Genomic DNA, 57671 nt, shown 5'->3' with positions numbered 1-57671 from the left:
TCTGAATTGAATATTCAGCAAAGTCGGTTATGGCAGAATCCAAGTATAAGTTTAGAACAGTCTGGCTTTGGCTCAGGTCAAGAACAGGAATTCAATGTTGGCGTTAGTCAACCTCTAGATCTATTTGGTCAGCGTAAGCTGAACCGGGTGATTGCCAATACCTCGAATCAACAAATCCAATTGCAACAGCAATTATGGAAGGCACAAAGCCAACTGATTGTTAAATTTGCATGGTCGCAATTTGCACTTGCTGAGGTTGAGCAGTCTGCTTATTCAGTACAGTTAAAAACAAGTAAAGCCAATCTGGACAGTGCCCAGAAACGCTATCAGGCAGGCAGTATTGCCCTGGTTGATTTTGAGCGTACCCAAATTGAAGCGCTAGAAATCCAACGACTTTATCAGCAAGCGATGCTGAATAAACAAGCTGCCGGTCGTCAGCTGTCTAATTTGTGGGGGGGAGAAACATCTTCACATCTTCAATTGAATAAAACCGCTATCCCTTGGCCAGAGCAAAGTCTCCAAACTGTGCAACGGTATATTGCTGAAGGGTGGCTAGAAAAATTCTATGCCTTGAACATTCAGCAATCGGATCATCAAATTGAAAATTTAAGAATTCAGGCACGTCCCAATCCGACTTTAAATGTAGGCATGAAACGTAGCAAAACCCCTAATGAAAGCAACGATACGACTTTGGCAATCGGCGTGGCTATTCCACTGAATATTTTCAACCGCCAGCAATATGCGATCCCGATGGTCCAGCAACAGCAAATATTGCTGAACCAACAGCAGCAGCGTGAGCTGAAGCAACAAATACTCAATATTGCCAACAGCGTGCATCAGCTCAAAGGTTTACGTAGCCAGTTCGATGCCACAACAGCACAAGTTACTTTGGCGACCAAAGTTCAGAGCCGTACTTTACAAGGGTTTCAGGCAGGGAAACTGTCCATTACCGACGTTCAGCAAGCAACCACCCAACTGCAGAATCTTCGATTGGGTCAATTACAAATTCTACGTCAAGCTTGGCAAACTGCCCTCGCAGCTGAGGCACTCAGTATTGGCACAAGTTATGAAGAAATTAGCCGTTCGGATGCCTATACACAACTGAATAAAAAGGCAGTCGAAGCATCGCAAAATTTAATCAATGGGGGAGCACGATAAAATGAACGCCAAGCAAAACGGAAAAATATCCCAGTCTCTCATGATTGCAATTTTGATTCTGATTACGGTCTTGGTCAGTCTGGTTATTTGGTTAAGTTCAAAAAAAACTGAATCTGAGGGGCATGGTCATGATGAGGGAAATGCCGAACATTCTGATGAAGATAGTTCTGAAGAAGGACATGCTGAAGAAGGCGAAATACAACTGACCAGCCAACAAATGGTTGAACAAGGTTTAAAAGTTGCTGTTGCATCCACAGGATTGGTTGAAAAGCTGACAACCCTGCCAGGTAAATTGGTGGTGAATACCGATCAACAAGCGCATATATCGCCTAATTTTAGTGGTCATGTCGAGCAGGTCAATGTGGCTTTAGGACAGAGCGTGCAAAAAGGACAAACGCTGGCTGTACTAATCGTGCCTGAACTGATCGACCAACAGGCAAATCTGCGTATGGCACAGGTGAATCTGGATTTGGCCCGTAAAGATTACCAGCGCGAACAGCAACTCTGGTCACAGGGGATTTCTGCCAAACAGGATTACCAGCGTGCCGAAAATGCCTACCGTCAAGCGCAGATTACTGTCCAGTCCTCACAAGCACGTTTAAATGCATTAGGTGCAAGTGGCAATAACAATGGGCGTTTTCTGATTAAAGCACCGATCTCTGGGGTGATCAGTCAAAAAGATATTGTGGTCGGTGAAAATGTGCAACTGGCTAATCAGCTCTTTGTCATTGAACAGCTGAAAGATTTATGGCTTGAGTTTAATTTGCCGAATCAATTCTCAGGTCAACTGCAAGCCGGGCAAAAAATTGACTTTAAAGTGAATGATTCAGATCAAATCTATAAAGCTACTGTACAAAGCTTAACCTCTCAGGCAGATGTACAAACAGGGCGTCTGGTGGTGCGCGCAAAACTCGATGCGCAAGCTACTGAGTTGCGTTCTAATGTGTTAGTGAGAGTGTTGATTCCGGAAGCTACAGCAAAATCAGCCCTTCGGATTCAAAAGTCTGCGCTGCAAAGTATTGAAGGTGAAGACAGTATTTTCATCGTAGATTCAGAACAAAAAGGTCAAGTCCACTTAAAAGCACAGAAAGTGCAATTGGGGCAGGCTTCAAGTGATGGACAATGGCTTGAAGTGATTTCTGGGCTGACTGAAGGGCAGAAGTATATCGCTCAAGGCAGTTTCTTGTTGAAATCTGAATTAGAAAAAGACGAGGCAGGCCATGAACATTAATTCTGATCTGCCAAAACCAGAAGGTTTATTCGAACGAATCATTCAGTTTTCCATACAAAATGCGATTTGGGTGTTGCTCTTTGTCTGTACCTGGATTGCGGTCGGGGTGTATAGCTATCAGAAACTCCCGATTGATGCTGTACCCGATATTACCAATACCCAAGTCCAGATTAATACTCAAGCCAAGGGTTTTACTGCGCTTGAAGTCGAACAGCGGATTACCTATCCCATTGAAAATGCCATGGCTGGCATTCCGGATCTGGAGCTTACCCGTTCCATATCCCGTTATGGACTCTCTCAAGTCACCATTGTCTTTAAAGATGGGACTGATATTTATTGGGCCCGTCAGCAGATTAACCAACGGATACAGGAGGCGCAATCTGAGTTGCCTGCACAAATCGCACCGACGATGTCCCCCGTTTCTACGGGTCTCGGTGAGATTTATCAATGGGTACTGAAGGCAGATCCGAATGCGAAAAAGCCGGATGGAACTGCATACACGCCGATGGATTTGCGTGAGATTCAGGACTGGATTGTGCGTCCTCAACTGCAACGTGTTAAGGGAGTTGCAGAGGTCAACAGTATTGGTGGTTTTGAAAAAACCTATGTGGTCTCTCCCGATTTAAACCGGATGCAGCAACTGAATATCTCATTAGAACAACTGCAACAGGCTTTAGCGCAAAATAATGAGAACCGAGGTGCAGGTTATATTGAAGACAATGGTCAGCAATTGACGGTACGTGTACCGGGTACATTCAATGGGCTTTCTGATATTGAGAACACCATGCTGGGTAGCCCAAATGGCAGCCCAATTCGGGTTGGTGATATTGCGCAAGTCTCTATTGGGCATGATTTAAGAACCGGTGGGGCAACCTATAACGGCAAAGAAACCGTTTTAGGGATTGCCATGATGGCGATGGGTGGAAATAGCCGGACTGTTTCTAAAGCTGTGGATGCCAAGCTTCAAGATATTCAGAATAGTTTGCCTAAAGGGGTAGTGATTGAAACGGTGTACGACCGTACTACCTTGGTTGAGAAGGCGATTAAAACCGTTCAGAAAAACTTGGTAGAGGGAGCAATCCTGGTCATCATCATTCTGTTCCTGTTTTTAGGGAATATCCGTGCTGCCTTGATTACTGCCTGTGTCATTCCACTCTCTATGCTGTTTACCTTAACCGGGATGGCACAGAAAAATATCAGTGCCAATCTGATGAGTTTAGGTGCACTCGATTTCGGCATCATTGTCGATGGTGCTGTGGTGATTGTCGAAAACTGTATCCGGCGTTTAGCCCATACACAGCAACTGTTAAAACGACCTCTCACACAAAGTGAACGCTTTAAGGAAGTTTTTCTGGCTGCCCGCCAAGCACGTCGTCCTCTTATTTTTGGTCAGCTTATTATTTTGGTGGTGTATTTGCCGATTTTTGCTTTAAGTGGTGTAGAAGCAAAACTATTTCATCCGATGGCTTTAACCGTTGTTCTCGCACTGGTGGCAGCTATTATTTTATCGATCACCTTTGTGCCCGCTGCAGTTGCTTTATGGGTTAAAGGGGAGATCAAAGAAACGGAAAGCCGTTGGATGATCTGGCTCAAAACCCGATATCAACAGATATTGGATGGAGCCTATCATTACAAAGCGGTGGTTTTAACTTTTGCCATTTGTCTCCTGGTCATTACGGGTCTGCTCAGCACGAAGATTGGCAGTGAGTTTGCACCCCAGCTGAGTGAAGGTGATTTTGCGGTACAGCAATTACGTTCTCCAAGCACAGGCTTGGAAGAGTCTTTACGTATTCAGGAAAATACCGAAAAGCTTTTACTGAAAAACTTTCCCGAAATTAAAGCTATATTTGCCCGTACCGGGACTGCTGAAGTGGCGACAGATGTGATGCCACCGAATATTTCCGATGGTTATATCATGCTGAAACCACGTGAGGAATGGCCAGATTCAAAAGAAAGCCTAGATGCACTTCGAACCCGAATGGAAGCTTATCTTGCGACAATTCCCGGCAATAACAGTGAGTTTTCTCAGCCTATTGAGCTACGTTTTAATGAACTGATTTCAGGTATACGCAGTGATGTGGGGGTGAAGGTTTTTGGTGATGACATGCAGGTTTTGAATACTGAGGCTGCAAAAATCGCGAAAATCATTCAGCAAGTCGCAGGTAGCAGTGCGGTGAAAGTTGAACAAACTTCGGGTCTGCCTTTACTCAATGTAGAGATTGATAAAGCTTTAGCTGCCCAGTATGGCTTGAGTGTGAAATCTATTCAGGATGTGGTGGCTGCAAGTATTGGTGGACAAAGCGTGGGAGAGATTTTAGAAGGCGATCGTCGTTTTGATTTTGTTATCCGTCTTGGAGAGCAAGACCGTAGTGTCGCATCTGTTTCCCAGTTACCTATTCAGCTTCCAAATGGTGGCAGTATTTTATTGTCGGATGTCGCGCAAGTCTCGACCATTGAAGGAATCAACCAAGTCAGTCGAGAAAATGGTAAACGCCGAGTTGTGGTTACAACGAATGTTGAAGGGCGTGATTTAGGGTCTTTTGTTTCTGATGTACAGACACAGCTCAAAGCATACACTTTGCCAAGTGGTTATTGGATAGAATATGGAGGTCAGTTTGAAAATTTGGCTTCAGCCAAAGCACGGATGCAAATCGTGATTCCACTGGCTTTAATCACTATCTTTATTTTACTGATGGCGGTCTTTCACAATGTCAAAGAAAGTCTATTGGTCTTTACCGGGGTACCCTTTGCCTTGACCGGTGGTGTGCTGTTCCTTTGGCTAAGGGATATTCCATTATCGATGTCAGCTGGAATTGGCTTTATTGCCTTATCTGGTGTTGCAGTCCTCAATGGACTGGTAATGCTGACCTTTATTAAGGAATTAAGGGACAAATATCCAGTGCATAAAGCCGTGTGGCAAGGGGCTATTTTGCGCTTAAGACCAGTGTTGATGACAGCTTGTGTGGCTTCACTGGGTTTTGTACCAATGGCGCTGGCAACCGGAACAGGGGCTGAGGTTCAACGGCCACTGGCAACCGTAGTGATTGGCGGGATTATCTCTTCAACATTACTAACTTTGGTGCTGTTACCCGTGCTTTATCGTTGGATAAATGAAAAGAAAGTTTCTTAATCCAATAGATTAGTCGATTTACAGCAGAGATATTGGCTGTTATCCAATATCTCTGCTCATCATAAATAGAATAAGGAAAATATTTTATGTCAGAACATCATGATCATGGCCATGCGGTTGTTACTGAAGAAAATAGTAAGAAGTTAATGGTTGCCTTAGGTTTAACGACTACTTTTTTAATAGTAGAAGTTGTCGCTGCTTTTATTACCCAAAGTTTGGCTTTGTTATCTGATGCAGCTCATATGTTTACTGATGTAGCCGCTTTAGCTATTGCTCTTGCCGCTATCAAAATTGGTAAAAAAGCCGCAGATGATAAAAGAACTTTTGGCTATCAGCGATTTGAAATTTTAGCGGCTCTGTTTAATGCGGTGATGCTTTTTGTGGTAGCAATATATATTGTATATGAAGCTTATCAACGTTTTACGAACCCTGCTGAAATTCAAAGTGTTGGAATGATGATTGTCGCGGTCATTGGTTTGGTCATAAATTTGATTTCAATGAAAATCCTTTCTGCTAGTGCTGAAGGAAGTCTAAATATAAAAGGTGCATATTTAGAAGTTCTTAGTGATGCTCTAGGATCGATAGGCGTGATTATCGGAGGAATAGTTATTTATTTTACCCAGTGGATGTGGGTTGATACCGTAATCGCTGTGTTAATTGGCTTCTGGGTCTTACCTCGAACTTGGATTTTATTAAAACAAAGTATTCATATTCTGCTTGAAGGAGTTCCTGATGAGATTGATATTGAGTCGTTAAGAAATGATTTATTGAAGCTAGAGGGCGTTGAAGGGATTCATCAGTTGAAAGTCTGGGCTATATCCTCAAGAAATATTCATTTAACTGCTCATTTGGTTGCTCCGAATAGCAATACAGATCAACTCTATCAAAAGGCCTTAGAAGTTCTAAAACATAATCATAATATTACTGAAATTACGTTACAAATAGAAAATACGAAATGTAATACATTGAACCAACATAAACACTAATTTGGACTTTAGTCTTCATATAGATGTTTTGTGTAACTTTAAAGTATACCCTAAAGTTACAATCTGAAAGTTCATGAAATTATGTATCATTTAAATGATTTTTAATCATAAGTAACATGTAACTTTAGTGTTAAAGATTTATAATTTACGAAATTGTTCATTTTTATCCAATTGGGGCGTGAAAAAGTGAAAGGCCAAAAAGTAGGGTATGTCCGGGTAAGTTCTGTCGAGCAAAACACTGGACGTCAACTTGAAGGAATTGAGGTCGACCGGATTTTTGTTGACCGTGCTTCGGGTAATAACACTAAATATAAAAAAATTGGAAGAATAATTTATTAAATTATTGTTTTTATGTGGTTATTGGTGATGTTATGAATAATAATAACTTTTTTCTTGATGAATTTTACCTAAAAAAATTGATCAGATAATTTTCTTTAAATGTCATGCATACATAAATTTGACAGTTTGAAGGGATCGGTATGTGCATTTTTCACAAGGTTAAAGATCGACCATAAATGTGATAAACGGCAGAGGATCATTGAAAAATGAATGGATTTAAACACTACATGTATGCACGAAAAAAAGTATCGCTGCGGTTCTGCTGACAGGCTGTATTGAGCATTGAATGCAAATGATGTAGTAATTGTCTACAGGCTATAGGACCAGCATGAAGAAGAATGAAATGTAGTTGCCAATTTATAACCTTGGTTGAAAAGCATAGCATTGTTATTCGGAGAAGTGAGGTAAGCCATCCTTCTCTTATTCATTTAAAATGATTCTTACTCAACTGATCTCGACTCATGGGCTGGTTCCAATTAGACGGATAATAACTTCCATCCCCTATCTTTTTCTTACCATATTTCTTGCATTTAATCCCTTCTTTGGAGATTTGATTCAGCATCACTGTTGTCGGTTGAATCAAATCAATGACATAGTTCGTTGGTTCAGGAAAAGCAGAAGAGGCTGCTTTATTGCAAAAGAGAACATTCGGATCAAATGGATTGGATTGCACAAAAGCCATGATACAGCCACAGAGTAATTCACCTGCATGTAATCTGTAACATCCATTCAGGTCATCAGACGAAGATTAATCTGAAATTTAAGCACTAAACGCCATAAATCTATGTATGGGCAGACTTTTTTGAGACATATGTTGATAAACATGCGGCAAGTTACATTGCTTAAAAGTCTATCTAAGTTAACAATCTATGTAAGCGTCCGCTGAACCCCATGCCTATTTTTTAATTTGAGTTGGATTTCCAGCGATGTGGCAGTAATTCTTCTATTTGGGTCGCTTTATGTGTCGGCAGCCTTTTCAGCACATCACTGAGATAGGCATACGGATCCAGCCCATTCAGCTTTGCTGACTGGATTAAAGTCATGATATTGGCCGCTCGTTGACCACTACGCAGCGAACCTGCAAATAGCCAGTTCTTTCGTCCCAATGCCCAGGGACGCATTGAGTTCTCTGCCCAGTTATTGTCAATGGGTAGATTGCCATCATCCAGATAGCGGCTTAAAGCTGACCAACGCTTCAGCGTGTAATTGATGGCCTTGGCGGTGGGAGAACTCGATGGTACCGTCAGATAATGTTGGTTGAGCCATTCATATAGTTGTTGCATCACCGGTTGGCTGTGCTGTTGTCGGTATTCGCGGCGCTGTTCTGCTGTACTATCGGTCTTTTTCCTGAGTTCTGCTTCTATGGCATACAGTTTCTGAATCAGCACTAATGCCTGTTCAGCGACCTGACTTTTTTTGGTCACATGCAGTTCATGGAATTTACGACGCGCATGGGCCATGCAGCCCACCTCAATCACCTGGCCTGATTTAAAGCGTGCTTTATAACCACTGTAATCATCACAGACTAGATAACCCTGCCAGCCTTTCAAGAACTCTGCAGCATGCTGGCCTGAACGGCTATCCTGAAAGTCATAGATCACCGCTTGAACTGGATTGTACTGTGTGGTGGCATAGGCCCAGACATAACCTTTCTTCGGTTTTTTCTCATCATCATCCATCCGCATAATGGTGACTGGTGTTTCATCTGCATGCAGCACCTGCTGTTGCAGCACCACCTCTTTTAAGGCATTGGCCAGAGGTTCCAGTTCCACACCGCAGCGACCAATCCAGTCAGATAAAGTAGATCTGGACAGATCAATGCCCGCCCGCTGATAGATCAGGCGCTGACGGTACAGCGGCAAATGATCGGCATACTTCGATACCAGCACATGGCTGAGCAGTTCAGGTGAAGCAATGCCTTTATCAATCACATAGGCGGGCATCGCTTGCTGAGTCAGAGTGTCGCACTGATCACAGACCCATTTGCCACGGACATGCTGTTCCTTGTAGAACTGTGCTGGTCTGAAATGCAGTTTTTCACTGATATCTTCGCCGATACGACGTAACTGGCAGCCACAACTGCATTGGGTTGATGCAGGTTCATGCTCAATACGGATGGTGTGTAGATGATCTGGCAGCAGTCGACGTTTAGGTTTGTTGACTGTGGCTTTCTCTGTCGCTGCATCGGTTTTATCTGCATTCAGCCGCTCCAGTTCCAAATCAACTGCTGCGATATCTTCTTCGACCGCTTCGTCCCATAGGTGGATTTGTTTTGTGGTGAGATGTTCGTTTTTACTGCCAAATTTGTGCTGTTTAAATAGTGCGAGCTCATGCTCGTATTTTTGCGTGAGAATGGAAAGATGTTGAACTTTGGCATCCAATTGCTGGTTTGATTTTTCTAATTCTTGATTTGATTGTGCCAGAGACTGATGCTGCATTGCCAACTGTCTGGTAAATTCCAGCAGTTGTTCATGGGTCAGTTGGCTTAAGTCTGGCAGCGTATTCATGACCGCAGTATGCCTGAGGTCATGACGCAGAGGAAATAGAACGTTTGGAGAATAGCAGAATGGAACAGCCTAGTTTAGAGCATCGTCACCACCTGCTGTCGTCCAATGCGCTGCCAAGGTAAACCCTGGATCAGTGCCTGTAACTGTTCCGGACTGATCGCCATGCTTTCACCCTGGTGAACCTGCGCCCAGTGGAATTTTCCCTGTTCCAGCCGCCGGGCACACAGCCAGATGCCCAGTCCATCATGTACCAGCACTTTCATGCGATGGCCACGTTTATTACAGAACAGGTAAGCACAATGCGGTTTAATGTAGCCAAAGGCTCTCACCACCTGAGCCATGATAGTATCCATCCCTGCTCGCATATCCAGAGGTTGGGTAGAAAGCCAGATTTCATCAATGCGGATCATGTTGCAAGTGCCTTGAGTAATTCTGCTAAAGCAGATATTTCTGATACTTGCCATTTCAAGCCAATTTCTGCTTTTGAGTGGGGTAAAGTAATTTGAACCGTTAACATGTCAGTAGGAGTAGGATCTAATGGTGCAGAGCAAGATAAGGCAATAAATGCAGGTTTATTCGGTAGTGGTGAGCGATCATTCCCTGGCTTACCATCAATTAAGCGAATCCATTTGGATACAAGATTTGTATTCAATCCATGTTGCAAAGCGACCGAAGCAATTGAAACGTCCGGTGCTTTACAAGCCTGAACGATCTGCTGTTTAAATTCAGCACTGTATGTTCTTCGTTTTTTCGCAAGAGATGCGATGGATGTCTGGTGATTTGTAGTCATAAATTTTAGTCCCCACTTGTTTTTAAGTGGGGACTAAATTAAGGCTTATAGGATGAATTCATAAGGTGTGTTCAGCGGACGCTTACCCTAAATTACCCGAAGAGTATTAAGATTTCTAAGAATCGTGATTGTTGGTTTATTTGGGAAATTAATCAGTGGATTGAAGCAAAGATGATGGCTCATTAAGGATTGTGGGCTTCGACTACTTAAATTTTAGGTATTTTGAATAAAGCATATTTCAAAAATCTTAATTAATGGATTTAAATTACCATAAAAACCTTCAATATTGGCTTGAATCCATTGTTGTTGAGAGTCAATGCGAGACCAATCAATACCATAACCACAATGAGCAATCAGATGCTCAAAGAAAATCCGTTGTGTACGTCCATTACCTTCACGGAATGGGTGTATGACATTAAGCTCACAATACAAGTCGGCAAGTTGAGGAATCAGTTGTTGTGGTGCTAAGCCTTGAAAGTATTTTTTTTCTTGAAGCGGTTTGAGTAGTTTATTGGTTTCAATTTCAATACGGGAAAAATTACAAAAACGGGTGTCACCTTTGGAAATATCGATTTGTCTTAACTTTCCTGCCCAGTCGTATAAGTCGCCAAAGAGCTGCGCATGAATTGATTTTAAGTATTGTAAGTCGTAAGGTGGTTCAGCATATTCAATTAAGTTACTTGCCAATCCAGACAGTTCTAGTTCAGCTTGTTCTAAAATTTGTTCATCATGAATATTGAGTTTGTTCTTTAGGATATTTGTGCCAGGGTAACAATACAGGCTGTCACCCATTTCCCCATATTTATCCATACATGCACCTGACTAAGTTTCGGGTTGCGAATACTTCTTATATTTTTGCAAGATTTCAGCTTTACTTTGTTGATTTGTTTGAGCTGTCGTTGTAATGCCTTCAAGCTTTAGGCTGGCTTGATAGTTTTGCGCACGTGTCGCTTGAATATATTTTTTTTTCTGTTCAGTGGTTCTGAGCATTTCGAAACTCCATTGATGCTACACGTGAAGTAAGTATAGCAGAGAATCTTTTTGATCAATGCTGCATACACAGCATTTCAAAATGTAATACAACGGTATTGTTTCATGTAATAACAGAAAACTAAAAAAAAGTGGAAGAATTTTTAAAATTTAGACCACCCATGATAAGTAAACCATATGTATTTGTTGATAATTGTAATTTTGAGAAAATTTAGTTGATAAATTAAATGAATTTTAATATACAAAGATATGCTCATTTTTTATATCGATAAAAATGTTAAAATTTGACTATTTAGTAAAAAATATAGAGATATTTATGGGGCAATTTATCATGCCCTTTTGCTTTGAGCGACAAAATGTTCAATTTAAGATAGTAAAAATTAACTCAGAACTACTGAAAATCAAAAAGATTAAACAGAGCCAGAAAGTAGTAGTACAAGCAAAGTTCAAAATAATCTATGTGAAAATTTGGCAAAAAATATTGCTATTAATGCAAACGGAGCCATGCTTACGTGTACATTCTAATTATGTTGCAATCTTACAGTTGATACATAATCTTGATGATTTTATCGAAAAATCACAGCAACACTTGTGCTTTGAGAGAAAAGCTCAGAAAGAGCTGGATGCTAAATTTTTTGCTAGATTTTTTAAGCTGACAAAGAGTTCAATAAAAGATCAACTTTTACCAAATTGTTCAGATCGTAATGAATTTAACCAATGCAATTTGATAAAAAATTAAGCGAAAGCGAATATGCCAAAGATTGAAACAGAAGAGCAATTCTTAGATTTAGCAGAAAAATTCCAAAAAGATTATTGTTTATTACGCAATCATGTTGTGAATACACAATTTGTCGATCTATCAGATGATTTACGTGAAAAAGCCCATGCTCTATATAAGGAAGCACAACAGATATATGGCTATATATCTAGTTCTAGACAATTAGGTAAATATTATTATCTAGCTTCTTTAAGTTATTTTGCATGCCCGACTACTAGTAATACTCAAGAGCTGTCGTCTGAACGTTATTTGATTCTACAAGCGAGTTTTTTAACATATCGGCAGTATCAAGAATTTGCAAAAATTGATAAAGCTGAGAATAAGCAAAAACATGTTTGTGATCTCTTTCGCTATGTATCACGATATGTTCTGGATTCTAATCATGCTGAATTATTTCAAGAATGCAGTGAGCTACTAAATCGCTATGTCATGTACGAACGTAACTTGAAAAAGGAGGATCGTAATCAACTTTTTAATATTAAAGATTTCAAACAAGTACAAGCCATAGAGTATTTATCGGCTCTATTAATAATTTTTAAAAGACTTGATGATCGTCGTGTTGTTCATCGTCAGCGTAAGTCAAAAAAAAGTAAAGTTTTGCAATGGCCGACGAAAAATGAACTCAAAAAATTTCGTGAAATTAAAACGGGTAAGCAAGTAGATATTGGACATAACGCAAAGATCAGTATTTATGATGCCGCTCTTCACAAAGATGAAGAGGGTGAAGTTGATCTATTAGATCCTGAAATGGAGTTTTATTCAGAAGATGAAAAGTCTAAAAATTTAAATTATATACTCAGCGATAATGCGACGCATCTAATGCGGCATCGCCAGCGCCGTCATGCTCCTTTTGTTACAAATCCACATTATTTGGCGCCAGATATACTGAAGCAAATTGTTTATGTGTTGAGAACCGAGTTATCCGGGCACTGGAGGGATGCTGCAATCGCTGCAGCATGTTTATTGTCACTTTTGACGGGATTATCACCCGTCGCACTGATGGATTTTAACGAGCTTATTCAAGATGGAATTTTGATCCAGAATGGTTCAAGTAGACGTCGCGAATATTTACTCAAATTAAATCTTAAAATTACAGAGCAGAAGATTAAGAGCTTAAATCATGTGCGGTGGAATGAAGTGATGACACATCAACTACATTTACCTTCTGCTTGGTTTGACTATATAGAACAAGCATCGAATCCACTAATTTCATCAACACACATTAATACGAAACTTAAGAATTGGCTTGATAATCGGTTTGTAGGTTCGATCACTGTAGAAAAACTGCAGGCTCAATTATATTTTCATATATATTATGAAACATATAATGAATATCTTGCTCATGTAATTGCTGGGCGGGATAGTCAGCATCACATGCCTGGTATCTATTATGGCGGGCTACCGAAAACTCAACTCAGTAGCACATATCTAGCCTTTTTAGAAAAAGCACTTACACCACATTCCACACATTTTACTGAAGACACGGCTGAACTAAAAATATTGCAACAACAATTCAAAGTGCAATCTGCATTATCTATAGGAAGGATAGGGAGCCAACTGGCACTTGAACCCAATTTTGTGAAAGAGCAATTCCATATTTTACATAGACATTGTCACGAAAACATCCAAGAAGATAAGCACATTATTAATCAACTTAATGCATATGCGTGTTGGATGTGGCATATCAGTTTGTTGAGTTTGGCAAGTCGGCCTAAAAAAAACCTGTTGGGGAATTTGGATGATTATTGTGTTGAGCTCAAGCTTTTATATGTGAATGATAAAAAAAATAGTAAAGCAAGAAAAGATGGTCGTTTTATCCCTTTATCTGATTTTTTCATAAAAACACTGCAAAATTACACTGCCTTTTTAGAACAAATTATTGAAGCGTACGGTTCATTTTTTAGACAAGTCTTTGCAAAGAAGAAGATAACTGTAAATGATCTTTTTGGTAAGGTCATTTTTAGTAAAGATATCTTGCCGATAACTGTCAAAGAATGGCAGAGCAGGAAAATTAAGTTAATCCCTTTATCGAGAAAATGGGTGAATTCATATATGCAAGGAGTCTTTCCAAAGAATATGTATTCGAATTGGTTACGTCATTTTGACATGAACTTTTTGATGCATGAGCAGCAAGAGGGTAAACCAGCATTAGCTTTTCACTTAATTCAGGCCCTGTATGGTCATGACCAACGTGACCGAGAGGCTTTTCATCCGCATTCTTCACTTATCCCGAATGTCTATGTACAGCAAGCCCGCCAGCAATTGCAAGATAATGTCAAATCTTTATCGATTAAACACTTAGAGCGAAAATAGTTGTATGCAAAAAATCAAAGAACTAATAAAACCACAACTAGATGATCTATTTGTTGATATTCATAAAATGGTGAAAAAGTCGCTAGATAGACAGCCTTCTCCACCTGAAGTATTGACGAAAGAAATGCAGCAAAAACTTGATCAGCTGATCGCTGAAAAATGGCATGACATTAAAGATAGTGTTGATTGTTTGAGTCAAAAGTTGAGCCGAGACGAACAATCAAAACTGATGCAATTTACTGAAGATGAATTTAATAAAAGAAGGAAGCAATTCAACCAGAATGTAGATAAAAAATCATACAGAATTAAGCTAAATCCACATACTAAACGGATCGTACTGCCTAGAAAAATTGAGAGTACAGAGTCACGGTTAGAACAGGGGCATCTACATATCCATGTACTTAAGGAATTAAGGCAGTATTGGCAAGATTCATTTGAATATTGGAATGAACCAAAGTACTTATGGGGAAATTTATGCTTAAGTTTTATATATATTTCAGGCTGTGCAGATGAACAGCATTTGATTGCTATTCAGAAGCAATTGCAGGAGGCCATTGAGCTTGGTACAGATCTGAATTGTTTTCGGTTATACCATTCGGACTACAAAAAAATCACTAATCCATTGTTACTACATTATCGTGTTGAAAACTCTCAATATGGCAACGATGTAGAACAGGGAAAGTTGTACCAATGGAAACATGTTTTTTTTAACCCATATGCGCAGTTCATTTTGCAATATTTAAAAAAGTTGAAAGCTACTCAGAAAGAATTTTGTCTGCAACATTCAGTTGAAGATTGTATTTTAGAAAGCTTGAGTAAGATAGGCAGGAAAAAAAGTCTTGGGGATCTGCAATATCAAATTAAACGCCGTGGATTTCGTGCATTTAATGATGTGCAAATGGTACTCGAATTTAATCCAAACCTCAGCATAGATATATTTTTGAGTAATGTGCTTCAGCAAGAGATTAATACTGTTGCTTTAAGGCCATCCGAATTTAGATTGCTGTGGAATAATGATTACAATCAAGTCACAGAAGCAGATAATCGCCCTATTCATTTTGAACAAGAGCAGTTACTTCCTGAAGTTCCGACTGTTCAAAGCAAATTACAAACGATTCCGTATGAGTTGATGTTGTTTGGTCAAAAGAAACGTAAAGGTCAAAAAGTTGAGCGTTTAGATAAAAAGAGGAATAAAGAAGAACGCACGCTACGTTTTTGGCAAGAAACTAGAAGGGTGTTAGAGGAGAAGATAGTTGATGCTAATACGGAGGAAAAGTCTTTAATTGATGCTCAACTACGCTTAATTCACTGGTTAATGCATTTAAAAAAACGAGGGCTTCAATTATCAACTATTGAAAGCTACTTAGGATCGTTTGGCAAAGAATTTATATTTGAGATTTGGCTCAATAAATTAGATTTAAAGCAACAATCCATAGATGACTATGAGGATTTATATCGGCAGCTATTGAAATACAGCAGTGAACGTGATGAAAAAGCAGTTCAACGAGATTCGGTGAAAGGAAAAACCTCTCGTAAGATGCACCAAAGCGCAGAATACCGTTTTGGTCGCCTAAAAGATTTTCATCAATTCTGTATAGAGAATTATGATGCTCCAGGGGTATTGGTGTTACAGAATTCAAGTTTTAAGCATTTACAAATTTGCAATGCACGGCTAGTGAGTCCTTTGCTATTTGGCAAATTATTGGAAAAACTAGAAAATTTAAGTCAAGAGCCAACGGCATCAGAGTGGGTCGATCATCTGAGTTGTTTAAAGCTGATGTATTTACTAAGTTATAGAACTGGACTTCGATTAAATGAAGTTCGTTGTCTTAAAATACAAGATATTATTTGCCCAGAGCTACTTTATAAAGAAAAAGAAAATACAGTTTTTAATAATATCACGCTTCATATCCAAGACAATTCATATCGCCGTCTGAAAACGCGAAGTGCGAATCGTCAAATACCATTGAAAATTGCATTGTCAGAACATGAGTTTTTAGTAGTACAACGTTACATACAACATCGTTATGAGCAATATTTGGTTAATCAGCAGGATGATCTACTTTTTAGTGTGAATCATCGTGTATTAACTGATCAATGTATCAGCAAAATTACAGTAGATTTGTTTAGTCAAATATTAGGTATGCATCATGGCTTTAGTTTTCATACATTACGCCACAGTGCTGCTAACTATCTAGCAATAACTTTGCTCGGTTCAAAAGAAATGATCAAGACCTACACAGATTGTCCTTGGGTAAAAGCAAAAAAGATGAGGGATTTATTGTTTGGTATGAAAGCACGTGCTCAAGAAGAGATTATTCAACATAAATGGCAGGTGCTCGCCTCTTGGATGGGGCATAGCAGTATTGAGCAAACGGCTTCAAATTACCTTCATGTTTTGGATTTATTAGCAGTCGATCGAATTTATAATTCGCCGTGTATCATTTCAAAAAAAGTATTAGAACAGTGTTTTAGTCCAGTGAAGTCAAGTACAGACTACATAAACCTAAATCGTTATACTCAGCAGCAGAAATGGTTTAATTCTTATCAGCAAACACAGCCAGTTACGATGGCTGGCCGACAAGAAAAGAAGTTTAGTATAGAGAAGAGTACTCTGACACCTTTTCAACGTTTGATAAGTTTTAGAGAAGGTCGTTTAAGCGAAGATACCCAAGCTCAAGAATGGATGCAACGATGTCAATGGATGAGCACTAAATGGATGGATCGCCAAAAATTTAATTTAAAAACGAATTATGTTTATAGTAAGAATTTAGAAGAGAGTTGGTTTGATGAACTTTACGAAAAGGCTAAAAAACTGACTCGTCCAGATGAAATAATTCCTCTCCTTGATTTTCATTATAAAGATGATAGGCAGCAAGATGCACTGAAAGAAAAGAACATGGTTAAGGCGCTTAAAATATTATTATTATTTGGAAAACTGCGTAAGAATTTTCTACATTTTCAATGCCGAATGAAAGGTGATGAGCAACAAATTGTTAATTTTATTACTGGTATAGAGCCAATGTTAGGAGATCATCTGTATTTAGAAAAACAAAACTACCCAGTTAATTTGGATGCTCCTGAGCGAACCGTTAAATTTAGTTTTCAAAGAGTTGTCGGCTCTAACAAAAAAAATGTTACTCCGCTGGTTATATTTAATTTAATGTTAAAAATGATGCAAAAAGATGAACTCTGGATCAAATAGCCTAAGCAAACTGAAAAGGGGGAATTGTTTAAAAATCTCTCTGGTTATAAGTAAACTGTCTTTATGAAAAGCATCATACTAACTTTGATTCATAATAAAGGGAATTTAAAAGCTTTAGCATCACAATTTGGTCACTGGATTTTAGACAATAGTGTAAAGATTAGCACTTTGGTAAATCGATGAGCTAAAGTGTTGTAGTCCAAACTCGATCTGACAATTACCCATTTTTTAGTGTGCCCGTCAGGTTAAATTTGAACTGAATTTTTCTCAGCCCAAATTCATTTCCAATCAAGTTATGTTTCAAGTGGCGTGCGAACACTGCACAATTTAATTCACGGTGCCTAAGACAGGTATCAACTTCGGACCAGCCATTCTAGCTTTGCTAATGATTTCCACCAGCTCATCATAAGTCAGTTCAAACTTATCCTCACTATCAAATACATAGACCATATTCTTGCCTTCATGTTCAGGTGGAGTAGGTGGTACAAATCGTTTCGGGATAAGAATTTGTGCGAGTTGTTCGTCAGTTAATTTAAATAAGTGCATGTTTTTATCCTACTCTTGGTAAGTCAGACCATTTGGTTAAATACGAAGGTGATCTAAGGTTTTGATTCATGTGCCATGTGGCTTCTTTATTGTTGGCAATGCCTAGCGTGACGAGATTCTTCCCAAACCGTTCACTGATGGCTTCGATGGCATCTGAAAGCCTTTCTCGCTCTTGCTTATGTGAATAGTCCGTGAATAGATCGGGCACAAACTTGGATTGATCTGTAATTTCGAGCAGCACGATTCCCGCCTTTTTATACTTAAAGCCTTTCTTAAATATCTGATCGATGCCTTTCATCGCGGCCTTGGTGATGAGCAGTAGATCATCCGTATGCTCATGCATTTGAACGACGATGTAAGGCGAGTAGCGCTCTGTCTTATCAAAGCGACCGGTTTGGATATACACGCCGATCATCTTGCAGATTGAGCCATCTTCCCGCATTCGTTTCACGGCTCTGGCCACATAAAGCCGAACCGAAGCTTTAATGTCATCCATTTCATACACTGGGTTGCCATATGAACGGCTGCTGATGATTTGCTTCTTCGCTACAGTATCATCACTAAGGTCAATACAAGAAAGGCCCTGTAGCTCAAGCACCGTCTTTTCCATCACGATACTAAACTGCTTTTTGATTTCTTTAGGATTGGCATTGATCAGATCCAGCACAGATTGAACACCCATAGTATTGAGCTTCTTACAGTTCTGTCTGCCTACGCCCCAAACCTCAGACACATCAACCTGCGCGAGTAGCGTTTCTGTAGAGCATGGGTCCATATGGGCCAGATTACAGACCCCATTGAAGAACTTGTTTTTCTTGGCGAGATGATTGGCAATCTTGGCTTCGGTTTTAGAGCGACCAATTCCAATACAGCAGGGTAGGCCTAACCAACGCCAAGCCTTAGCCCTCATGTCTTGAGCATATACAGTCAGGTCAAATAGATGCTCGTAAGCTGTGAGCTTCAGAAAGCATTCATCAATGGAATAGACCTTGTATCTTGGAGCTTGTAGTGATTAGCTTCCACTATATGCAAATTGTAGAGTTTGTAATAGACCTAAGACTTTTAGTCTGTGAAAGAGATAAAACCTACAATTTGCCCTAACCACTTGCACAACTCTGGACGGTAACTAAGCACTTTGATGCTGTATTCACAAGAAAAGACGGTGGTTATGCTAAAACAATAATTGGATAAATAAAGCAGGTAAAGATTATGTTTTATCTTGGTATTGATGTTGCTAAAGCTAAAATTGATTGCTGTTTAATTTTAGAAAATTCTGCAAGTAAAAAGAAAACCAAAACTTTTTCAAATACACCAAAAGGTTTTGAGCAACTTCAAACCTGGCTAAAGCAGCATGCTGCAACTTCTACGCAGACCATTATCTTAATGGAAGCCACATCTATTTATCATGAACTCTTGGCTAAATATTTATTTGATGCGGACTATCAAGTCTGTGTAACCAATCCTGCCAGAGCTCGATATTTTGCTCAGAGTATGTCTAAGCTAAATAAAACAGACAAGGTGGATAGTGAAGTTCTAGCTCGATTTGCGATGACTGCCGATCTACATTTTTGGCAACCTTTACCCCAACCTATTCAATTTCTGAATGCTTTGCTAGATAGAAGAGCTGTGCTTTGTGAAGATTTACAACGTGAAAAGAATCGTTTGGAAAAAGCAGAGTCTACCTTCACGATGGAACCTGTACTTCAGTCTATCCATAAGAGTATTAGGCAGTTAAACAAGCACATTCAGGGTATCGACCAGCAAATTGATGCTCATATCGATCAGAATCCTGATTTAAGAAATGATAAAGAACTGCTCAGCAGTATTCCAGCTATTGCAGATCGAACCAGTTTATTAATGCTCAGTTTCTTGCGCAGCCATACTTTTGAAAGCGCTAGTCAAGCGGCCGCCTTTGTTGGCTTGGTCCCCATTCAAAAGCAATCAGGTAGCTCCATTCATGGCAGAAGCCGTTTATCCAAAGCGGGCTCTTCCAAAATACGTGCCGGTTTATATATGGCAGCCATTGTCGCAACTCGGCATAATCCCCACATTAGAGGGATGAATGAAAGATTATTGGCCAATGGTAAAACCAAAATGATGGCGATTGGAGCTGCGATGAGGAAGTTGGTTCATCTTTGTTATGGTGTACTCAAACACCAACAACCTTATCAAGCGGATTATTGAGCATGAATTCTCAATAATTTGCTTGACGTTTCAGACGGTATCTCTTGATCTCCTGGTGCAACATAGTCCCCAAGCAGCTCCATAAAGCGCTTGGACATTTCGCCATATAAGGAGAAATTACTGGATAGCACCTGAATGTTATGTTGTTTGATTAGCTCTTTAATTTGGAATACAGGAACACCCATCTTGATGCCTAAGTCTTTCGCTTCCTGGCTTCTGGCCACGGCACAGCCGTCATTGTTGCTGAGCACAATGGTTGGGCGATCATTCAAGGCAGGATTAAACACACGCTCACACGAGACGTAGCAATTATTCACGTCGACTAACGCGAATATTTCATTTTCACTTTGCATGGTTATTCTTCTTTTTATGAGCGGTGATAAATACGCTTTAAATTAAAAGTCACCACACCCCAGATTGATATGGTCTGACTATCATCAGGAATGATGTGATTGTAATTCGAATTTTCAGCCTTCAACCAAAGTTCTGGAAGCGGATAATCTTCATCTCCAAATATTTCTTTGATTTCAGACTTGGACATCTTATTGGTGATCATCAGCCGCTTAATGGTCGAGGCATTGTCATCAATCAGGGCAACCACGATATCGTAATGCTTGGCTTCAATACTGCGATCAATAATGATTGGATCATTAATCTCTAGGCCAGCATCGAGCATGGATTCACTGTCTACATAGGCAATAAAAGTAGAAATAGGGTTGTGAATCAGGAACTCATTCAGATCGAGTGCTTTGTCTTGCTCATCCTTGGTGCTGAAGGCCGGACCTGCAGGAATACGCTCTAAAGAGACGGGAATAGATACTTTGGATTTGGGTAGGACAGCAGTAAGCCCTAATTTTTCAACAAGCTCATTTTGAACAGCGATTTGTTCAAGCACGGTGTTGATGGTAGGACTTGGTTTACCCTCTGGACCCATGAGCTCTTGTAAAGATGACCATGCGTCGTCAGAGAAGTAAATAGGCAACTTCTTAGACATGAGATACTCCTACGCTACGAGGCGTGTTTGGAAGTAGAATTTGTTTAAATAGGATATTACTAACAGCGTTTAAAATTCAAATTTAAAAAGTTGTGGATAAACAAGGATGCGTCAGAATAAGACGTTTTGTTTCTGCTCATCGCGTGGAAATGTGACGAATTCATCGGGCATTTGAAAGAAATATTCATGCGCATGTTCATGATCGGCTGTTAGCCAGTCTTTTCTGTACTGTTCTGGAATAACGATAATGGATCGCTTCTCATCCTTCGGTGCATGGAATTGTTTCATAAAAGGGTGATGGTCCGAATTGATGGTCAACATTGAAAAGGAACGTACCTTATTGCCATTAATCACTGCATCATCATAGATCCCTGCAACAGTAAAAGGCTGATCATCTTTACGCTTGATGGTGTACCAGTGTGGCTTGCCATTGATGTATTTCGGCTCATAAAATTCTTGTACTGGGACTAGGCAGAACTTGCTGTACTTCCAAGCATGTCGAAAGCTAGGCTTATCTGCTACAGACTCAGTTCTGGCGTTATAAGTATGACTGCTGAACTTCAATTCTTTCGCCCAGCTCGGTAGTAATCCAAACTTTGCAATATCAAGCTCTAAGTGATCTGAGCCGTTCAGAATGATTGGAGCATGATAGGAAGGGAATACATGATCCTTAAGCTCAAGATCAAACTGGCTTGTATCGACACCTAAGAGTGTCAAATTTCTTTTATTTGGAAATAGGTAATTTGAGCACATAGCCTGATCACATAACTAAAGAATTTATCTGAAATTGTATACGATGCTTTATGGAACACATGGGATTTATGGTGTCAGTTCAAGTAGGCTATATGAAAAAAGTCATGATGGGGCAAGTTACATTTTCAGTTAAAGTATGACTTATGGGATGCAAAACTACGTTGGGCGTGAAGTCATAAAAAAATTAATCAGGATTTTGCATAAATAGTGCGCCGTAAGGCGCATTATTTTTAAGGAAGGTTTGTATTACTCGACAATATATAACTTATGTTTTTTCTTCGGGGGCTCAACTTTAGCTAAAGCATCAAATGTTAATTGATTAAAATCTTCTTCAGAGATTCCAATTTCATCAAGCATTTTATTTTTATCAAAAGATGGTTGTGAGGCTAAAACAGAGATAATTTTGGGCAACATCAAACTCTCATCTCGATGAGTTTCTTCAGGTTCATTAATGTTGTAGCCCAACGAATTGATCTTTATAGAGTTACTACGATTAACCCAATCACTAACTAAGCCCAGCTTGTGAGCTTTATAGTTAATAGCCTTCAGGGATGTTCGCCAAATCTTTTTATACTCAATCATATTTTCTAGTGAAAAATAGCGTGGAGCAGTAGAAAGAAATGCATCTGTTGGCATTAAAAATTCAGATGAAAATTGATCCGCTTCAGTTTCGAGAACACGATTATCTTTCTCGACACGAATTTTTTTGTTATGCGTATGCATAACGGTATGACCAAGTTCGTGTGCACAATCGAAGCGGGCTCTTTCGGCAGACTTAAATGTATTTAGAAATATGAAAGGGCTACCACTTTCATCATCAAAAAAAGATAGTGCATCAATTTCTCGAATTTCAGTCGGTAATCTAAAGACACGGATTCCCTTTAGCTCACACAACGAAACAATGTTATTAATAGGTTGATTACCTAAAGCCCATAAACCTCTCAACTCTGACGCTAGGTGATCGGCATACTTAGATTCACCCAAAAACTCAGTAATATCTAAATCAGGACGGTGAAAAGTAGGTAACTTTACTTTCTGATTTAAGTACTTGTTAATATTTATTGCTAAAAGAGTATATGCCTCATTAGCTTTTCTATGCTGTGCTTTAATACGAGCAACCGATCTATAGAAGATTTGGTCTGTTTCATGTGGTTGTGTGTCATTACCTGCAAAGAATGACTTGGGTAAATTTAATACACGGCATATATCATCTTGATCATTTTCATTGATTTCTTTATCCACGTCTAAAAGTTGCTTTACCTTAGAGATAGAGCAACTCAATTTTTCTGCGAAATCGGTATTGCTAAGTCCTCGTAATTCTTTAGCAATACGTAAACGATCTTTATTAAACACATTAACCTCAGATTAAACTACAAGCTGAATATCAAAATCATCTGGTTTAATTTCATTAGATGGTTCCAATACTGGCTTAGGATCAGTTTTTACAGGAACTGTATTATCTATTTCAAATGCAATTCTGCAAGTATGGTCACTTGGTAAAATTGAAATTTTTTTCGCTTTTAAGTCCTGTACGAAGCTAGTTGGGTATGCAAATTCAAAAGGAATATTTGGGATATCAATGTCTTTATAGGCTGGATGTGATGCTGAAGGAAAGTATAAAATCCATGTTCTCAATTTTGTCTCATCATCATAAGCAGACTGATTCTCCTTAATATTATTTAATGTCATTAATCCTTTTTCACAGTGTGCTGATACAACTTGATCAGCTAACCCCAATGCAATATTCCCGCTCATAAAGATAATTTGTATTTTCTTTACTGTATTCTCAATTCTTGGCTGGCTGTCATTGTGGAATATCCAAGCAGGATCAGATTGTCGAAGCAGTAAAGCAATCTGTTCTCCAATTTTTCCCCATCGTGCAATAAAGCGTGCACGGTTATAGTGAGTATTTGTTCTATAGTCAGCATCACCGATCATAATTGCGTTTCTGACTAACTCGAGATCAGGTAATCCTAACTGTTTAGCTTTTTTGATAGCATTTTCACCTTTGAAAAAATCACATGGCGTGGGTTCAGAAGGTTGGATTGATTCTTCATCAAGGAGATTTAAATTCATCTTAAAAGTTATCCTAAAGTAGCGAATGTCTTTTTTATAACATCTTTTGATGTTTTAAAAAAGATATTTTTATAAATGTGTGCTATCTTCACTTACAACTTGATAATAAGAATTTTGGAGAAGAGACGTTGAGTAACTTATTCATTAATCATAAAAATTGTCCTGAATGCGGTGGCCGTATCAAAGGCTATTATTACTACTGTGGGCAGTGTGGTAGTCAAAATGTTGTAAACTGGAAGCACACGGGGATATTTTTGTTGATTGCTGGAAAGATTTTTCTGGTTGCTATGCTTTTTTTGCTAAAAAATTTTGTTCAAATCCATTTTTTTCACAAGTTTCATTGTGCTAATTTTTTAAATAATTCATAGAGGTTGATAGTAAAATGAAAGTTAAAGATTTAATTAAATAATTAGAAGAGTTTGATCTGGAATTAGATGTTTTAATTGCTAATGAAGAGAACAAAATCATTGGCATAAAAACCCTAGCCCGATTCTTTGAAATAAGCTATGTTTCTTTTGTTCATCCAGAGACACAAAGAAATGATATGGAAAGAAATGTTGAATTTACCTTTTTAGGAATGTCGACTAAAGACTCTAGAGTTATTGTTTTTATTGACGTTGTTCCATAATTTTCAAGTAGTCAAAATGAGTATACAATATTCATGTGATGCAAGAAGATACAACTGGATAGGATGGGCCCATAAGTATTTGAAGCTGCCTCGTGTATGATCATGGGGACTGTCCAAACAAACGGCTTTTGAGAGTGCTGCCTGATACGAAAAATAATATCCAAGAGATGCTAGCGGTAAATTTAGTGTAAAATTTAATGCTAGCCATCATTAAAACTTATTTAAAAATATGAAGTTATATCGCACAGATTGGAATATGTTTCCTAAAACGGTTATTGACCGTGGTCTTGGAGATGCAACCTCTCATTACATGTATGAAGCTGCTAAAGCAGGGGATGTTGAAAGTGCGTATATTTTAGCTAAAGATTTAGTTTCGGATGAGGCGATTGCTGAACTAGAAAGAATTATCGATGGTCGGGAAACTATTATAGTACCTGTACATGCTGAGGAAGCAGTCGGTCGTAATATGATTCCTTTAGCTACTTCAGCAGTTATAGCAAAGAAACTTGGGCTTGAAGTTGATACGAATATAGTTCAAGCTATAAAAGTATCAAGAACTGGCGGTGATGGGTGGCATAGATTAGCCAACCCACCAGCATTTGATGGGACAATAAACAATGATAAATGTGTTATTATTGTTGATGATACCCAGACCCAAGGTGGTACTTTTGCAGCATTAAAAGGTCATATTGAAACAACTGGGACGAATAAAGTTATTGGAGCATATGCACTGACGGGTAAACAATACTCATCACAATTAGCTCTAAGTAAAGAAACTCTTCAGCAATTGAGGGATGTATATGGTAATCTTGAAGCATGGTGGAAATCGATTTACGGGTACGATTTCGAAAGGCTCACAGAGTGGGAAGCAAAGTATATCCTCAACTCTCGTAAAACAGCTGACGAAGTCCGAGATAGAATCATTGCGTCAAAACAAACGTGATGCTTATGCACTTATGATGAAAATGAATTAATTATTATTTAATTAAGTTAAAAGACTGCTATATAGCGGTCTTTTTTGTTTTTGAGCTCTACAAATTTTAATGAGTACATATAGTTACTTTTATAAAAATGATAATAAAGGGTAGAGGAGGTCATCTAAGAATTTAAAGCACAAGACTTATTTAACATTGATGACAGAAAAAGTGAGTTGTTGGGAACTTAAAGAAGAGGTGGTACTTATAATGGTTACTAAAATACAAATACTTAAAATATTAAATATATAAAACAATATATTACAAATATATATGATGCGTAGTGTACGCATCATATATATTTTCTTCTATTTTGATATAATGGATCTCGTCAATCCGCTGATAGGTTTCATTTAAATTTCATGAGTCTTACTGAAATTAAAGTTCGCCAAGCTCATTGCAAGGAAAAAACTTGTTTTTTATCCGATGAAGATGGACTTAGCCTGAAGATTGAGCCGACTGGAAGAAAATCTTGGTGCTATCGCTATACAGATCCACAAACAAAAAAACGTCGCCGCATTCAGTTGGGGCTTTATCCTGATTTATCGCTGAAAAAGGCACGACAAGTCAAAGATGACTTTAAAGACAATAATTATTGTTTTGAGCATGATACTGTCTCTAATGTCATCACCTTTCGTAAGGTAGGGGAGGAGTGGCTGCAGTTCAAACTGAAAAATGCATTTAATGATTCACCCCGCTGCGGTGTACTACAGTTAGCAGAAAGATGTTTACAGCAAGATATTTATCCAGACCTTCAGGATTTACCTTTTCAAAACATCAAGCGTTATGACCTGGTTTCAGTAATCAAAAAAATAGAGGGACGCCAAGTAAAAGAACCTGTCAAGAAAGCTTGTAGTTATTTGAACCAAATTTATGACTACGCTGTAGCGATGGGTTATTGTGAATTCAACATCGCGCATGGTTTAAATAAAATCGCCATTAACAGTAAAATCAAGAAGAATTATCCGTATTTGAAAGCGGAGGATATATCAGATTTTAAGAAAAATTTATTAAAATTGGATGCCCATCCGATTATTAAAAAAGCACTGCTGTTCAAATTACATACTGGCGTGCGAGGGGCTGAATTGTTATTGGCTGAGCCTCATCATTTTGATTTAAATGAAAAAATCTGGAAAATACCTGCCTTGCATATTAAACAGTTTCGACGAAAAGTCATATTAGGCCATGAGATTCCCGACTTCTTAGTTCCACTTTCAGATCAGGCTTTAGATATTTTAAAAGACGTCATGCAATGGTCATACGGTGAAAAGTACATTTTTGCTAGCCCACGGAAACATAATCAACCGATTCATTTTAATACATTAAATATGGCTATACGTAAGATGGGCTATGGAAAACATCAATTATCCTCTCATGGACTACGTTCCACTTTTAGTACCATTTTGAATGACTCAGGTTTGTTCCAGGATAACTGGATTGAGGCACAACTTTCACATATTGATAAGAACCGTACCCGTGCCAGCTATAATCACGCTGACTATTTAGCCCAGCGGACTGAAATGATGCAGTGGTGGGGTGATTATTTAAGTACTGCTAAGTGAAAATCGTACTTTTATACATAGACTTAAAACATTATGGGGTTTCAAATGGATAGTAAACAATATACTTGCCGTGTTACATGGTCAGCAGAATATAATGAGTATGTTGGGTTGTGTGCTGAGTTTCCATCATTGTCTTGGCTTGATGCGGATCAGTCTAAAGCATTCTCAGGAATAGAGGAGCTCGTTGCTGATGTTGTCGCTGATATGATTAGCAATAATGAAAAAGTTCCTACACCACTCTCCGGGAAAATATAGTAGGCAGTTTGTTGTCCTTGTTCTCAGTGGTTCAACAAAAACTAGCCCTCGAAGCCGCAGAACGTGGCGTGGACATAAATTGTTTAGTATCAGTAAAAAGAGCGATGTAATTTTAGTACGAGTGAGTGATAGAGCAGGAACCTATGCTTCATATATTCAGTAAATGGTATGTTTTTGAATTAATAGGTATTTTTAAATAAAGCTTTCTTTGATTTAGTGCTTTTTATTTAATAAATTAATTTTAAAAACAACTTAGGCTAATTGATAAACACTATCTGGAAAGATTAAAAGAAAATATTTTTTAATTTCTGCTAATTCATTTAAGGCAGGTTCCCTTTCAAGCAGTTGAAATGTCCAAATAAGTACAGCCTGATGATTATCATAGCAAGTATTTACTCCAAGAAAATTAGCCATTCCATAACTTCTATTGATGTTCATTTCTTTAATTAATTGATTTCCTAAGTCACGAGCTTGCTGGCTGATCAATAACTCATTTGGTAACACGGCGGTCATCTCCACAAAATAATCTAATGCAGGTTCAATCCTTATATTTAAAAAGTTATAATTTAGTTGAAATGGATAAAATATACTTTCTATAAGTTGTAATAACCTGCTGTAGGTTAATTTTAGCAAAGTATTACTCAGTCAACAACTTCAAATAACCCACAGCAAGTTATTTTTTGTAAATTAATTTAAATATGATTACTTGTAAGTTATCTAGCCTCATGGGCGATAGAAAAATTTTAAAATTAAGTGAAGTGGTGCATGCAACAGGTATCAATCGCAACACGCTCACAAGTATGTATTATGACCGTGCTGTACGTATTGAATTACCAGTCGCCGATAAGTTGTGTAAGTACTTTAACTGTACGATGAATGATTTGTTTGAGTTTAAGGAAGAAGTTGAAGAAAAAGATTAACTTAATACTTCGTTTGATAAGTTTTTCGAAGAAAAAGACTAGCCAATACTTAGTTTGATAAGTTTTTCTCTGCAGATCTAATATTGAATTTTATAAAATATCATTACAAACAGATACTAATTTCATTACTTCTAAAATGAAATCAATCGAATGGTAGAGTTTTTTTGCTATTTGCATTTTAAGGTGGGATTTTGAGGCCTTGTTGCGCAAACCTACCGATAAGGTCTTATACAGCAATAGCCTACACCTAAATTTATCGTACACCGAATTGGTCATCCTACAATCATGCTTTGATCAATCATGGTAATTTTACAATTTGGTTTGATACTAAGATTCAATGATATTCGCAGTCACAAGGAAAACATGGTCGAAATCAAACTTATTCTGACATAGCCATTCAGTGCTATCTCATGATTAAATCCTTATTTCGTCTTTCTGTATGCATGGTGACTGGCTTTGTCCAAAGCTTGATTAAACTTTGCGGATTAGATTGGACAGCTCTGGATTATTCAACCATTCGCAGAAGACAAAAGCATATTGATATTCAAATTAGCTATGAAAAGAGTTGCAATGGACTGCATCTACTCGTTGATTCCACGGATTTGAAGTTCTTAGGTGAAGGTGAATGGAAACGTAAAAAGCATTAGCCGAAATATCGTCGCCAATGGCGTAAACTTCATATTGGTATAGATACTAAAACCCTGCTAGGTAGAACACTATGGAAAAAATGGTCAGGCTATCATCGCCGAAGTTTGGTCGAAACAAAGATGCACTGCATCAAATTATTAGGCGATAAATTAATGGCAAGAAGCTTTCCTAGTCAGATGAGTGAAATTCATGCTCGCGTAGCAGTCCTCAACAGATTTATGGAATTAGGCCGACCTAATACCCGAGTTGTAACTTAAATTTGAGTTGCTTAGGAAAACTCAATCTTTAAAGGCTTTATGCAACAAAGAACTTCGAAATTGATTTATGGATTATGAGCACCCTAAGGGCTTATAATTCAAAATATTTTCAATTATGGGGTGGTGAATTTTGGATAAGGTGAAAGCAAAAAAAATAGGGTAAGCGGATTAAATGGTTGATCTTACCTTTGCATGAGAGTGAGGCAAACCGGCATCTCATCGGATTATCTGGTTGGCACTCCAACCTACTGCTGATGCATGCTTCCCTCGCTAATTCCAGCAAGAACCCCACACGCCTTAACTTCCCGGTCATCGTTGCAACGCGCTCTTAGTGAAACGAGTTGTTTCTCAAGCGCCTGTAGAGCGGTTATCTGCGAGCGTACATGAGAGATGTGATCATCGAGCAAGGCATTGACAGCGGTACAGGACTGATGAGGGTCGTCCTGATAGCGCTTTAGTTCGTGAATTTCTGCCAGTGACAGATCCAGGATGCGGCAGCGACGAATAAAGGCCAGCCGCTCAACGTGTTTCTCGGTATAGACACGGTAACCGTTCTCCTGCCGACCAGGCGGCGGCAACAAGCCCTGCCGTTCGTAGAAGCGGATCGTCTGTGTATCTACCCCTACTGACTGTGCCAACTGACCAATACGCATCGGGTTCCTCCGCAACGGATTCTCTACGCTATTGACATTATAGCTACTATATAGTTTTAAATGAAAACCCGATCACATTCAAGTGGAGTCATATCATGAGTAAAAACTGCGGAGGCCCCTGTGGCGACCATGCAAGGCCTGCGGCGGATACCGATATGCAGGCCTCCTCCGATGCGTCGGGGGAATGGGTCAGTGTTTATGCCGTGCCGAAGATGGACTGTCCATCAGAAGAGCGCATGATTCGCCTGGCCCTGAACGGCGTTGAGGGGATTCGGGTACTGTCCTTCGACTTGTCGAACCGCCAGTTGAAGGTCGTGCATGACGGTGAGGTCGAGCCCGTCACCTCGAAACTGAAGACCTTGGGGCTAGGCGCCTCGCTTCAGGAAACCGTCGCTGCAAATCCGGAGACCATCAAGGCCGCCGAGTTTTCGGCAGCTTCTGCTAAGCAAGAATCCGGGACCCTGCGCTGGTTGCTCGGCATCAATGCACTTCTGTTCGTGGTGGAAATGACTGCCGGTCTGATCGCCCGGTCCACCGGCCTGATTGGAGAATCCCTGGACAATTTTGCCGATGCGGCGGTGTACGGGCTTGCCCTTTATGCGGTTGGACATAGCGTGAAAATGCAGGTACGTGCCGCGCATCTTGCTGGTGTACTGCAACTGATCTTGGCTGTGGGCGTACTCATAGAGGTGGTGAGACGCTTTGTATTCGGTAGTGAGCCTGAATCGCTGGTGATGATGGCTATCGCATTCGTCGCATTGATTGCCAATACCAGTTGTCTGCTGCTCATATCCAAACATCGGGAGGGCGGGGCGCACATGAAGGCAAGCTGGATATTCTCGGCCAACGACGTGGTGATCAACCTGGGGGTCATCACCGCCGGCGCTCTGGTCGCGTGGACCGGGTCCAATTATCCGGATCTGATTATCGGCACCATCGCGGGGGTAATTGTACTTAACGGTGCTAGACGCATTCTGGCGCTCAAGGATTAAGCAATGTCCATTTTTGGCAAACATCTGTCACCGTACGCTATGTTGTCCATATCGGGCCTGCTGGCAGCGTCTGATCAGGCCGTAAAATGGCTGGTGCAACAATCAATGGCATATGGCGAGTCTATTTCAGTGACCTCATTCTTTAACTGGGTACACGTATGGAATACCGGTGCCGCATTCAGTCTTTTTGCGAATGGTGGAGGCTGGCAGCGCTACTTTTTTATCGGAATCGCGGTAGTGGTCTCGATTTTTCTGATCAAGCTGATCCTTGAAAATCGTCATAAAGGAGAAGCCATCGCTTACAGTCTTATCCTCGGTGGCGCCATGGGCAACCTGATTGACCGGGTCTTTCGCGGCTATGTTGTGGATTCCTTTGATTTCTATTGGCGAGACTGGCATTGGCCGGCCTTCAACCTGGCTGATATTGCAATTGTCCTCGGTGCCTTACTTTTAGTTTCCAGCAGCTTGTTGGGTAAAAAAGCAAACACCAATGCTGAGTCGGATGGATCTGACTGACACCTACGCCTTGAACCGTACCGGGTTTGTCGGAGACTTTTTATTTAAGTTAGGCCACCTGACCTAACGGATTAATCTTATCATAGTAGATTGCTTCAAACTCAAAAGGTGATACATAACCCAGTGCACTATGTACACGTTCTTTATTGAACCAATCTACCCAGTTTAGTGTCGCAAGTTGTACATCTGCTAAACCTTGCCAATCTGCTTTTAAATATTCAATCACCTCTGTTTTGTATAAGCCATTCACCGTTTCAGCCAAAGCATTATCGTATGAATCACCAGTCGTACCGACTGATGCTCGTAAATTTGCTGCTTCTAAACGATTGGTATAACGAATGGAAAGATATTGCACACCTCTGTCGGAATGATGAATCACATTCTTTGGCATGCCTCGGTCATGCAATGCTTGCTCCAATGCATCGAGCACCATGTCTGTATTCATACGTGTTGATACTTTCCATCCAACAATTGCTCGTGAGAACACATCAATAATAAAGGCGGTATAGACCCAACCTGAATGGGGTCGTTTGCGGGAGAGGGCGAAATCCTACGCTAAGGCTTTGGCCAACGATATTCTCCGGTAAGATTGATGTGTTCCCAGGGGATAGGAGAAGTCGCTTGATATCTAGTATGACGTCTGTCGCACCTGCTTGATCGCGGCCGCGATAGCTAGATCGCGTTGCTCCTCTTCTCCATCCGCGTTCCAAGCTGCGGAAAGGCACCCATAAGCGTACGCCTGGTCGAGCAGGCGACGCGGATCGACGTCCAGCGCACGAGAGAATGCGTCCGCCATCTGTGCAATGCGTCTAGGATCGAGACAAAGGTCGTCTCTGTCAGCCGGATCGTAGAACATATTGGCGGCGCCAAAGCCCACTTCACCGACCAGACCGACGGGATCTATCACCAGCCAGCCGCGACTGGAGAACATGATGTTTTCATGATGCAGATCGCCATGTAGCCCACGCAGTTCCGAGGCATTGCTCATCATTTGATCGGCTATAATCGCCGCGTGGACGTAGTCAGTTTGACAACCTGCGTTTTGATCATCGCGCGCCCGCTGAAACAAAGCTGCAAAGCGATCCCGGATCGGGAGAAGGGCAGAAGGCAGGGGTTCCTCAGATGCGGCATACAGCTTCGCCATTAGTTCCGCTGCAATTTCGGTCGCCTGGTAGTCGCCGTGCTCGGCAACGATGTGAGAGAGCATTCGCTCCCCGGCATATTCGAGCAACATCAGATTGTTCTCACGACCGAGCAACCGGACTGCTCCCCTCCCATTGCGCCATACCAGATAGTCGGCCCCGCGCAGTTCATCAGCAATGTCTTCTATAGGTTTCAATCCCTTGACGATTGCAGGAGTCCCGTCTGGCAATGAAACTTTCCAAACGAGGCTGGAAAAGGTGTCCGCAATGAGAACAGGTTGCGAAACGTGCCAATGAGCAGGAAAAACAGGCGGCATGAACATCAACCCCAAGTCAGAGGGTCCAATCGCAGATAGAAGGCAAGGCGTTCGCGGTCGGGGGCTTCGATCCCCAATACATTGAATAGGACAGCGAAGGCGCGCTCTGCTTCATCTGGCGCTGCCCAGTTCTCTTCGGCGTTAGCAATCATGAGTGCCAAATCGGCATAGCGATCTGCTGTTCCGAGCCGCCCAAGGTCGATCAGACCCGTGCATTGAAGAGTTTTAGGGTCCACCATGAAGTTCGGCATGCAGGGATCACCATGGCAAACAACCATATCGGTGCGCTCTTGGTCGAGCCGCACCGGTAGCTCTCGTTCGACACGAGCCAAAAGATCGAGCTGCGGCGTACTCTTGTCCTCGTCCGGTAAGAAGTCGGGATTGACGGCATTGCGGGACACCACATCAACGGCGCGTCCGAACATTCGCGACAGCCTGCGCTCAAACGGACATTGATCAACCGATAGGCTGTGAACAGCGCCAAGTTGCTGCCCCATTGACGGCCACGCTTTGAGCAAATCCGCTCCAGACAGATCAGCCGCCGGTACTCCCGGAATTGCCGTTATCACCAAGCATGCACCCTCCTGTTCCTCCTGCCAGTTGATCACCTCGGGGCAAGCCACACCTCGACCTTTGAGCCAAATGAGGCGGTCACGCTCTCCAGCGAGCTCACCGCGGCGGGAAGCAGGTGCGATTTTCGCGAAGGCATGCCCGTCACCACGTCGAAAAACAAAATCACCAGATTCTCCGCCTCTGACAGGCAACCAGTCAGAATGCGATTCACCAAAAAAAATATTAGTTCGATTCAATGGAGGTTCCTTCAGTTTTCTGATGAAGCGCGGAGGTGAGAGGTGGTCCCACTTGTTTGAACAACTAAAAGCTTATTTATAAGTGATACTCTGCTCTAGTTAAGCTACCTTATTTTGTTGTGGTAGCTGGTCATAGTAAAACTCATCTGGAGTCATTTTGTCCAGACTCGAATGAGGTCGTTTCAAATTATAAAATTCAAAATATGCGTTTAATTGCTTCTTCGCATCCAAAACATTGCTGTAGGCTTTGAGATACACCTCTTCATATTTAACGCTCCGCCATAATCGTTCAACCATCACATTATCAACCCATCGACCTTTACCATCCATACTGATTTGAATGCCATTTGATTTCAATACATCAATAAATGCATCACTGGTAAACTGACTGCCTTGGTCTGTATTAAAGACTTCAGGTCGGCCATATTTTTCAATAGCTTCATTTAATGTTTCTATGCAAAATGTAACCTCCATACTAATCGATACTCTATGCGCAAGTACCTTGCGGCTATGCCAATCAATCACAGCACATAAATAAACAAAGCCTTTTGCCATAGGGATATACGTTATATCCGTAGACCACACTTGATTACTGCGCTGAATAGCCAATCCTTTGAGCAGATATGGATATTTACGGTGAGCTTGATTGGCCTGACTTAGATTTGGTTTACGATATAACGCATTAATGCCCATTTTCTTCATTAAAGTACGTGTATGACGTCGTCCTATATGATGTCCTTGACGATTCAATAAATCACGCATCATACGGCTACCTGCAAAAGGGTATTGCATATGTAACTCATCCATACAGCGCATCAGCTTCAGATCTGATTCACTCACAGGTTTTGGGCGATAGTAATAACAACCACGGGAGACTTTCAGCAGCTTAGCTTGCTTAGATACTGAAATCTGAAGTGAGTCATCGATTAACTTTTGTGGTTGAAGCGACCCAGTTTCTTCAACACACCTTCTAAAAAATCAATTTCTAATGCCTGCTCACCGATTTTTGCATGTAGTTTTTTTAGATCGATGGGTGGTTCTGTTGGAGCTTTTGATTGATCGAAAGCTTGCGAGGAAGCTGAAATCAGTTGATTTTTCCAGTCAATAATTTGGTTTTGATGAACATCAAATTCAGCACTCAATTCAGCAAGTGTTTTTTCTGCTTTAATCGCAGCAAGTGCTACCTTAGCTTTAAAGTCATTTGAATGATTTCTTCTTGGTCTACGTGTCATAAAATACTCCATATATTGATGTTTATAACATCATTTGGGGAGCAAAATATCACTTATAAGTGTTGTTCAAATTTCCTGATCCACCTCTGTGGCTCAACCTGCGAAAAGAAACGAGTTGCTACGTAAGTCCGAGAACATGCTTTCCATGGTCTCTGAGCTCGCCTTTGGGACCGACATATCGGTAGAGAGTGACGCGCTCGATGCCGAGTTCCTTGCAGAGATCGGAAACTGAAGTATCGCGCTGGGCCATGGCGGCTTGCGCGAGACGCACCTGAGCTTTGGTGAGCGCGAATTTTCGTCCGCCCTTGCGACCGCGCGCTCTCGCGGAGGCGAGACCCGCCATGGTGCGCTCTCGGATCAGATCCCGCTCGAACTCGGCCAAGGTGGCGAAGATTCCGAACACCATGCGACCGGACGCAGTCGTGGTGTCGATCTGAGCGCCCTTTCCAGTCAGAACCCGCAGGCCGATCTTGCGGTCTGACAGCTCCTTCACCGTGTTGACCAGATGGGCAAGCGATCGTCCGAGGCGATCGAGCTTCCAGACCACCAGCACATCGCCGTCACGCAATGACTTGAGGCAGGCAGTCAAGCCAGGGCGATCATCACGACCGCCGGAAGCAAGATCATCATAGATATTGTCCCGTTCGACACCTGCGGCGCGCAAGGCGTCGTGCTGCAGGTCGAGAGACTGCGAGCCATCGGCTTTGGAGACGCGGGCATATCCGATCAGCATGTATCACAAACGTTGGTTTGAGGCGGCGCTTCGGCCACGATTGCATTGACCTCTGGAAATGTATCTCAACCAGCTTCATAAACAAAGCGTCTTGAACGCTATCAGATTTTGAAAAAGGAACATGTATGCCGCGTCGCGTCACTCTAACCGATCGGCAGAAAGACGCGCTGTTGCGCTTGCCGACTTCACAGACGGATTTGCTCAAGCACTATACGCTGAGTGATGAAGACTTTGGGCATATCAGGCTGCGTCGGCGCGCTCACAACAGGTTCGGCTTCGCCCTGCAATTGTGTGTCCTGCGCTATCCCGGCCGGGTGCTGGCTCCAGGCGAACTGATCCCTGCAGAGGTCATCGAATTTATCGGAGCGCAGCTTGGCCTGGGTGCCGACGATCTCGTAGACTATGCTGCCCGCGAGGAAACACGGCACGAGCATCTTGCCGAGTTACGGGGGCTCTACGGCTTCCGCACCTTCTCCGGACGTGGTGCGAGCGAGCTGAAGGAATGGTTGTTCCGAGAAGCCGAGATGGCGGTGTCGAACGAGGATATCGCCCGTCGCTTCGTAGCCGAGTGCCGACGCACCCGCACTGTCCTTCCCGCGACATCCACGATCGAGCGGCTTTGTGCCGCGGCTCTCGTCGATGCCGAGCGACGCATCGAGACGAGGATCGCCAGTCGGCTGCCTATGTCGATCCGAGAACAGTTGCTGGCATTGCTCGAGGAGACGGCTGATGATCGGGTGACCCGTTTTGTGTGGCTGCGCCAGTTCGAGCCTGGCTCGAACTCTTCGTCGGCCAACCGGCTGCTCGACCGGCTCGAATATCTGCAACGCGTCGATCTCCCCGAGGATCTGCTTGCCGGCGTTCCTGCCCATCGGGTGACTCGTCTGCGCAGGCAGGGTGAACGGTATTATGCCGACGGCATGCGCGATCTCCCGGAGGACAGGCGGCTTGCGATCTTGGCTGTTTGCGTCTCGGAATGGCAGGCGATGTTGGCCGACGCAGTGGTCGAAACCCACGACCGGATCGTCGGCCGTCTCTACCGTGCTTCGGAGCGTATTTGCCATGCAAAGGTCGCAGACGAAGCGGGGGTGGTGCGTGACACCCTGAAATCCTTCGCCGAGATCGGGGGCGCCCTGGTCGATGCACAGGATGATGGCCAGCCGCTGGGCGATGTCATCGCGAGGGCACTGTTGCAAAGTTAGCGATGAGGCAGCCTTTTGTCTTATTCAAAGGCCTTACGTTTCAAAAACTCTGCTTACCAGGCGCATTTCGCCCAGGGGATCACCATAATAAAATGCTGAGGCCTGGCCTTTGCGTAGTGCACGCATCACCTCAATACCTTTGATGGTGGCGTAAGCCGTCTTCATGGATTTAAATCCCAGCGTGGCGCCGATTATCCGTTTCAGTTTGCCATGATCGCATTCAATCACGTTGTTCCGGTACTTAATCTGTCGGTGTTCAACGTCAGACGGGCACCGGCCTTCGCGTTTGAGCAGAGCAAGCGCGCGACCATAGGCGGGCGCTTTATCCGTGTTGATGAATCGCGGGATCTGCCACTTCTTCACGTTGTTGAGGATTTTACCCAGAAACCGGTATGCAGCTTTGCTGTTACGACGGGAGGAGAAATAAAAATCGACAGTGCGGCCCCGGCTGTCGACGGCCCGGTACAGATACGCCCAGCGGCCATTGACCTTCACGTAGGTTTCATCCATGTGCCACGGGCAAAGATCGGAAGGGTTACGCCAGTACCAGCGCAGCCGTTTTTCCATTTCAGGCGCATAACGCTGAACCCAGCGGTAAATCGTGGAGTGATCGACATTCACTCCGCGTTCAGCCAGCATCTCCTGCAGCTCACGGTAACTGATGCCGTATTTGCAGTACCAGCGTACGGCCCACAGAATGATGTCACGCTGAAAATGCCGGCCTTTGAATGGGTTCATGTGCAGCTCCATCAGCAAAAGGGGATGATAAGTTTATCACCACCGACTATTTGCAACAGTGCCATCGCGAGTGGGTCAGGGTGGGACGGCTTAAAAACCCTTGTTGCAATGGCAACCAGGCTGACCGCCACCATGGCCGACGATCCGCTCAATCATGTGCTCGACGGTTATCACCGCTTCCGCCGATACGCTCCACGCATGTTGCGCCTGCTCGATCTGCGAGCTGCGCCCGTTGCACTGCCGCTTCTGGAAGCGGTGACGGCCCTTCGTACCGGTTTGAACGATGCCGCGATGACCAGCTTCTTGCGGCCCAGCTCGAAATGGCATCGCCACCTTCGGGCCCAGAGGGCTGGCGACGCTCGCCTATGGGAGATCGCGGTGCTGTTCCATCTGCGCGATGCGTTCCGCTCCGGAGATGTCTGGCTTACTAGGTCCCGGCGCTATGGCGATCTGAAACACGCACTCGTTCCGGCACAAGCCATCGCGGAAGGCGGTCGTCTCGCTGTGCCATTGCGGCCGGAGGAATGGCTGGCAGACCGGCAAGCTCGCCTCGACATGCGGTTGCGCGAGCTTGGCCGTGCCGCTCGCGCAGGCACGATCCCGGGCGGGTCGATTGAAAACGGCGTTCTGCATATCGAGAAACTCGAAGCCGCCGCGCCGACAGGCGCCGAAGATCTGGTGCTCGATCTCTACAAGCAGATCCCGCCCACGCGCATCACCGATCTCCTGCTGGAGGTGGATGCGGCGACCGGCTTCACCGAAGCGTTCACCCATCTGCGCACAGGAGCACCCTGCGCTGACCGGATCGGGCTAATGAACGTTATCTTGGCGGAAGGGATCAACCTCGGCTTGCGCAAAATGGCGGATGCGACAAACACCCACACCTTCTGGGAATTGATCCGCATTGGACGGTGGCATGTCGAGGGCGAAGCCTATGACCGGGCGCTGGCCATGGTGGTCGAGGCACAGGCAGCGTTACCCATGGCCCGGTTCTGGGGCATGGGCACGTCGGCTTCGAGCGACGGACAGTTCTTCGTCGCTACAGAGCAAGGTGAGGCCATGAACCTGGTCAACGCGAAATATGGCAATACCCCGGGCCTGAAAGCCTATAGCCACGTCTCCGACCAATATGCGCCGTTCGCAACCCAGGTGATTCCTGCAACGGCAAGCGAAGCGCCTTACATCCTCGATGGCCTGCTGATGAACGATGCTGGACGCCATATCCGCGAGCAGTTCACCGACACGGGCGGCTTCACCGATCACGTCTTTGCCGCATGTGCCATTCTCGGCTACCGGTTCGCTCCGCGCATCCGCGACCTGCCATCCAAACGGCTCTACGCGTTCAATCCGTCGGCCGCCCCGGCGCACCTGCGAGCGTTGATCGGCGGAAAGGTCAACCAAGCCATGATCGAGCGCAATTGGCCCGACATCCTGCGCATCGCCGCCACCATTGCTGCCGGGACCGTCGCGCCAAGCCAGATTCTGCGGAAACTCGCCTCCTATCCGCGGCAGAACGAGCTCGCGACAGCCCTGCGGGAAGTCGGTCGCGTCGAGCGCACCCTGTTCATGATCGACTGGATTCTGGATGCCGAACTCCAACGGCGTGCCCAGATCGGGCTCAACAAAGGCGAAGCTCATCATGCGCTGAAGCGGGCAATCAGCTTCCACCGCCGCGGTGAAATCCGCGACCGTTCCGCCGAAGGCCAGCATTACCGCATCGCCGGCATGAATCTGCTCGCCGCCATCATCATCTTCTGGAACACCATGAAGCTCGGCGAGGTCGTTGCAAACCAGAAACGCGATGGAAAGCTGCTATCGCCCGATCTCTTGGCCCATGTTTCGCCGCTCGGATGGGAACACATCAATCTCACCGGAGAATATCGCTGGCCAAAGCCTTAGCGTAGGATTCCGCCCCCTCCCGCAAACGACCCCTGAATTGGTTTGAATATACGGGTGAGTTTTAGCTAGTCATAATTCATAAAAAATATCGATTGTGTACTGTACTGTAATGTACTAAAATACGATACAGTACAGTACACAATAGGAAGTAAACCCATGGCAATCACTAAATCAGATGTGGCAAAAGCCATCGAATCCCTTGCAGCACAAGGCTCAAACCCAACTAACGATAATATCCTTGCGGTTCTTGGTAGCGGCTCAAAGACCACTATCAACAAATACCGCAAAGAGATCCTTGAAGAGCAACTGGCGGCAGCCGTTACTACGGCAAAAACTCTGAAAGATGCGGAACTTGTTACCGTGTCACAAGTCATTGCAACCCTATTGCAAGAACGGATTGATGCAGTACAAGGCGGATATGCGGAAACAGTGCAACAACTGGAAAAGCAGCTTGCAGATACCACAGAAAAACTGGAACAGGTGCAAATCAAACTTGATGAACAGGTCAAACAAACTGATGACACCACCGACAAGCTGAAAGTCGCTCTTGCTAGTACAGATAAGGCAAAAGAAGACTACAACGCCTTGCAAGCCAAATATGAACAGCTACTCGAAAAATCAGGCTCGATCAAATATGTGGAATCACAACTCACTAATGCAAATGCACGGATAGCTGAATTAGAAAAACAGATTACAATGTAAAAAGACAAGTAACTGACGCTATGAATATCACTGATATTCGGGGCTGCTCAACCACAGAGTTTAATCAGACTTTGCACAAAGCCAGTGACCATACGTAAAGACCTACGGAATAATGATTTAATCATTAAGCAGCATTGGATAGCTGCGTCGGAGTATGTTTGATTTCGCCCTTGTTTGCCTTTTTATGGAGCATACCATTGCGTAGCAGGATCAAACCAAATGGCAATATTTCCGCGACTCATGAGTGCTCGATTATATGCGGGCCAATTGGTTGTGCGGTAGATTTTGTGTGTAGGCTTCTTCATTTGAAAATTATATCGCTGAAAAAGCCTTTACAGATAGGTGTGTGCAACAAAGCCTCTGATAATTAATAAAGCGCCATTTGGCGCTTTATTCATCCTAGCCCTTCAATATTGCAAAATGCGATAATTTGTTTATACTTGATTTATAGCAAAATGCGATAAAATGTTATGCATGTGATCACCCACGCTAGAATTATAGAAGCAATGCACAAGTGGCCACAGGCTGAAACGGCATTAGATGGTTGGTATCGAACCATAAAGGCAAACGATCCGAAAGATTTTGCTGAGATGAAACAGCTCTTTCCAGCTGTCGATAAAGTTGGAAAGTTCCATGTATTCGATATTGGCGGGAACAAGATCCGACTTATTGCCGTCGTGATGTATCAAGCAAAACGTGTGTATATTCGTCATGTCTTGTCCCATAAAGAATATGACAAAGGTCATTGGAAGGAAGGTTAGTATGAACGCGATGATTAAACAGGCCGTAGACCACTGGCACTACGTTGCACCATTGCTCAGCAAGCCAGAAAATGAAGACGACTTTCATACACTTGTTGAAGCTTTAGATGAACTTTTAGATACCGTTGGTGATGACGAATCTAATCCTTTAATGGGGCTTATTCATCAGCTTGGTGATTTGGTTTCTGATTATGAAAATGAGCATCTTCCTATGCCTAAAGGGGATGGTCGTGCTGCTTTGGCTTTTTTGATGGAGCAACATGGTTTAGGTCAGTCTGACTTAGCAGAAGTTGCAACCCAATCTGTGATTTCTGAGATTTTAAGTGGTAAACGCCAACTGAATATTCGTCATATTAAGGCATTGTCTGAGCGGTTTAATGTATCGGCAGATACGTTTTTCTAAAAGATAGGGCGCCGTGAGCCGCTCTATTAGTAATCAATTTGAATTTCTTGTTAGTCTTGATATTTCAATTTAGCTTTGTTGCACAAACTGAACCGTACCGGGTTTGTCGGAGACCAACTTTCTTGAGAGAATGTTCCAATGACAAAACCAAAATATACCCCTGAAATCAGAGAAAGAGCGGTTCAATTATTGATTGAATCTGAAAAAGATTATCCTTCTACTTGGGCTGCAATCACAGCTATTGCACCTGAGCAGCATGCTGCGCAAGGGTTGTACTCCTGAAACATTGCGTGTTTGGTATTTAAAGCATATGGATCAACTAAATCCTGCCAAAGTACAACAGATATCTGACCAAGAAAAAATGAAGCAAATGGAACGTGAAATTAAAGAATTAAAACGTGCCAATGAAATTCTACGTAAAGCAGCCGCTTTTTTCGCCCAGGCGGAGCTCGACCGCCCACACAAATAATGGTGGATTTTATCCAGAACAATAAAGATCGATATGGTGTTGAAGCGATTTGTAGAATTTTACCGATTGCAGCTTCGACCTATTATCGGGCTTTAGATCTCGTTGATAACCCAGAACATCGAGCGAAACGTGTTCAGCATGATTTACATCATGCAGAGCAAATCAAACGTATTTGGAAAGAAAGTTTAGGTCGATATGGTGTGCGTAAGGTCTGGCAACCGTTATACCAATCGTTATCCAGATAGCGGCTTAAAGCTGGCCAACGCTTCAGAGTGTAATTGATCGCCTTGGCGGTTGGAGAACTCGATGGCACAGTCAGTTGATGTTGGTTGAGCCATTCATACAGTTGTTGCATCACCGGTTGACTATGCTGTTGTCGGTATTCGCGGCGCTGTTCTGCTGTACCATCGGTCTTTTTCCTGAGTTCTGCTTCTATGGCATACAGTTTCTGAATCAGCACTAATGCCTGTTCAGCGACCTGACTTTTTTTGGTCACATGCAGTTCATGGAATTTACGACGCGCATGCGCCATGCAGCCCACCTCAATGACCTGACCTGATTTAAAGCGTGCTTTATAACCGCTGTAATCATCACAGACCAGATGGCCCTGCCAGTCTTTCAGGAACGCTTCAGCATGCTGACCTGAACGACTATCCTGAAAGTCATAGATCACGGCTTGAACTGGATTGTACTGTGTAGTGGCATAGGCCCAGACATAACCTTTCTTCGGTTTTTTATCATTCTCACCCATCCGCATGATGGTGACCGGCGTTTCATCGGCATGGATCACCCGCTGTTGCAGCACCACCTGTTTTAAGGCATTGGCCAGGGTGCTGAGTACACGTCCAAACTGGGTAATCTTGGTGTCTTTCTTGCTGCTTTGATTCACTCTAAAGACTGAATGTTTGTCGCTGTAAAACGCTAAAGGCTTACCGTGCTGTTCGACATATAAGCGTGTTGAAATCATATAGTCAAAGGTTGATTCTGACTCACAGAAGCGTAAATGCTGCAATTTTCCTGTAGCATCATCGATAAACACCAGCAGACAGCATTTAGCAGCGCGTCCTTCAAACCAGTCATGGTGTGAGCCATCAATTTGGATCAGTTCACCAAAGCAATCCCGGTTGTAACGAGGCTGATACGGTCGTTTCAGGCGCTTGGATCGAGGCATCCATAAGTCAGCTGCAATCATCCAAGAACGCAGGGTTTCTACTGAAAGATCGAATCCATGTACGGTGGTGAGCTTTTCATGCGCTAAAGTGGGTCCGAAACCATGGAGTTGGTCAGAAACAATATTGAGGCACTTGAGTTTGAGTTCTTCAGGAAGTTTAGAATTGCTGATTTGGCCACGACCGGCATGGGCTAATGCAGCTGGACCTTGGGCTTTGTATTTCTGCAGTAAGCGTCTGATCTGACGTTCTGAAATATGAAGTAGCTGAGCAGCCTGGGATTGAGTTATGCGTTGATCGCAGATTTCCTGCAAGACCGACAATCGTTTAAGTTCTTTATCCGACATAGACACCAACATATCAAACCGTCCGCTAAGGAAATTGCAAAAGTGCATATTCTAAAAGCGGACATTTTTACTTTGGAGAAACCGGACATTTCTATTTTGGAGTTACAAGTCCTGTTATTCACCAATTAAAATGTCTATGCGATAAACCATTTAAAATGTCCTGTTTTTAACTGCAAGAGTCAAGCACAGGATTTAAATTTCTTTGTTCAATAACAGCTTTCTGAGCTTTACGACTCGGCATACTTTTCTTGAGACGGGAACGTTTATTTTGTTTTTCCAACTCTTCATGCTGTTGCTGGATATGCGCCAGAACCGAGCCTAATCTTTTATTCTCAACCACTTCATTCTGCTGTAGTCCAGCCAGTTTATTGAAGACACTATAGTTGATCTTCCGTCCTTCATGCATGATCGCCACAGTGCCATCCGGGTACTCCAGAAATGAAATGTATTGCCCAACAAGCTTATGATTCAGCTCTGTCGGTTCAAGCAGATAAATACACTTGTCATAGGTGATGGTGAGGTTCTTCGTGACCTTACGCGGTTCCTGCCAGGTGAATATATCCTCCAGCTCAGCATCAGACTCTGTTAGCGGACGATGTAAGTTCTTTGAATTTCGCGCACACTTGGCGAACTTCTGGTTGAAATGCTCAATAAAGCAGGGTAACCAGGCATTGGCTTCGGCAATTGAACTGATGCCTTCCAGACGCATCTCCTTGATCAAACGGTCTTGAAGGGTTCTATTCGCGCGTTCTACGCGACCTTTAGCCTGTGGGGAGTTGGCAAAGATAATATCAATGTTTAACTCATTCAGAATCCGGCCAAATTGCGTGATCTTGCTGTCCTGGCTCGATTTCTGGTTCACTCGGAAGACCGAATGTTTATCGCTATAAAAGGCCAGAGGCTTACCGTATTGTTCAATGTAGGCTCGGGTTGAAAGCATATAGTCGAAGGTCGTTTCTGCCTCACAGAAGCGCAGATGCAACAGCTTTCCAGTGGCATCATCGATATACACCAATAAACAGCACTTAGCAGCGCGTCCTTCGAACCAGTCATGATATGAGCCATCAATCTGGATCAGCTCACCGAAGCAATCACGGTTATAACGTGGCTGATATGGACGTTTAAGGCGCTTGGATCGCGGAATCCAGAGGTCATTTGCAGTCATCCAGCGCCGAAGCGTTTCTACCGGGATATTCAGGTCAAATATGCTGCTGAGCTTCTCATGGGCCAAGGTAGGTCCAAATCCCAGCAGATGTTCGGAAATAATGGAAAGACATTTTGATTTTAATAAATCATCATGGCGACGATGGCCAGGTTGACCACGGCTGGCATGCGCCATACCTGAAACACCATCTTGATTGAGCTTCTGTAATAACCGGGTAATTTGACGGGTTGAAAGATTAAGGATTTCAGCGGCACGGACTTGTGTAATACGATGATCTCGAACGTCTTGCAGAACAGCAAGACGTTGAATTTCTTTGTCAGACATAGTGATCAGCATCTATATTTCATATCCAGTCCATGATGTTTAAACCATCATAAACCAGACATTTTTATTGGTGAGAATATAGACACTTTAAATGGGTTCTAACAAGTCCATTGCGTATAATAGTGATTATGTTAAATTAAGTACATAGTACTTTAAGTTGGCTTTGTTGCACAAACCTATCTGTAAAGGCTTTTTCAGCGATATAATTTTCAAATGAAGAAGCCTACACACAAAATCTACCGCACAACCAATTGGCCCGCATATAATCGAGCACTCATGAGTCGCGGAAATATTGCCATTTGGTTTGATCCTGCTACGCAATGGTATGCTCCATCAAAAGGCAAACAAGGGCGAAATCAAACCTACTCCGACGCAGCTATCCAATGCTGCTTAATGATTAAATCCTTATTCCGTCTATCTTTACGTATGGTCACTGGCTTTGTGCAAAGTCTGATTAAACTTTGTGGATTAAATTGGACCGCACCAGATTACAGTATGCTTTGTAGAAGACAAAAGCATATTGATATTGCAATCAGCTACCAAAAAAGTAGCGATGGGCTGCATCTACTCATAGACTCTACAGGCATGAAGTTTCTAGGTGAGGGCGAATGGAAACGCAAGAAACATGGACCTGAATATCGTCGCCAATGGCGTAAACTTCATATTGGTATAGATCAAAACCCTTCAAATACGCGCTATTCAACTCACTACAAATAATGTGAGTGATTCACAAGTACTTGGTGATTTACTCGATCAGATTCCTCAAGATGAGCAGATTGACTCTGTTTATACCGATGGAGCTTATGACACCAAGCAATGCCGTCAGGTCATTGCAGATCGGCAAGCACATGCGGTGATTCCACCTAGAAAAAATGCGAAACCATGGAAAGATACAAAGAGTAGCTCGCTAGCGCGAAATGAATTACTTCGAACAGTTAAACGTTTAGGCAGGACACTATGGAAAAAATGGTCAGGCTATCATCGCCGCAGTTTGGTGGAAACCAAGATGCATTGCATCAAATTATTAGGCGATAAATTAATGGCAAGAAGCTTTCCTAGTCAGGTGAATGAGATTCATGCACGTGTAGCAGTCCTCAACAGATTTACGGAATTAGGTCGACCAGTTACCCAAGTTACGCCTTAAATTTGGCTCAATTAGGGGCGCTTTGCATTTCAAATCTTTGTGCAACAAAGCCTTAACAGCCTAAAAATATTATCTAGCCCTATGCAAAGATATGCATAGGGTTATTACTTATTTAGAAATTAACGTAGTATCATTTTTTTTGGGAGTTTCAAAAGAGATTTTTTCAAAAATTATTAAACTAAAGATTAAGACTCCGATTAAGCCAATTAGTCCCATAATTAAGAAAGTTGCTCTAAATATCAAGCCATAAGTCAAAATTTTACTTAAATATTTTTTTCCCATATTAGCTCTAATAAGATTACTTTCTTCATTACAAAATATTCCAATATCAATTGAAGAATTTCTTTCTAATCTTTTAAAGACTTCTTCAGATTGTTTGATTAAAAAAGATGTTCTTTGATCTAGCTTCCAGAAAACAAATGCCGTAATACTTAAGAAAATGGATAAAAATATTCCTATGTAAGCAAAGGTACTTGAGGACTGAATGGAAACACCTATAGCGGTTCCTAATCCAGCAATGATAAAAAGAAAATAATTGAACATTGTTATTCTTTGGTTGGAATGTAATTCAAAGTACTTCCAGGCATGTTCAACAGCTTGTTCAGAATTAATCCTATTTGTCATATTAATATTACCCAATTGAAAACTATATGAATTATATAATTTATTCAATTGAATAAACTAATCTAAATAATTCTGCTTGATACTTTGCATCGTGCAAAGCATTATGATCTCCTTGTAAAGTAGGATGTACATATTTATCTATTGAACTTGACTTTGTATCGTACCAGCTACATTTTGTGGCTCCCATAAAAAGAGCTTTGATATCTATAGCTGATATACCAAAAGGATTTCTATTTAAATATTTTAGAAAATAAAAATTTATAAAAGACCAATCGAAAGGCGCATTAAGTCCTACAAATATAGGTCTAGAGTCCTCTGGTAAATACTTGAGTATCCAACTTTCAAATTGAGACATTGCTTCTATGGGGGGAATACCTTTCTTTCGTGCTTGGTCTAAAGTTATTCCTGACACTTTTAAAGCTTCTTCAATTGCTTGATCACTGATTGGTTGGAGCATTATTGTAAATTCTATATCAGGGTTATATACGAAACATGCTCCTATAGTCAGCATACTGTGTTCACCTACTATAGGACCTGCTGTTTCAATGTCTACAGAAATATAAACCTCTTTTTTATACATTCTTATGCTCCTTCCAATTAGAATTATGTTATCCAGCCATTATAGGTGAAGGCTTTAGCTTACTAAGAGCCTGATGGAAGTGTGAGATTGTTAATTCTGAATCAGGAAAAGCTAAAGAAACTGCCGTTGGATATAACCGTGTACGAATATCTGAATAAGTCCAACCTGGTTCTGCTCCGTGAGGAGCAGTTGCACTTACTAATTCGGCAATTTCATCTTCCGAAAAATCGATGTCAGACAAATCTTTAGTAAAAAGCTCATGTCGTTCTTCATTAGATGGGCGAACAAACTCTTCTACAATGGAAGCTCTACGCAAAACAGCTGCATCTAAAGCAGCTAATCGATTAGTACATAAAATTGCAAAGATACGGCCACCATGTTTTCTTAAATCATCTATTGCTTGAATTAAAGTATTCACACCAACTTTATCTTCATGATGACTATTTTCTTGACTTCGAGATGCTCCAAGCGAATCACCTTCATCAATAATAAGAAAAGCTCGACCATTTCCATGTCCAATAGACCGAGTGATTTCATCGAATGCTTGTGCAATGAGAGTACCCATTTCACCAACTTTACCAGTTCCTCTGACTTTATTACTAAGCTTAAATAGCAAAGCATCTTCTATTTTCGCATCACGAGCTAATCTATTAACAATTGCTTCAGCATTTGCAGTTTTTCCAGTACCTACATCACCATGAAAAATAGCTAAAGGATATTGATCGACAAGAAGATCAATAACCGCTAGTTTTTTCCCATGTTTTTGTTTACTCCATTGTTCTAACTCATCAGCCTGAAGCAAAAGTTGTACTTGTTTCTTAATACGGGAATATCTAGATTCAAAACCGAGTAATTTGTCAGCTAAATCATCAAATTGTTTAATTGGTAAATCTGTCTTAACTTCAAAAACTGTTGATTTACTCATGAGTAGTCGCTCCTATTAGCTCCATAACCATTACTGCTATAACCTCGCTCCCCTGATGCAGAAAGGCTACTGTGAGTGGTACTTTCTGTTGTTGAGACCCAAGTTATTTCCAATGGTAATTTGGAAGCTTTTTCTGATTCATTACGATATTTATCGGTATGTGACAATATAATTCTAATTCGTCCATCTGGTGTGTGGGGCCACATTACTCCGCCAGGTCTTTCAGTACCAGATGCACCTTCAGTTTGAAATATGTACTTAATAGCTCTAACTTCTGAACCATAGGAAGATATCAAAGTTACATCCACTTTAGATAAATATTCATTTTTTGCTAATAGTTCAATATCATGGGCATATTCTTTCGCTTTATCTTCAGTCATCGCTCTTGTGCTACTAGCGATCATAATTAAATCTGCTTTAATACTACGTACAACTTTTTCAACATCAGCTACAGTGTAAGTACTCGAATAAGTACTTGAGTATGATGAACTCATGCTTTAATCCTTAATTTTAAATTTATTACCGAATATTTCTTTCCAAATGTCGTTATCATCTTCTACTGATGCATAATTTGCAGTTTCCCAAGCTTGTAAGGCTATTTTGACGATTTGTTCTTTCTCTTCTATAGTTATTCGAGACGCTACATTATTTTCATGGTTAGCAGGATCAATAATTACAACAGGATCTGAAAAATATTTCTGCACCTTAGCCGAGTTCTCAGGGAAATCAATACGTTCATTTAATTCACTTTGAGCTATAAATCCTAAAAATTCTCTAAAACGTTGTTCAATATTTTGTGTTGGTCCATCACGATCTTGTAAATAAGCTAGTATCAACTCTAGATGAAAAGATTTAAGGCCCGGAGGGCACGCAAAATTTTTCCATCGTTTTGCCATACGCACTAAAGTGCGGTAATGCTTATCTGAATTTTTTCTATCACGAATAAATTGAATATGACAAGGAGCACAAGTTAGGTTTTTTTCTTTAGTTTTTAGATCATATTGCCAACCATGGTTTGGTTCTTGGGCATCTTGAATTACAGGAACTACATCTACACTCAGCCCACTTTTGACAAAAGTTACTGTAGCTGCTCTCCGTTGAATCTCAAAATCTTCAACAGCTTTAGTTGGATAAATTTTTGTGAGTAACGTGTAAATTAAGTCATTAAGATTGTCTAATGTCGAATCATCTACATTTTTATTACTGATATAAAATACAATATCTACATCGATAGGATCATCTACAGTTTTCTTCAAAATTGTATACTTTGCAAAAGAACCGGCTTTAACTACTTTTGCTATTTTTAAGTCAGAGTTTGAAGTGATATGTTTGCGTAACTCTGTTATTAAATTATCCACTTGTGCATGATATTCTGTACGTTTTTCTGAAGGTAAACGAAGTACATTACCATCATAATATTGAAGATCTGAATTTGTAAGTGACATTCTGATGTGTTTCCCCAAGTTAGTTATTAAGTGTTAAGCCATGAGTAATATAATCTGCTGTTACTGCAGCAGCTGCTTTTGCGGCTAAGTCATGAAAGCGATTGTCTTTTGTGGAATCACCAAAGTCACTAATTCCTCTAATCATTAACACGGGTTTTTTATGTAAAGCACAAGCCGCAAATACTCCTGCACCCTCCATTTCAGCAACTTCAATTTTTCCATTAAGTTCTTTTAAGGCTTTAAATTTTTCAGGATCTCGAAGAAGCTTCTCACCACTTCCAATAGTGACTGTTTTAGGCATAACACTTTTAGTTACTGGGCCAATTTCAATACTATCTGGAAGTATGATTTCTAAGGCTTCATAGCTCTTTATTAAGCGACTTTCTAAAGAACTTTTGTTAGATAAATATGTGCTAACATCCTGTCTAACTTTAAGATCTAACACTGTGCTTTTAGGCCGGTGTTCTGTAGCGCCACCTTCAATGAGAGCTGCTCCTTCGTATGCAACGACTTGTTCAGATAAAACAACTTCGCCTAAAGCACATTTTTCGCGCATTCCCGCAGCAATACCTAACATGATTACATTTTTAGGTTGTAATTCAATTAGTAATGTGGTGGTGATTGAAGAAGCATCTACATTTCCAGCGCTAGAAAAACATGCTATTGCGCAATTAGCCCGTATACCATCATTGCGAATTATTTCTGTTTTCCATACATGGAGACCCGTACTTGTAACTATAGGCTGTACACCTTCATTAATATTTAATGCTTGCCTTGCAGCTGATAATTCAATTGGTAAAGCTGTCAAGACTAATACATCTGGCGGAAGAGCTGCGTGTCTAGCTTGTTCCTCTTTATAAAAGATCGTAATAATTCTCTTTGCAATTTGAGAAAATTCTAATACAGGTTCTTCTAAAGAGAGTGCTGAAATACTTTTTACCACAGTAGAACCGGTATTTTGCAAATAAGTTTGAGGAGTATCTCTAAATTTTTTTAGCAATCCTAATGCACCATTTCCATCTTCTTTATTTGATCCGATTTGTAGATCTAAAGGCAAAATAGGCAACCCTTTTTTTACCATTTTGTGAGCTCTATCTAATACTCCTTTACCACCACCTAGTGCAATCATTGCTGTAGCATGCTCAATTTGTTCTTCACCTACATTGCTACCTGTTAAGATTTCGTCATCAATACAAATATGTTCAGCAACCCCACGAGCAATCATGCTATTTAAAAGCCGTCGCTGTTCGGAATTGGTTTTGAATTGCAACCGATCATTTGATGCAACAATCTTAAGAAAGATTTTGTTTTCTATCCCTTGAGTTAGTTCGTTTATTTTTCTAGCAATAGTCCAATCAAAAACTAAAGATTTTTGAGTTTGATTTACAGGCTCTGCTGAAAAATAACCGATAAAGCTGCCTCCAGCATTAATAACTTCTGTTACAAGAGCTTCAACAAATGAATGAGCCTTATCGATCTGGTCATCATTTGTAGTAAGAGAAATGCTACCTGCAAGGAGAATACAACTATTTGAAAGAGAAACTGGATTACTCATTCTCCCCTTACCCCCTAAAAAATATAATAATTTTTAATAGATGAAGGTTACATTAACTATTGCAAGTGTTCTTTGAAAATTTATTTAGCTTTGTAATTTTAGTATGCAAGTTGAACTGTTGAATATGCGGTATTACCACCAAGACTTTGATTGATTTCTAGTAGTACTGATTCAATTTTTGGTAAAATGCCCATGCTTTATTGCTACCATGATGAAATTTTCAGAAATCATATATGGTTATCTTCGAAACAACGATGAAAAATGATGTCTCCCCCCCATCCGCAATAAATATAGATCAATGTAGTGTTTTTAAATTAAAGGATTTATAACTTCAAATCGGCTTTGTTGCACAAATCTATCTGTAAAGGATTTTTCAGCGATATAATTTTCAAATGAAGAAGCCTACACACAAAATCTACCGCACAACCAATTGGCCCGCATATAACCGAGCACTCATGAGTCGCGGAAATATTGCCATTTGGTTTGATCCTGCTACGCAATGGTATGCTCCATCAAAAGGCAAACAAGGGCGAAATCAAACCTACTCCGACGCAGCTATCCAATGCTGCTTAATGATTAAATCCTTATTCCGTCTATCTTTACGTATGGTCACTGGCTTTGTGCAAAGTCTGATTAAACTTTGTGGATTAAATTGGACCGCACCAGATTACAGTATGCTTTGTAGAAGACAAAAGCATATTGATATTGCAATCAGCTACCAAAAAAGTAGCGATGGGCTGCATCTACTCATAGACTCTACAGGCATGAAGTTTCTAGGTGAGGGCGAATGGAAACGCAAGAAACATGGAGCTGAATATCGTCGCCAATGGCGTAAACTACATATTGGTATAGATGCCAAAACCCTACAAATACGCGCTATTCAGCTCACAACCAATAATGTCAGTGATTCACAGGTGCTTGGTGATTTACTTAATCAGATTCCACAAGATGAGCAGATTGACTCTGTTTATACCGATGGAGCTTATGACACCAAGCAATGCCGTCAGGTCATTGCAGATCGGCAAGCACATGCGGTGATTCCACCTAGAAAAAATGCGAAACCATGGAAAGATACAAAGAGTAGCTCGCTAGAGCGAAATGAATTACTTCGAACAGTTAAACGTTTAGGCAGGACATTATGGAAAAAATGGTCAGGCTATCATCGCCGCAGTTTGGTGGAAACCAAGATGCATTGCATCAAATTATTAGGCGATAAATTAATGGCAAGAAGCTTTCCTAGTCAGGTGAATGAAATTCATGCACGTGTAGCAGTCCTCAACAGATTTACGGAATTAGGTCGACCACTTACCCAAGTTACGCCTTAAATTTGGCTCAATTAGGGGCGCTTTGCATTTCAAATCTTTGTGCAACAAAGCCGTCGCAAGTTGTACATCTGCTAAACCTTGCCAATCTGCTTTTAAATATTCAATCACCTCTGTTTTGTATAAGCCATTCACCGTTTCAGCCAAAGCATTATCATATGAATCACCAGTCGTACAGAGATGGATCTGGAAATTTGAACAACTCCTATAAGTGATACTCTGCTCCTCAAATGATGTTATAAACATCAATATATGGAGTATTTTATGGCACGTAGACCAAGAAGAAATCATTCAAACGACTTTAAGGCTAAGGTAGCACTTGCTGCGATCAAAGCAGAAAAAACACTTGCTGAATTGAGTTCTGAGTTTGATGTTCATCAAAACCAAATTATTGACTGGAAAAATAAATTGATCTCAGCTTCCTCACAAGCTTTCGATCAATCAAAAGCTCCATCAGAACCTCCCATTGATCTTAAAAAGTTACATGCAAAAATCGGTGAGCAGGCATTAGAAATTGATTTTTTAGAAGGTGTGTTGAAGAAACTGGGCCGCTTCAACCACAAAAGTTAATCGATCACTCACTTCAGATTTCAGTATCTAAACAAGCTAAGTTACTGAAAGTCTCTCGTGGTTGTTATTATTATCGCCCAAAACCTGTTAGCTCATCAGATCTGAAGCTGATGCGATGTATTGATGAATTACATATGCAATATCCTTTTGCAGGCAGTCGTATGATGCGTGATTTGTTGAATCGTCAAGGGCATCATATAGGACGACGTCATACACGTACTTTAATGAAGAAAATGGGTATTCAGGCGTTATATTGCAAACCAAATTTAAGCCAGGCTAATCAAGCTCTGAACCGTACCGGGTTTGTCGGAGACTTTTTTATTTAAGTTAGGCCACCTGACCTAACGGGTTAATCTTATCATAGTACATTGCTTCAAACTCAAAAGGCGATACATAACCCAGTGCACTGTGTACACGCTTTTTATTGAACCAATCTACCCAGTTGAGTGTCGCTAGTTGTACATCTGCTAAACCTTGCCAATCTGCTTTTAAATATTCAATCACCTCTGTTTTGTATAAGCCATTCACCGTTTCAGCCAGAGCATTATCGTATGAATCACCAGTTGTACCGACTGATGCTCGTAAATTTGCTGCTTCTAAACGATTGGTATAGCGAATAGAAAGATATTGAACACCTCTATCGGAATGATGAATCACATTCTTTGGCATGCCTCGATCGTGCAAGGCTTGCTCTAATGCATCGAGCACCATATCTGTATTCATCCGTGTCGATACTTTCCATCCAACAATTGCTCGTGAGAACACATCAATAATAAAGGCGGTATAGACCCAGCCTGAATTTGTTTGAATATAGGGGTGAGTAGACCAAGGGAATTTCACCCTTAGCCCCTCGCAGAACCGGACGTGAACCTCTCAGCTCATCCGGCTCCCATTATCCAACCGATGGTAAACATCCCATTTTCCAGTGCACAAAGGCATTTGGAAAATCACGCGCAAGTCGCCCTAAGGCATATCTAGCCCGTCTTTTATGACGGGCCAAGTTTTTATACTTACGCCTCATCCAGCGTATAAGATAAGCATTCATGTGTTGCCAGATCGCTGACATTGCTGAACCATGGAATCGACCATAGTATTGCTGCCAACCTTGAAGAATTGGATTGAATATTGCAGATAAATCACTTAATTCGCGATTACACATCAGATGTAGATGCCATTTCCGAATAGTCTGTCGCATTGTTTTAAGTGCATCACGACTGACTGCAGGAGAGAAATTTACATAAACTCTTTTATACTTGTCCACAGCCTTACGGGGCCTAAACGTGTACCCGAGAAAAGTAAATTGAACATCGGGATATGCTTTACGACGATTAATATCTTGGCAATAAACAATCTTTGTCTTGTCTGGATGCAATTCGAGTCCACATTCACGAAATCGTGCATCGATCTTTTGTAAAACAAGTTTGGCTTGAGATAAACTCCGACAATGAATTACGCCATCATCTGCATAACGGCAGAACCGTACACTTTGAAGATGTTTCGTAATCCACATATCAAAAGCATAATGCATAAATAAATTCGCCAATAAAGGACTCACAACACCACCTTGTGGTGTGCCGCGATTCCTTTCTAAAAGATGGCCATTTATGTGTTGCATTGGTGCTTTTAACCAACGTTGCACATATAAAAGAATCCATGGAATTTCACAGTGTTTCTTGAGTGCACGCATGAGTAAATCATGGTCGATGTTATCAAAGAGACCTTTGATATCAAATTCCACAACCCAGTCATAATCCCAACTTCGTCTCCTCACTATCGCAATTGCATCATGGGCAGAACGCCCCGGACGATATCCATATGAGTTTGGATGAAATAATGGATCAATTTTCGGCTCTAATAAGAGCTTAACTGCTGTTTGCGCGACTCGATCTGCAACTGTTGGAATACCTAGTATACGCACGCCACCTGACTTCTTTGGAATCGGAACAGCCTTAACTGGCGGTGGAAAATAACTGCCAGAACAAAGTCGATTCCATAGTTTGTATAGGTTGTTCTTTAAATGCTTTTCGAATTGCTCAATAGATTCATGATCAACGCCTGGAGCGCCACCATTCTCTTTGACTTTCTTAAATGCCTCCCAGATTAACGCTTTAGGAATGTTAAATGGTTTGGTCATAAAGTTTTGCTCCTCCTGCTTGCACAGTTGACAAATCCGTAGACCTGGATAATGCAACCCCTTCGCTCCATTACCATTACAGTAACTTCAACACTACTACGAGTTGCTCCGCCCCTTGGTGACGCATTGCTATTATCAGCCTTGCCTTTTGAGCTTGTGCCTTTCGCTTGACATCGCCACCGAAGGTTCCCGCAGTTCAACGTAAGAGCCTGAATTAGGATCGCGCTGCCTCTACGCCGGACACCGAATGGCCCGTAAGCAGGTAACGGCCAAACTAATCGCGGGGTAACTTCCATCCCCGGTTTTGATGTCATTTGAGTACTTTCGACACTTGAACGGCAGTTCACTGTTGTTCGCCTTCCTAATTCTTACCTGACATCTCTACGATGCCTTTTCCATAACGCTCACGACCGGGACTTTTGATCCAAGCCGCTTATGGTGGTTTGCTACCTGCTCCTGCAAGCCGATAGCGAGGGGCCATACCCTCATCTCTTACGCCGCTTGCTGCGGCACACTAAAGTCACTCACCCACAGTTGGTCAGGATGATCAGCATTAAAATTACGTTTCACTAAATCATCTGCTCTTTTTTGATCATCTCGGCTACGGGTGGTTTGTTTATTCTTACCACGCCAAACACCTTGTATACCTAGCTTCTGCATCAATCGAGCAACTGTACAACGTGCAATAATATAGCCTTCACGTTTCAATTGTTGCCAGACCTTACGCACACCATATCGACCTGAACTTTCTTTCCAAATTCGTTTAATTTGTTCAGCATGATGCTCATCATGTAGATCTCGTTTCGCTCGATGTTCTGGATTGTCCGCGAGATCTAAAGTTCGGTAATAGGTTGAAGCTGCGATCGGTAAAATCCTACAAATCGCATCAACACCATATCGATCTTTATTGTTATGGATGAAATCCACCATTATTTGTGTGGGCGGTCGAGCTCCGCCTGGGCGAAAAAAGCGGCTGCTTTACGTAGAATTTCATTGGCACGCTTTAATTCTTTAATTTCACGTTCCATTTGCTTCATTTTTTCTTGATCAGATATCTGTTGTACTTTAATAGGATTTTGCTGATCTAAATGCTTTTGATGCCAGGCACGAAGTGTTTCAGGAGTATAACCAATCTTAGGCGCAATTGCTGTGATTGCAGCCCAAGTAGAAGGATAATCTTTTTCAGATTCAATTAGTAATTGAACCGCTTTTTCTCTGATTTCAGGGGTATATTTTAATTTGGTCATCGGGGTAGTCTCTCAGAATATTGACTCTCCGACAAACCCGGTACGGTTCATTTTCACACTTTATGCAACAGAGTCGTTTTTATCCTAAGGTCCTTACCACTTGTATTCTTTACGAACATATATCTAAAAAGTGTAGCAAGTTGCTACACTTTTCGCTAGATCAACTCTTTACCAAAAATATCATTCAGTCTTTCACGAATACTATGGACGAATTCCGGATTACTTTTAAGTTTATGCTTCATATTTCGTTTAAAGTCATTCAACCCCATACCAATTTCAGCAAAATCCATTTGGAATAAAGTGTCATTAATGACAATATTTGCTTGAGAGTCAGTGAGGCATCCTACTTTTTTAAACCACTTCTTGAACTGCTGATAATTTTCATCATTATTAAAAATATACCAAGAACGTACATTCATATCGAATTTAGCCCCTAATTCTTTTACGGATGCATTGTCTTCAAATGGAACATCAAGATAGATTTTTTCAATCACTGCAAATTCATCCAGTGCCTTATCAGCAATCCGATGATGCAGTTTAAAATTCACACCTACAATTGGACGGCCTTTCTTAACGGTTTCATACTCTAACTGTAGATCTGTATTTTCGTTAATTTCTGCCACTATTTTGTCTAATACATAGCGTCTAAAATCTACCCAGCGATCATATTTGGTTTCATTAATATCAATCAGTGCTTTCAAGTTTTCTAAAAGTAATGGCACTTCATAACTCTTTTGATTGACGTACTTAAATTCGTTTTTAATGAAATAAGTATAAAGACTCATACTGGCAACAGAATCTAGGGCAAAAAGATGTTTTAGCTGATAGGTAGTAAAATTACCCCCAGCCAGTTGAGTGAAATACGGCAACACCTCACTGGTAAAACGAATCTGAATCGCATTTTTAGAATCATCTTCCCATCTTAACTCACGGATAATGGGAACGACAGAATGTACTTTTTTAGTCTTTCTCTTACCATTATCAGCTGGCTCCTCAATAATAAAATGAGCTACCCGGGATGAAAGCTCTTTATAAATCCGATCTATTGCAACATTAATTGAATTACGTTTATTTAATCCTAGTAAATCTGCCAAATCATCCTTATACAAATAAATATAAGTTTGTTCGGTAATTTCACCATCTACCCTATTTTTCTCACTATAATTCGCAACCGCCATTGCATATAAAAGTGCCTTATATTCATTGGCTGATAATTCGATTGGGCGAATTAAACGGTTACTGGTACTGACAACGCCATTATGGCGAATGTTGCCTATACAGTAAGGAATATAATTCGATTCTTCTTGCAATGGTTCAGATTCTGTCAT

General features: G+C 41.5%; 46 protein-coding genes, 14 pseudogenes and 2 other annotated features (1 of these 62 running past the window's edge). Of the genes and pseudogenes, 25 read left to right on the top strand and 35 right to left on the bottom strand.

Translation table 11 applies throughout. From position 1 onward, the window contains the following. From E5Y90_RS16545 to E5Y90_RS16525, 5 genes and pseudogenes are all read left to right on the top strand, one after another. Window positions 1-1158: the 3' portion of a TolC family protein gene (locus E5Y90_RS16545; protein ID WP_150378253.1), read on the top strand. 168 nt of this gene lie to the left of the window's left edge; the window shows 1158 of its 1326 coding nt (coding positions 169-1326); the start codon falls outside the window, past its left edge; its stop codon occupies window positions 1156-1158. A 1-nt stretch (window position 1159) separates the two neighbouring features. Continuing rightward, complete coding sequence (locus E5Y90_RS16540) at window positions 1160-2389, top strand: efflux RND transporter periplasmic adaptor subunit (protein WP_016658777.1); 1230 nt, start codon at window positions 1160-1162, stop codon at window positions 2387-2389. After that, a complete protein-coding gene (locus tag E5Y90_RS16535) occupies window positions 2379-5519 on the top strand; it encodes an efflux RND transporter permease subunit (protein WP_096902762.1) in 3141 nt (1046 codons plus the stop codon). Before E5Y90_RS16540 ends, E5Y90_RS16535 begins: the two co-directional genes overlap by 11 nt. Window positions 5520-5605: 86 nt before the next feature. Beyond that, window positions 5606-6505, top strand: coding sequence for a cation diffusion facilitator family transporter (locus E5Y90_RS16530; RefSeq protein ID WP_150378254.1), 900 nt, complete (start codon window positions 5606-5608; stop codon window positions 6503-6505). A 186-nt stretch (window positions 6506-6691) separates the two neighbouring features. After that, window positions 6692-6838, top strand: a pseudogene (locus tag E5Y90_RS16525) (recombinase family protein); the annotation flags it as partial. A 430-nt stretch (window positions 6839-7268) separates the two neighbouring features. Here the strand turns inward: E5Y90_RS16525 and E5Y90_RS16520 are convergent. The 6 genes from E5Y90_RS16520 to E5Y90_RS16495 all read right to left on the bottom strand — a co-directional run bounded on the left by E5Y90_RS16520 (window position 7269) and on the right by E5Y90_RS16495 (window position 11131). Beyond that, window positions 7269-7526: a hypothetical protein gene (locus E5Y90_RS16520; protein WP_005245137.1), complete on the bottom strand. Its 258-nt coding sequence runs from the start codon at window positions 7524-7526 to the stop codon at window positions 7269-7271. Window positions 7527-7746: 220 nt separating this feature from the next. Further along, window positions 7747-9351: an IS66 family transposase gene (gene tnpC, locus E5Y90_RS16515; RefSeq protein ID WP_150378078.1), complete on the bottom strand. Its 1605-nt coding sequence runs from the start codon at window positions 9349-9351 to the stop codon at window positions 7747-7749. Between the two features lie 74 nt (window positions 9352-9425). Next, window positions 9426-9761: an IS66 family insertion sequence element accessory protein TnpB gene (tnpB, locus tag E5Y90_RS16510; protein WP_004691519.1), complete on the bottom strand. Its 336-nt coding sequence runs from the start codon at window positions 9759-9761 to the stop codon at window positions 9426-9428. Continuing rightward, window positions 9758-10141, bottom strand: coding sequence for an IS66-like element accessory protein TnpA (gene tnpA, locus E5Y90_RS16505; RefSeq protein WP_004762545.1), 384 nt, complete (start codon window positions 10139-10141; stop codon window positions 9758-9760). The genes tnpB and tnpA overlap by 4 nt, the downstream gene beginning before the upstream one ends. A gap of 213 nt (window positions 10142-10354) precedes the next feature. Next, window positions 10355-10951: a putative adenosine monophosphate-protein transferase Fic gene (locus E5Y90_RS16500; protein WP_004658347.1), complete on the bottom strand. Its 597-nt coding sequence runs from the start codon at window positions 10949-10951 to the stop codon at window positions 10355-10357. Window positions 10952-10963: 12 nt separating this feature from the next. Beyond that, on the bottom strand, window positions 10964-11131 hold the full coding sequence (locus E5Y90_RS16495; RefSeq protein ID WP_005245168.1) for a YhfG family protein: 168 nt from the start codon (window positions 11129-11131) through the stop codon (window positions 10964-10966). A 274-nt stretch (window positions 11132-11405) separates the two neighbouring features. Here E5Y90_RS16495 and E5Y90_RS16490 point away from each other — a divergent pair, with 274 nt between their 5' ends. Genes E5Y90_RS16490 through E5Y90_RS16480 form a run of 3 tightly spaced genes read left to right on the top strand, consistent with a single transcriptional unit; the run spans window position 11406 to window position 17427 of the window. Further along, the gene (locus E5Y90_RS16490) at window positions 11406-11870 is read left to right on the top strand and encodes a hypothetical protein (protein WP_000911011.1); all 465 of its coding nucleotides are present in this window, start codon (window positions 11406-11408) and stop codon (window positions 11868-11870) included. 12 nt (window positions 11871-11882) lie between these two features. Next, window positions 11883-14222, top strand: coding sequence for a hypothetical protein (locus E5Y90_RS16485; RefSeq protein WP_002058482.1), 2340 nt, complete (start codon window positions 11883-11885; stop codon window positions 14220-14222). A 4-nt stretch (window positions 14223-14226) separates the two neighbouring features. Continuing rightward, window positions 14227-17427 carry a site-specific integrase gene (locus tag E5Y90_RS16480; RefSeq protein ID WP_151208140.1) on the top strand — a complete coding sequence of 1067 codons (3201 nt, stop codon included), beginning with the start codon at window positions 14227-14229 and terminating at the stop codon, window positions 17425-17427. 327 nt (window positions 17428-17754) lie between these two features. On the opposite strand, the gene E5Y90_RS16475 is transcribed toward E5Y90_RS16480, so the two are convergent. Together E5Y90_RS16475 and E5Y90_RS16470 are read right to left on the bottom strand one after the other, a co-directional pair. Continuing rightward, a complete protein-coding gene (locus E5Y90_RS16475; protein WP_000550047.1) occupies window positions 17755-17973 on the bottom strand; it encodes a hypothetical protein in 219 nt (72 codons plus the stop codon). A 4-nt stretch (window positions 17974-17977) separates the two neighbouring features. Next, window positions 17978-18964, bottom strand: a pseudogene (locus E5Y90_RS16470) (DUF4113 domain-containing protein); the annotation flags it as partial. A gap of 218 nt (window positions 18965-19182) precedes the next feature. Here E5Y90_RS16470 and E5Y90_RS16465 point away from each other — a divergent pair. After that, window positions 19183-20157, top strand: coding sequence for an IS110 family transposase (locus E5Y90_RS16465; RefSeq protein WP_150378074.1), 975 nt, complete (start codon window positions 19183-19185; stop codon window positions 20155-20157). A gap of 32 nt (window positions 20158-20189) precedes the next feature. Here E5Y90_RS16465 and E5Y90_RS16460 read toward each other — a convergent pair. From E5Y90_RS16460 to E5Y90_RS16440, 5 genes and pseudogenes are all read right to left on the bottom strand, one after another. Beyond that, window positions 20190-20510 (bottom strand): annotated as a pseudogene (locus E5Y90_RS16460) (Y-family DNA polymerase); the annotation flags it as partial. Between the two features lie 14 nt (window positions 20511-20524). After that, window positions 20525-21151: a LexA family protein gene (locus tag E5Y90_RS16455; RefSeq protein WP_000038641.1), complete on the bottom strand. Its 627-nt coding sequence runs from the start codon at window positions 21149-21151 to the stop codon at window positions 20525-20527. 111 nt (window positions 21152-21262) lie between these two features. Beyond that, complete coding sequence (locus E5Y90_RS16450; RefSeq protein WP_002046584.1) at window positions 21263-21904, bottom strand: SOS response-associated peptidase; 642 nt, start codon at window positions 21902-21904, stop codon at window positions 21263-21265. A gap of 246 nt (window positions 21905-22150) precedes the next feature. Further along, the gene (locus E5Y90_RS16445) at window positions 22151-23257 is read right to left on the bottom strand and encodes an ImmA/IrrE family metallo-endopeptidase (RefSeq protein WP_150378256.1); all 1107 of its coding nucleotides are present in this window, start codon (window positions 23255-23257) and stop codon (window positions 22151-22153) included. A gap of 12 nt (window positions 23258-23269) precedes the next feature. After that, window positions 23270-23980, bottom strand: coding sequence for a hypothetical protein (locus E5Y90_RS16440; RefSeq protein WP_001052588.1), 711 nt, complete (start codon window positions 23978-23980; stop codon window positions 23270-23272). A gap of 857 nt (window positions 23981-24837) precedes the next feature. On the opposite strand from E5Y90_RS16440, the gene E5Y90_RS16435 reads away from it, so the two are divergent. The 3 genes from E5Y90_RS16435 to E5Y90_RS16425 all read left to right on the top strand — a co-directional run bounded on the left by E5Y90_RS16435 (window position 24838) and on the right by E5Y90_RS16425 (window position 27399). Further along, a complete protein-coding gene (locus E5Y90_RS16435) occupies window positions 24838-25551 on the top strand; it encodes a phosphoribosyltransferase (protein ID WP_001986287.1) in 714 nt (237 codons plus the stop codon). A 393-nt stretch (window positions 25552-25944) separates the two neighbouring features. Next, window positions 25945-27144, top strand: coding sequence for a tyrosine-type recombinase/integrase (locus E5Y90_RS16430; protein WP_000059658.1), 1200 nt, complete (start codon window positions 25945-25947; stop codon window positions 27142-27144). Window positions 27145-27177: 33 nt separating this feature from the next. Next, window positions 27178-27399, top strand: coding sequence for a hypothetical protein (locus tag E5Y90_RS16425; protein ID WP_001986288.1), 222 nt, complete (start codon window positions 27178-27180; stop codon window positions 27397-27399). A gap of 252 nt (window positions 27400-27651) precedes the next feature. Here E5Y90_RS16425 and E5Y90_RS16420 read toward each other — a convergent pair whose 3' ends face one another. After that, window positions 27652-27903: a hypothetical protein gene (locus tag E5Y90_RS16420; protein ID WP_004658363.1), complete on the bottom strand. Its 252-nt coding sequence runs from the start codon at window positions 27901-27903 to the stop codon at window positions 27652-27654. Window positions 27904-28097: 194 nt separating this feature from the next. Here E5Y90_RS16420 and E5Y90_RS16415 point away from each other — a divergent pair, with 194 nt between their 5' ends. Both E5Y90_RS16415 and E5Y90_RS16410 read left to right on the top strand, forming a co-directional pair. Beyond that, window positions 28098-28319, top strand: a complete 222-nt coding sequence (locus tag E5Y90_RS16415; protein WP_004658364.1) for a helix-turn-helix domain-containing protein — start codon at window positions 28098-28100, stop codon at window positions 28317-28319. Window positions 28320-28570: 251 nt separating this feature from the next. Beyond that, a pseudogene (locus E5Y90_RS16410) lies at window positions 28571-29224 on the top strand (IS5 family transposase). Between the two features lie 245 nt (window positions 29225-29469). Here E5Y90_RS16410 and cadR read toward each other — a convergent pair. Next, window positions 29470-29877, bottom strand: a complete 408-nt coding sequence (gene cadR, locus E5Y90_RS16405; protein WP_001219642.1) for a Cd(II)/Pb(II)-responsive transcriptional regulator — start codon at window positions 29875-29877, stop codon at window positions 29470-29472. A 95-nt stretch (window positions 29878-29972) separates the two neighbouring features. Here cadR and E5Y90_RS16400 point away from each other — a divergent pair, with 95 nt between their 5' ends. Then, window positions 29973-30869, top strand: a complete 897-nt coding sequence (locus E5Y90_RS16400; RefSeq protein WP_150378257.1) for a cation transporter — start codon at window positions 29973-29975, stop codon at window positions 30867-30869. A 3-nt stretch (window positions 30870-30872) separates the two neighbouring features. Continuing rightward, window positions 30873-31385 carry a signal peptidase II gene (lspA, locus tag E5Y90_RS16395; RefSeq protein ID WP_150378258.1) on the top strand — a complete coding sequence of 171 codons (513 nt, stop codon included), beginning with the start codon at window positions 30873-30875 and terminating at the stop codon, window positions 31383-31385. A 49-nt stretch (window positions 31386-31434) separates the two neighbouring features. Here the strand turns inward: lspA and E5Y90_RS16390 are convergent. The 5 genes and pseudogenes from E5Y90_RS16390 to E5Y90_RS16370 all read right to left on the bottom strand — a co-directional run. Next, window positions 31435-31908: pseudogene (locus E5Y90_RS16390) on the bottom strand (IS3 family transposase); the annotation flags it as partial. 105 nt (window positions 31909-32013) lie between these two features. Next, window positions 32014-32850: an aminoglycoside O-phosphotransferase APH(6)-Id gene (locus E5Y90_RS16385; RefSeq protein WP_000480968.1), complete on the bottom strand. Its 837-nt coding sequence runs from the start codon at window positions 32848-32850 to the stop codon at window positions 32014-32016. Next, a complete protein-coding gene (gene aph(3'')-Ib, locus E5Y90_RS16380) occupies window positions 32850-33653 on the bottom strand; it encodes an aminoglycoside O-phosphotransferase APH(3'')-Ib (RefSeq protein ID WP_001082319.1) in 804 nt (267 codons plus the stop codon). Before aph(3'')-Ib ends, E5Y90_RS16385 begins: the two co-directional genes overlap by 1 nt. Before the next feature lie 99 nt (window positions 33654-33752). Then, a protein-coding gene (locus E5Y90_RS16375; protein WP_223672967.1) for an IS3 family transposase occupies window positions 33753-34885 on the bottom strand; the annotation gives its coding sequence in 2 pieces (ribosomal slippage) (window positions 33753-34633 and window positions 34633-34885; 1134 coding nt in all). A 118-nt stretch (window positions 34886-35003) separates the two neighbouring features. Beyond that, window positions 35004-35618 carry a recombinase family protein gene (locus E5Y90_RS16370; protein WP_000904906.1) on the bottom strand — a complete coding sequence of 205 codons (615 nt, stop codon included), beginning with the start codon at window positions 35616-35618 and terminating at the stop codon, window positions 35004-35006. Between the two features lie 125 nt (window positions 35619-35743). Here E5Y90_RS16370 and E5Y90_RS16365 point away from each other — a divergent pair. Further along, window positions 35744-36799 (top strand): annotated as a pseudogene (locus tag E5Y90_RS16365) (DUF4158 domain-containing protein); the annotation flags it as partial. Window positions 36800-36853: 54 nt separating this feature from the next. Here the strand turns inward: E5Y90_RS16365 and E5Y90_RS16360 are convergent. Beyond that, window positions 36854-37558 carry an IS6-like element IS26 family transposase gene (locus E5Y90_RS16360; protein WP_174660683.1) on the bottom strand — a complete coding sequence of 235 codons (705 nt, stop codon included), beginning with the start codon at window positions 37556-37558 and terminating at the stop codon, window positions 36854-36856. A gap of 60 nt (window positions 37559-37618) precedes the next feature. On the opposite strand from E5Y90_RS16360, the pseudogene E5Y90_RS16355 reads away from it, so the two are divergent. Both E5Y90_RS16355 and E5Y90_RS16350 read left to right on the top strand, forming a co-directional pair. Continuing rightward, a pseudogene (locus tag E5Y90_RS16355) lies at window positions 37619-39457 on the top strand (Tn3 family transposase); the annotation flags it as partial. A 156-nt stretch (window positions 39458-39613) separates the two neighbouring features. Then, a complete protein-coding gene (locus E5Y90_RS16350) occupies window positions 39614-40159 on the top strand; it encodes a DNA-binding protein (protein ID WP_127800924.1) in 546 nt (181 codons plus the stop codon). 50 nt (window positions 40160-40209) lie between these two features. Here the strand turns inward: E5Y90_RS16350 and E5Y90_RS16345 are convergent. Next, a pseudogene (locus E5Y90_RS16345) lies at window positions 40210-40464 on the bottom strand (transposase); the annotation flags it as partial. A 165-nt stretch (window positions 40465-40629) separates the two neighbouring features. Between E5Y90_RS16345 and E5Y90_RS16340 the strand changes: the two are divergent. The 3 genes and pseudogenes from E5Y90_RS16340 to E5Y90_RS16330 form a co-directional block, all read left to right on the top strand. Beyond that, window positions 40630-40920, top strand: coding sequence for a type II toxin-antitoxin system HigB family toxin (locus tag E5Y90_RS16340; protein WP_016165531.1), 291 nt, complete (start codon window positions 40630-40632; stop codon window positions 40918-40920). A 1-nt stretch (window position 40921) separates the two neighbouring features. Then, window positions 40922-41323: a helix-turn-helix domain-containing protein gene (locus E5Y90_RS16335; protein WP_035268402.1), complete on the top strand. Its 402-nt coding sequence runs from the start codon at window positions 40922-40924 to the stop codon at window positions 41321-41323. Between the two features lie 138 nt (window positions 41324-41461). Further along, window positions 41462-42016 (top strand): annotated as a pseudogene (locus E5Y90_RS16330) (IS3 family transposase); the annotation flags it as partial. After that, window positions 41750-41866, top strand: a sequence feature (AL1L pseudoknot). Its footprint overlaps the pseudogene before it by 117 nt. Here the strand turns inward: E5Y90_RS16330 and E5Y90_RS17550 are convergent. Then, complete coding sequence (locus E5Y90_RS17550; protein WP_225531283.1) at window positions 41941-43308, bottom strand: ISNCY family transposase; 1368 nt, start codon at window positions 43306-43308, stop codon at window positions 41941-41943. The pseudogene E5Y90_RS16330 and the gene E5Y90_RS17550 sit on opposite strands and share 76 nt — an antisense overlap. Before the next feature lie 166 nt (window positions 43309-43474). Beyond that, window positions 43475-44809, bottom strand: a complete 1335-nt coding sequence (locus tag E5Y90_RS16315; RefSeq protein WP_015060273.1) for an ISNCY family transposase — start codon at window positions 44807-44809, stop codon at window positions 43475-43477. A gap of 201 nt (window positions 44810-45010) precedes the next feature. Here E5Y90_RS16315 and E5Y90_RS16310 point away from each other — a divergent pair. Further along, window positions 45011-45941, top strand: a pseudogene (locus E5Y90_RS16310) (IS5 family transposase). 108 nt (window positions 45942-46049) lie between these two features. On the opposite strand, the gene E5Y90_RS16305 reads toward E5Y90_RS16310, so the two are convergent. Genes E5Y90_RS16305 through E5Y90_RS16280 form a run of 6 tightly spaced genes read right to left on the bottom strand, consistent with a single transcriptional unit; the run spans window position 46050 to window position 51070 of the window. Next, window positions 46050-46565: a hypothetical protein gene (locus E5Y90_RS16305; RefSeq protein WP_127798922.1), complete on the bottom strand. Its 516-nt coding sequence runs from the start codon at window positions 46563-46565 to the stop codon at window positions 46050-46052. Window positions 46566-46605: 40 nt separating this feature from the next. Beyond that, on the bottom strand, window positions 46606-47145 hold the full coding sequence (locus E5Y90_RS16300; RefSeq protein ID WP_127798920.1) for a 3'-5' exonuclease: 540 nt from the start codon (window positions 47143-47145) through the stop codon (window positions 46606-46608). A 28-nt stretch (window positions 47146-47173) separates the two neighbouring features. Continuing rightward, window positions 47174-48070 carry an AAA family ATPase gene (locus E5Y90_RS16295; RefSeq protein WP_151208079.1) on the bottom strand — a complete coding sequence of 299 codons (897 nt, stop codon included), beginning with the start codon at window positions 48068-48070 and terminating at the stop codon, window positions 47174-47176. Beyond that, entirely contained in the window at window positions 48067-48564 is a 498-nt protein-coding gene (locus E5Y90_RS16290) for a four-carbon acid sugar kinase family protein (RefSeq protein WP_151208077.1), read from the bottom strand. Before E5Y90_RS16290 ends, E5Y90_RS16295 begins: the two co-directional genes overlap by 4 nt. Before the next feature lie 3 nt (window positions 48565-48567). Next, the gene (locus E5Y90_RS16285) at window positions 48568-49515 is read right to left on the bottom strand and encodes a CBASS oligonucleotide cyclase (protein WP_151208075.1); all 948 of its coding nucleotides are present in this window, start codon (window positions 49513-49515) and stop codon (window positions 48568-48570) included. A 19-nt stretch (window positions 49516-49534) separates the two neighbouring features. Beyond that, on the bottom strand, window positions 49535-51070 hold the full coding sequence (locus tag E5Y90_RS16280) for a 5'-methylthioadenosine/S-adenosylhomocysteine nucleosidase (RefSeq protein ID WP_151208073.1): 1536 nt from the start codon (window positions 51068-51070) through the stop codon (window positions 49535-49537). A 392-nt stretch (window positions 51071-51462) separates the two neighbouring features. Here E5Y90_RS16280 and E5Y90_RS16275 point away from each other — a divergent pair, with 392 nt between their 5' ends. After that, window positions 51463-52395, top strand: coding sequence for an IS5-like element IS17 family transposase (locus tag E5Y90_RS16275; protein WP_174660682.1), 933 nt, complete (start codon window positions 51463-51465; stop codon window positions 52393-52395). Here the strand turns inward: E5Y90_RS16275 and E5Y90_RS17545 are convergent. After that, window positions 52363-52569, bottom strand: a pseudogene (locus E5Y90_RS17545) (hypothetical protein); the annotation flags it as partial. The gene E5Y90_RS16275 and the pseudogene E5Y90_RS17545 sit on opposite strands and share 33 nt — an antisense overlap. A gap of 75 nt (window positions 52570-52644) precedes the next feature. Between E5Y90_RS17545 and E5Y90_RS16265 the strand changes: the two are divergent. Then, window positions 52645-53249, top strand: a pseudogene (locus E5Y90_RS16265) (IS3 family transposase); the annotation flags it as partial. Window positions 53250-53289: 40 nt separating this feature from the next. On the opposite strand, the pseudogene E5Y90_RS16260 reads toward E5Y90_RS16265, so the two are convergent. From E5Y90_RS16260 to E5Y90_RS16245, 4 genes and pseudogenes are all read right to left on the bottom strand, one after another. Then, a pseudogene (locus E5Y90_RS16260) lies at window positions 53290-53775 on the bottom strand (IS3 family transposase); the annotation flags it as partial. 79 nt (window positions 53776-53854) lie between these two features. Further along, window positions 53855-55096, bottom strand: coding sequence for a group II intron reverse transcriptase/maturase (gene ltrA, locus E5Y90_RS16255; protein ID WP_163169929.1), 1242 nt, complete (start codon window positions 55094-55096; stop codon window positions 53855-53857). Between the two features lie 504 nt (window positions 55097-55600). Further along, window positions 55601-56343 (bottom strand): annotated as a pseudogene (locus tag E5Y90_RS16250) (IS3 family transposase); the annotation flags it as partial. Continuing rightward, window positions 55952-56068: a sequence feature (AL1L pseudoknot), on the bottom strand. Its footprint overlaps the pseudogene before it by 117 nt. Before the next feature lie 155 nt (window positions 56344-56498). After that, on the bottom strand, window positions 56499-57671 hold the full coding sequence (locus tag E5Y90_RS16245; protein WP_150378260.1) for a replication initiation protein: 1173 nt from the start codon (window positions 57669-57671) through the stop codon (window positions 56499-56501).

The organism is Acinetobacter sp. 10FS3-1 (assembly GCF_013343215.1).
GTDB classification, from domain to species: Bacteria; Pseudomonadota; Gammaproteobacteria; order Pseudomonadales; family Moraxellaceae; genus Acinetobacter; species Acinetobacter lwoffii_C.
The sequence above is the reverse complement of the archived record's forward strand: the minus strand, read 5'-3'. Positions and strand labels throughout refer to the sequence as shown.

Bases quoted from the DNA above. Each gene is read 5' to 3' on its own strand.
- E5Y90_RS16435 (WP_001986287.1), top strand. From the start codon at position 24,838: ATGAAGTTATATCGCACAGATTGGAATATGTTTCCTAAAACGGTTATT.
- E5Y90_RS16360 (WP_174660683.1), bottom strand. From the start codon at position 37,558: ATGAACCCATTCAAAGGCCGGCATTTTCAGCGTGACATCATTCTGTGG.
- tnpC (WP_150378078.1), bottom strand. From the start codon at position 9,351: ATGAATACGCTGCCAGACTTAAGCCAACTGACCCATGAACAACTGCTG.
- tnpA (WP_004762545.1), bottom strand. From the start codon at position 10,141: ATGACTACAAATCACCAGACATCCATCGCATCTCTTGCGAAAAAACGA.
- E5Y90_RS16275 (WP_174660682.1), top strand. From the start codon at position 51,463: ATGAAGAAGCCTACACACAAAATCTACCGCACAACCAATTGGCCCGCA.
- E5Y90_RS16285 (WP_151208075.1), bottom strand. From the start codon at position 49,515: ATGTCACTTACAAATTCAGATCTTCAATATTATGATGGTAATGTACTT.
- E5Y90_RS16245 (WP_150378260.1), bottom strand. From the start codon at position 57,671: ATGACAGAATCTGAACCATTGCAAGAAGAATCGAATTATATTCCTTAC.
- E5Y90_RS16500 (WP_004658347.1), bottom strand. From the start codon at position 10,951: ATGGATAAATATGGGGAAATGGGTGACAGCCTGTATTGTTACCCTGGC.
- E5Y90_RS16295 (WP_151208079.1), bottom strand. From the start codon at position 48,070: ATGAGTAAATCAACAGTTTTTGAAGTTAAGACAGATTTACCAATTAAA.
- E5Y90_RS16440 (WP_001052588.1), bottom strand. From the start codon at position 23,980: ATGAATTTAAATCTCCTTGATGAAGAATCAATCCAACCTTCTGAACCC.
- E5Y90_RS16495 (WP_005245168.1), bottom strand. From the start codon at position 11,131: ATGCTCAGAACCACTGAACAGAAAAAAAAATATATTCAAGCGACACGT.
- tnpB (WP_004691519.1), bottom strand. From the start codon at position 9,761: ATGATCCGCATTGATGAAATCTGGCTTTCTACCCAACCTCTGGATATG.
- E5Y90_RS16455 (WP_000038641.1), bottom strand. From the start codon at position 21,151: ATGTCTAAGAAGTTGCCTATTTACTTCTCTGACGACGCATGGTCATCT.
- E5Y90_RS16535 (WP_096902762.1), top strand. From the start codon at position 2,379: ATGAACATTAATTCTGATCTGCCAAAACCAGAAGGTTTATTCGAACGA.
- E5Y90_RS16415 (WP_004658364.1), top strand. From the start codon at position 28,098: ATGATTACTTGTAAGTTATCTAGCCTCATGGGCGATAGAAAAATTTTA.
- E5Y90_RS16540 (WP_016658777.1), top strand. From the start codon at position 1,160: ATGAACGCCAAGCAAAACGGAAAAATATCCCAGTCTCTCATGATTGCA.
- E5Y90_RS16530 (WP_150378254.1), top strand. From the start codon at position 5,606: ATGTCAGAACATCATGATCATGGCCATGCGGTTGTTACTGAAGAAAAT.
- E5Y90_RS16340 (WP_016165531.1), top strand. From the start codon at position 40,630: ATGCATGTGATCACCCACGCTAGAATTATAGAAGCAATGCACAAGTGG.
- ltrA (WP_163169929.1), bottom strand. From the start codon at position 55,096: ATGACCAAACCATTTAACATTCCTAAAGCGTTAATCTGGGAGGCATTT.
- lspA (WP_150378258.1), top strand. From the start codon at position 30,873: ATGTCCATTTTTGGCAAACATCTGTCACCGTACGCTATGTTGTCCATA.
- E5Y90_RS16370 (WP_000904906.1), bottom strand. From the start codon at position 35,618: ATGCTGATCGGATATGCCCGCGTCTCCAAAGCCGATGGCTCGCAGTCT.
- E5Y90_RS17550 (WP_225531283.1), bottom strand. From the start codon at position 43,308: ATGTCGGATAAAGAACTTAAACGATTGTCGGTCTTGCAGGAAATCTGC.
- E5Y90_RS16335 (WP_035268402.1), top strand. From the start codon at position 40,922: ATGAACGCGATGATTAAACAGGCCGTAGACCACTGGCACTACGTTGCA.
- E5Y90_RS16475 (WP_000550047.1), bottom strand. From the start codon at position 17,973: ATGCACTTATTTAAATTAACTGACGAACAACTCGCACAAATTCTTATC.
- E5Y90_RS16280 (WP_151208073.1), bottom strand. From the start codon at position 51,070: ATGAGTAATCCAGTTTCTCTTTCAAATAGTTGTATTCTCCTTGCAGGT.
- E5Y90_RS16520 (WP_005245137.1), bottom strand. From the start codon at position 7,526: ATGGCTTTTGTGCAATCCAATCCATTTGATCCGAATGTTCTCTTTTGC.
- E5Y90_RS16450 (WP_002046584.1), bottom strand. From the start codon at position 21,904: ATGTGCTCAAATTACCTATTTCCAAATAAAAGAAATTTGACACTCTTA.
- E5Y90_RS16290 (WP_151208077.1), bottom strand. From the start codon at position 48,564: ATGAGTTCATCATACTCAAGTACTTATTCGAGTACTTACACTGTAGCT.
- E5Y90_RS16350 (WP_127800924.1), top strand. From the start codon at position 39,614: ATGGCAATCACTAAATCAGATGTGGCAAAAGCCATCGAATCCCTTGCA.
- E5Y90_RS16385 (WP_000480968.1), bottom strand. From the start codon at position 32,850: ATGTTCATGCCGCCTGTTTTTCCTGCTCATTGGCACGTTTCGCAACCT.
- E5Y90_RS16465 (WP_150378074.1), top strand. From the start codon at position 19,183: ATGTTTTATCTTGGTATTGATGTTGCTAAAGCTAAAATTGATTGCTGT.
- E5Y90_RS16485 (WP_002058482.1), top strand. From the start codon at position 11,883: ATGCCAAAGATTGAAACAGAAGAGCAATTCTTAGATTTAGCAGAAAAA.
- E5Y90_RS16490 (WP_000911011.1), top strand. From the start codon at position 11,406: ATGTTAAAATTTGACTATTTAGTAAAAAATATAGAGATATTTATGGGG.
- cadR (WP_001219642.1), bottom strand. From the start codon at position 29,877: ATGCGTATTGGTCAGTTGGCACAGTCAGTAGGGGTAGATACACAGACG.
- E5Y90_RS16300 (WP_127798920.1), bottom strand. From the start codon at position 47,145: ATGTATAAAAAAGAGGTTTATATTTCTGTAGACATTGAAACAGCAGGT.
- E5Y90_RS16400 (WP_150378257.1), top strand. From the start codon at position 29,973: ATGAGTAAAAACTGCGGAGGCCCCTGTGGCGACCATGCAAGGCCTGCG.
- E5Y90_RS16480 (WP_151208140.1), top strand. From the start codon at position 14,227: ATGCAAAAAATCAAAGAACTAATAAAACCACAACTAGATGATCTATTT.
- E5Y90_RS16430 (WP_000059658.1), top strand. From the start codon at position 25,945: ATGAGTCTTACTGAAATTAAAGTTCGCCAAGCTCATTGCAAGGAAAAA.
- E5Y90_RS16425 (WP_001986288.1), top strand. From the start codon at position 27,178: ATGGGGTTTCAAATGGATAGTAAACAATATACTTGCCGTGTTACATGG.
- E5Y90_RS16305 (WP_127798922.1), bottom strand. From the start codon at position 46,565: ATGACAAATAGGATTAATTCTGAACAAGCTGTTGAACATGCCTGGAAG.
- E5Y90_RS16315 (WP_015060273.1), bottom strand. From the start codon at position 44,809: ATGCTGATCACTATGTCTGACAAAGAAATTCAACGTCTTGCTGTTCTG.